General features: G+C 35.3%; 36 protein-coding genes and 1 pseudogene. 25 read left to right on the top strand and 12 right to left on the bottom strand.

Translation table 11 applies throughout. From position 1 onward, the window contains the following. Positions 1–499: 499 nt before the first annotated feature. Positions 500–1,750, top strand: a complete 1,251-nt coding sequence (gene mmp10, locus Q0W04_RS06895) for a methyl coenzyme M reductase-arginine methyltransferase Mmp10 (RefSeq protein ID WP_298501398.1) — start codon at positions 500–502, stop codon at positions 1,748–1,750. 10 nt (positions 1,751–1,760) lie between these two features. Here the strand turns inward: mmp10 and Q0W04_RS06890 are convergent, their stop codons facing one another. Both Q0W04_RS06890 and Q0W04_RS06885 read right to left on the bottom strand, forming a co-directional pair. Next, complete coding sequence (locus Q0W04_RS06890; protein WP_298501397.1) at positions 1,761–2,684, bottom strand: methanogenesis marker 7 protein; 924 nt, start codon at positions 2,682–2,684, stop codon at positions 1,761–1,763. A gap of 54 nt (positions 2,685–2,738) precedes the next feature. Then, entirely contained in the window at positions 2,739–3,257 is a 519-nt protein-coding gene (locus Q0W04_RS06885) for a hypothetical protein (protein ID WP_298501396.1), read from the bottom strand. A gap of 37 nt (positions 3,258–3,294) precedes the next feature. Between Q0W04_RS06885 and comB the strand changes: the two genes are divergently transcribed. From comB to Q0W04_RS06860, 5 genes are all read left to right on the top strand, one after another. Beyond that, complete coding sequence (comB, locus tag Q0W04_RS06880; RefSeq protein ID WP_298501395.1) at positions 3,295–3,984, top strand: 2-phosphosulfolactate phosphatase; 690 nt, start codon at positions 3,295–3,297, stop codon at positions 3,982–3,984. 61 nt (positions 3,985–4,045) lie between these two features. After that, positions 4,046–5,215 carry a TraB/GumN family protein gene (locus Q0W04_RS06875; protein WP_298501394.1) on the top strand — a complete coding sequence of 390 codons (1,170 nt, stop codon included), beginning with the start codon at positions 4,046–4,048 and terminating at the stop codon, positions 5,213–5,215. A gap of 62 nt (positions 5,216–5,277) precedes the next feature. Then, positions 5,278–5,490, top strand: a complete 213-nt coding sequence (locus Q0W04_RS06870; RefSeq protein ID WP_298501393.1) for a DUF1922 domain-containing protein — start codon at positions 5,278–5,280, stop codon at positions 5,488–5,490. Positions 5,491–5,510: 20 nt separating this feature from the next. Further along, positions 5,511–6,830: a hemolysin family protein gene (locus Q0W04_RS06865; RefSeq protein ID WP_298501392.1), complete on the top strand. Its 1,320-nt coding sequence runs from the start codon at positions 5,511–5,513 to the stop codon at positions 6,828–6,830. Then, positions 6,830–7,783 (top strand): calcium/sodium antiporter, encoded by a 954-nt coding sequence (locus Q0W04_RS06860; protein WP_298501391.1) that lies wholly within the window; start codon positions 6,830–6,832, stop codon positions 7,781–7,783. Before Q0W04_RS06865 ends, Q0W04_RS06860 begins: the two co-directional genes overlap by 1 nt. Here the strand turns inward: Q0W04_RS06860 and Q0W04_RS06855 are convergent. Continuing rightward, positions 7,763–8,608, bottom strand: a complete 846-nt coding sequence (locus Q0W04_RS06855; RefSeq protein ID WP_298501390.1) for a TIGR00269 family protein — start codon at positions 8,606–8,608, stop codon at positions 7,763–7,765. The two genes, Q0W04_RS06860 and Q0W04_RS06855, sit on opposite strands and share 21 nt — an antisense overlap. Positions 8,609–8,658: 50 nt before the next feature. Here Q0W04_RS06855 and Q0W04_RS06850 point away from each other — a divergent pair, with 50 nt between their 5' ends. Then, a complete protein-coding gene (locus Q0W04_RS06850; protein WP_298501389.1) occupies positions 8,659–8,964 on the top strand; it encodes an MTH1187 family thiamine-binding protein in 306 nt (101 codons plus the stop codon). Positions 8,965–8,981: 17 nt separating this feature from the next. Here Q0W04_RS06850 and Q0W04_RS06845 read toward each other — a convergent pair whose 3' ends face one another. Continuing rightward, positions 8,982–10,088, bottom strand: a complete 1,107-nt coding sequence (locus Q0W04_RS06845; RefSeq protein WP_298501388.1) for a DegT/DnrJ/EryC1/StrS aminotransferase family protein — start codon at positions 10,086–10,088, stop codon at positions 8,982–8,984. A 99-nt stretch (positions 10,089–10,187) separates the two neighbouring features. Here Q0W04_RS06845 and Q0W04_RS06840 point away from each other — a divergent pair, with 99 nt between their 5' ends. From Q0W04_RS06840 to cofG, 5 genes are all read left to right on the top strand, one after another. Further along, positions 10,188–11,354, top strand: coding sequence for a tRNA (guanine(10)-N(2))-dimethyltransferase (locus Q0W04_RS06840; protein WP_298501387.1), 1,167 nt, complete (start codon positions 10,188–10,190; stop codon positions 11,352–11,354). Between the two features lie 276 nt (positions 11,355–11,630). After that, positions 11,631–12,107 carry an Lrp/AsnC family transcriptional regulator gene (locus tag Q0W04_RS06835; protein ID WP_292742920.1) on the top strand — a complete coding sequence of 159 codons (477 nt, stop codon included), beginning with the start codon at positions 11,631–11,633 and terminating at the stop codon, positions 12,105–12,107. 198 nt (positions 12,108–12,305) lie between these two features. Continuing rightward, positions 12,306–13,247 (top strand): GTP cyclohydrolase MptA, encoded by a 942-nt coding sequence (gene mptA, locus Q0W04_RS06830; protein ID WP_298501386.1) that lies wholly within the window; start codon positions 12,306–12,308, stop codon positions 13,245–13,247. A gap of 11 nt (positions 13,248–13,258) precedes the next feature. Beyond that, positions 13,259–13,699 carry a DUF2120 family protein gene (locus tag Q0W04_RS06825; protein WP_298501385.1) on the top strand — a complete coding sequence of 147 codons (441 nt, stop codon included), beginning with the start codon at positions 13,259–13,261 and terminating at the stop codon, positions 13,697–13,699. 2 nt (positions 13,700–13,701) lie between these two features. After that, complete coding sequence (gene cofG / locus Q0W04_RS06820) at positions 13,702–14,799, top strand: 7,8-didemethyl-8-hydroxy-5-deazariboflavin synthase subunit CofG (protein WP_298501384.1); 1,098 nt, start codon at positions 13,702–13,704, stop codon at positions 14,797–14,799. On the opposite strand, the gene Q0W04_RS06815 is transcribed toward cofG, so the two are convergent. Continuing rightward, positions 14,777–15,505, bottom strand: coding sequence for a class I SAM-dependent methyltransferase family protein (locus Q0W04_RS06815; protein ID WP_298501383.1), 729 nt, complete (start codon positions 15,503–15,505; stop codon positions 14,777–14,779). The genes cofG and Q0W04_RS06815 overlap by 23 nt on opposite strands. A 182-nt stretch (positions 15,506–15,687) precedes the next feature. On the opposite strand from Q0W04_RS06815, the gene psmB reads away from it, so the two are divergent. The 5 genes from psmB (at position 15,688) to Q0W04_RS06790 (ending at position 23,024) form a co-directional block, all read left to right on the top strand. After that, a complete protein-coding gene (gene psmB / locus Q0W04_RS06810) occupies positions 15,688–16,302 on the top strand; it encodes an archaeal proteasome endopeptidase complex subunit beta (protein WP_298501382.1) in 615 nt (204 codons plus the stop codon). Between the two features lie 138 nt (positions 16,303–16,440). Then, positions 16,441–18,354 (top strand): beta-CASP ribonuclease aCPSF1, encoded by a 1,914-nt coding sequence (locus tag Q0W04_RS06805; protein WP_298501381.1) that lies wholly within the window; start codon positions 16,441–16,443, stop codon positions 18,352–18,354. A gap of 102 nt (positions 18,355–18,456) precedes the next feature. Then, a complete protein-coding gene (gene purM / locus Q0W04_RS06800; RefSeq protein ID WP_298501380.1) occupies positions 18,457–19,476 on the top strand; it encodes a phosphoribosylformylglycinamidine cyclo-ligase in 1,020 nt (339 codons plus the stop codon). A gap of 26 nt (positions 19,477–19,502) precedes the next feature. After that, a complete protein-coding gene (gene comC / locus Q0W04_RS06795; protein ID WP_298501379.1) occupies positions 19,503–20,531 on the top strand; it encodes an L-sulfolactate dehydrogenase in 1,029 nt (342 codons plus the stop codon). Between the two features lie 216 nt (positions 20,532–20,747). After that, positions 20,748–23,024: a hypothetical protein gene (locus Q0W04_RS06790; protein WP_298501378.1), complete on the top strand. Its 2,277-nt coding sequence runs from the start codon at positions 20,748–20,750 to the stop codon at positions 23,022–23,024. A 21-nt stretch (positions 23,025–23,045) separates the two neighbouring features. On the opposite strand, the gene Q0W04_RS06785 is transcribed toward Q0W04_RS06790, so the two are convergent. The 5 genes from Q0W04_RS06785 to Q0W04_RS06765 are packed head-to-tail and all read right to left on the bottom strand — an operon-like array spanning position 23,046 to position 28,135. Further along, positions 23,046–24,836, bottom strand: a complete 1,791-nt coding sequence (locus tag Q0W04_RS06785; protein ID WP_298501377.1) for a DNA-directed DNA polymerase — start codon at positions 24,834–24,836, stop codon at positions 23,046–23,048. After that, the gene (locus tag Q0W04_RS06780) at positions 24,837–25,841 is read right to left on the bottom strand and encodes an AI-2E family transporter (RefSeq protein ID WP_298501376.1); all 1,005 of its coding nucleotides are present in this window, start codon (positions 25,839–25,841) and stop codon (positions 24,837–24,839) included. It abuts the gene before it with no gap. Between the two features lie 15 nt (positions 25,842–25,856). Then, positions 25,857–26,657: a dihydroorotate dehydrogenase electron transfer subunit gene (locus tag Q0W04_RS06775; protein WP_298501375.1), complete on the bottom strand. Its 801-nt coding sequence runs from the start codon at positions 26,655–26,657 to the stop codon at positions 25,857–25,859. Positions 26,658–26,659: 2 nt separating this feature from the next. Next, positions 26,660–27,571, bottom strand: a complete 912-nt coding sequence (locus Q0W04_RS06770; protein ID WP_298501374.1) for a dihydroorotate dehydrogenase — start codon at positions 27,569–27,571, stop codon at positions 26,660–26,662. A gap of 24 nt (positions 27,572–27,595) precedes the next feature. Beyond that, entirely contained in the window at positions 27,596–28,135 is a 540-nt protein-coding gene (locus Q0W04_RS06765) for a glycosyl transferase (protein ID WP_298501373.1), read from the bottom strand. A 109-nt stretch (positions 28,136–28,244) separates the two neighbouring features. Between Q0W04_RS06765 and Q0W04_RS06760 the strand changes: the two genes are divergently transcribed. From Q0W04_RS06760 to Q0W04_RS06735, 7 genes and pseudogenes are all read left to right on the top strand, one after another. Further along, positions 28,245–29,396 carry an NOP5/NOP56 family protein gene (locus tag Q0W04_RS06760; RefSeq protein WP_298501372.1) on the top strand — a complete coding sequence of 384 codons (1,152 nt, stop codon included), beginning with the start codon at positions 28,245–28,247 and terminating at the stop codon, positions 29,394–29,396. Positions 29,397–29,399: 3 nt separating this feature from the next. Next, complete coding sequence (locus tag Q0W04_RS06755; RefSeq protein WP_298501371.1) at positions 29,400–30,041, top strand: fibrillarin-like rRNA/tRNA 2'-O-methyltransferase; 642 nt, start codon at positions 29,400–29,402, stop codon at positions 30,039–30,041. Positions 30,042–30,216: 175 nt separating this feature from the next. Further along, positions 30,217–30,603 (top strand): pectate lyase-like adhesive domain-containing protein, encoded by a 387-nt coding sequence (locus Q0W04_RS06750; RefSeq protein ID WP_298501370.1) that lies wholly within the window; start codon positions 30,217–30,219, stop codon positions 30,601–30,603. Then, on the top strand, positions 30,591–30,938 hold the full coding sequence (locus Q0W04_RS10580; protein ID WP_366938637.1) for a hypothetical protein: 348 nt from the start codon (positions 30,591–30,593) through the stop codon (positions 30,936–30,938). The genes Q0W04_RS06750 and Q0W04_RS10580 overlap by 13 nt, the downstream gene beginning before the upstream one ends. A gap of 207 nt (positions 30,939–31,145) precedes the next feature. Beyond that, positions 31,146–31,595: a hypothetical protein gene (locus Q0W04_RS06745; RefSeq protein ID WP_298501369.1), complete on the top strand. Its 450-nt coding sequence runs from the start codon at positions 31,146–31,148 to the stop codon at positions 31,593–31,595. Positions 31,596–31,707: 112 nt separating this feature from the next. Further along, a complete protein-coding gene (locus tag Q0W04_RS06740; RefSeq protein WP_298501368.1) occupies positions 31,708–31,938 on the top strand; it encodes a hypothetical protein in 231 nt (76 codons plus the stop codon). A gap of 485 nt (positions 31,939–32,423) precedes the next feature. Beyond that, positions 32,424–32,549: pseudogene (locus tag Q0W04_RS06735) on the top strand (DHHA1 domain-containing protein); the annotation flags it as partial. Between the two features lie 40 nt (positions 32,550–32,589). On the opposite strand, the gene Q0W04_RS06730 reads toward Q0W04_RS06735, so the two are convergent. Both Q0W04_RS06730 and Q0W04_RS06725 read right to left on the bottom strand, forming a co-directional pair. Next, positions 32,590–33,663: a LytS/YhcK type 5TM receptor domain-containing protein gene (locus tag Q0W04_RS06730; protein ID WP_298501366.1), complete on the bottom strand. Its 1,074-nt coding sequence runs from the start codon at positions 33,661–33,663 to the stop codon at positions 32,590–32,592. 61 nt (positions 33,664–33,724) lie between these two features. Next, positions 33,725–35,179 (bottom strand): sodium-dependent transporter, encoded by a 1,455-nt coding sequence (locus tag Q0W04_RS06725; protein ID WP_298501365.1) that lies wholly within the window; start codon positions 35,177–35,179, stop codon positions 33,725–33,727. Positions 35,180–35,481: 302 nt separating this feature from the next. Here Q0W04_RS06725 and Q0W04_RS06720 point away from each other — a divergent pair. Then, positions 35,482–42,691 (top strand): right-handed parallel beta-helix repeat-containing protein (locus Q0W04_RS06720; protein ID WP_298501364.1); only part of this gene is annotated, 7,210 nt, incomplete at its 3' end.

Below are 42,691 nucleotides of genomic sequence, written 5' to 3'. Positions count from 1 at the left end.
CAAACTTTGCCATTTTTTCCCTCCTAAATAAATAGAGTTTAACTAATATACCACTTCAATGGTAAATTTTTCTTACCAAATTGAGTAAAGCTACAAAGCAAGTTTTTGCAATTAGCCATCCATATGGTATACAAATTTTATTTTATATTAGATATAATATAAAGATTACCTCTCGAAACTTTTAGAAAAGTTTATAAAGTATAATAAAACGAAAAAACATTAAGAAAAACAGTATCAAAAGTATTACTTTTTATTTTTCTTTAAAATTATTCTTTTTCAAAATAAATAAAATAAATTTTATTAAAACCATTTAAACTATTTTTAATCCATATTAATAATAAAATAAGAAAATTTAGAGTATTATTTTAAAAATAAGTAAAAATTAAAAATTATTACTTTTGAGTATCTGAGTAATAAATAATACTAAAAGTAATACAAAAACCAAATTGAAAAAACATGGCTCATTTATAAATAAAATGAAATAAAAAATAGTAATATTATGCAACTTGTAGCGGATGTTGGAGGAATACCTGGTAAAGATTGTAACGGTTTTTGCAAATACTGTTACTTCAGAAAGGTAAAGGAAATTAAGAGTTTTGGCTGTGCTCACTGTTTACCAAATAAGATAGGATGTGAAAGATGCAGCAAAGGTGTTGCAGATTCACAAAGTGCATTTAAAGCCCCCTATGAAGTCATGAACGAAGTTCACACCGCTTTGATGATGAACATGGGAAGAGGTGAAGCAAGCGCATACATCAGTGGCGGAGGAGATATAAGCTGTTATCCATATCTTGAAACCCTAACCGCCAATTTAAACCAATTTTCAATAGATTCAATACTCGGATACACATGTGGAAAAGGAATAACCGATTCACAAGTTGCTGAAAGATTGATCAACAATGGCGTTAAAGAAGTCTCATTTACTATTTTTTCATCCGACCCAAAACTCCGGAAGGATTGGGTTAAAGACCCGAATCCCCAGGCTGCACTTGATGCATGTAAAATATTTTGTGAAAACATAGATTTAACAGGAGCCGCAGTAATCATACCCGGAGTAAATGACGGAGATGTGTTAAGGCAAACCTGCAATTCCCTGGAAGAATGGGGAGCCAAAGGAATGCTTTTAATGAGATTTGCAAATACATTCAATGAAGGATTGATATTGGGCAATGAACCCATCATTAAGGGAATTGAATCCCAACCGGTCGAGGAGTTTGCAGATCTTGTAAAACAAATCAATTCAGAATATAAATTCAGGGTAAGCGGAACCCCCCTGTGTGATCCTGAAACCGGAGGGCCATTTGCAATAGCAAGTGATGAAAATGAAATATTTTTACAGTTCATAAAACCTATAACCGGTGAAGCGACACTCATCACATCCAAAATTGCAGAACCGTTTATTTCAAAAATATTTTCCAAACTGGAAACCGGCGACAATGTAAATGTCATAGCTGTTGAAAAAGAAATAGCCTGTCTGATTACTAAAGAAGACTTGGAAAAACTGGATTTGAGCGAAGTTAAGGATGCAGTAATCATACCAGGAAGGTCATTTGTCCATCAGTTGGATGCTGAGAGAATTTTAAGCGCAGACGGTGTTGAAAGACTGGTTGGCCGTGGACCTGATACATTATCCGTCGATGGTGAACTCAGTATTGACATGACCGATGAAAATGTTATAGAAAGAGAGCTGGAACAGTTCAATGATTTAGTTGATGCCATCAACTTCTTCGGAATGAGAGTCCGAAGATAAAAAAAGAAAATTAGTTTGAATCCTCAACAAGAGAACTCTCACTATTTATTTTTACTAAAATATAATCATACATAAATGATTTTTTAATTTCGGCAAGCTCAGATAACTTCTTACCGTCAATTACTACATTGGCAATGACATCAGCATATTGGTCATAGTTCAATTTTACACGAACACCATCCAATTGAGAGGTTACTGGTGCTGGAGAAATTACTTCCTTAATTTCTCTAACCTGATTTTCAATTGCATTTTTTACAACAATAGATGGTACCAACGGCGCATCAAGAGCCATTTCACGTTTTTTATCGTTCAAGATTTGTTCTACAGTTTCAACCAACTTATCCAAAGCCCTTATATCCGGACCTCTCCTAAGCCTTCTTGGAATTCTGCCCAAATCTCCAACATATGCATCTGCACCCGGAAGCTCTTCGATATCGATATCCGGCGCTCCGGTTACAATTACTGGAATATCAATGTTATCATATAAAAAAGCCTTTTCTTTAATGCAATTTTCAAAACTTCCTAAAGCAAAAATAGCCACATCATGCTCTTCAATTAAGCTTTTTTCCTCTTCAGTGATTCCGGAAGTGCCCTTACCATCACCACGGGCAAGCCCAATCATGTTATCCTTTGCTCCATACTCACGCAAATACTCTGAAATGTCACATGCAGCATGAGGCAAATGATGTCTTGCAAGGGTTGGTGAAACAATAGCTATTTCAGAACCTGCCATAGGAGCCACTGACAGTTTTGCCAATAGTTCTTTGGATTTTGCTTCAATCTTATCAACATCAGCCATAGGAACTGCCATATTCAATACCAATTCCATTTGTTGAATACTTTCCTGAAGAATAAACCCTCCTAAATCTTCAATCAGTTCTTTTATTTCTTCACTTTTGTGAACTCCACCATTAAATGTTAATGTTTCATACATATTAACAACTCTCAAAAAATGCAATTCTAATGATATAATATATTAATGGCATGTCTATATTAAACTTTCTAAAATGGCGTATCTAACTTCAATTCTCTCAAATGGATTTTTGGAAATATCGCCGTGTGATGGAATTTCAACCAGATTTACATCCTCTGTGACCCTGCTTTTAAGATAATCCGGATAAACCACATAATCAAAATCATTTTCAGATATTGCAAATCCCATATCCAAAACAATGTCTTTTAAAAACTCGGAATAAACCTTTACGTTAATGTTCCTTTCAAACTCACAATCCAAATACTTTCTTGACAGTTCATAATCCCTGAAAAATTCCAGAATATCCTCATCGGACAGTTCATTTTGAGTTAATTCAGAAACCTTTTTAATGCTTTCAAAAATCTGTGAAGGAGTATTCAGCTTTATGGGAAGAGAATCCATTTTCACTTTACTTTCAGACAATAAAATAGCCAAATCCCCATCTTTTTCATCGGGGTGTTTGTTTACAGCATAGTCTTTAATTCCGGCCAATTTTACAATTTCTTCACACATCGGTGTTGTGACAATTTTCATAATATATTATATATTAACATATACTATAAATTAGTTCATGAAAGTCACATTGAGTTTAGAATCTACAGTTAGTGAAGACATATCAATAATGGTCGATGCCCTGAGGGCAAGCACAACAATAACATTGGCTTTGAACAATTTTGAAAAAATAATTCCCTGCTTTAGCCCTGAAGAAGCCTTCAAATTAAAAGATGAAATTGGAGGAGTTCTTGCAGGAGAACGTGGAGGAGCAAAAATTGAAGGATTTGACATTGGAAATTCCCCAACAGCCATTGGAGCATATGAAAGTGATGATGAAACTTTGATATTGACAACAAGCAACGGAACAAGAATCCTTGAAAATATGGACTCAACAGTCCTTGTCGGATGTCTTGCGAATGCAAAGGCAGTCGGTGCGAAATCCGTCCTGATGGCAAAATCACATATAGACGTGGTAATGGCGGGAGTTAAAGGGGAATTTGCTCTTGAGGATTTTCTGGCCTCAGGAGAAATATTATACTGGATTTGTCAAAATTCAGAGAAATATGAACTGAATGATTTAGCAAAAGCTGCAATAATTGCCAGCAGAGACTACAATAAATTAAAAAGTGGATTTTATAATTCCGGATCTGCCAAAAGGCTTGCTGCACTAAACTACAAAAAAGACATTGATTTGTGCTGTAAAAAAAATATCACTGACAATGTGGCAATATATGAAAACAATGAGCTTAAACTGATTAAAGATTAAGTTTATATATTTATATTTCATAATAATATTAGGCAATATAATATAAAGAAGTGTTATTTTAATGAAAAGAGAATGTTTAACAATCATAGGTACTGCGCATGTATCTGCAGACAGTATTGATGAAGTAAAGGATGCAATATACGAACAACACCCTGAAGTAGTAGCTATCGAACTTGATAGAGGCAGATACATCAAATTAAAAAATCAAATGATGGGAATTGAAGAAGACGATACCATTTCCGTTACCCAAATCATTAAAGAAAACAAAGTAGGATTATTTTTTACAACAACACTTCTTGGATATTTCCAATCAAAAATCGGTGAGGATGTTGATGTAAAACCCGGTTCTGAAATGATTGGAGCCATTGAAGCTGCCGAAGATTTGCAGATTCCTATAGCGCTTATCGACAGAAACATCGGCACCACCCTTCAAAGGGCATTGAACAAAATGGGTTTTATCGAAAAGTTAAAGTTTTTGGTTGAATTGATTTTGGCTGTTTTGGGATATGGTGATGAAGAGGAAGTGGACATTGAAGAGCTGAAAAATCCGGATAATCTTGATGACCTGATGGAAATGTTTAAGGATGAAGCGCCAAGCGTCTATGAAGTTCTTGTCCATGAAAGGGATGCATACCTTGCAGGAAGAATTCTTCAAATTCCACAGGACCATGTGATTGCCGTTGTAGGTGCAGGACACAAACCGGGAATTGAAGGATATCTGGATAATCCCGAAACATTACCTCCATTGCACGAATTGGAAAAGATTGAAGATAAAAAAGGCATTCCATGGCTTAAAATATTTTTGGCATTAATTCCTATCTTATTTGTTGTGATATTTTTTCTGGCATATTTTAATGGGATAAACATAACCTGGAATATCTATGATTTTATTGTCATCAGTATGCTGATGGGTTTTATCGGATCCATTCTTTCAGGTTCAAAAATCCAGTCAGCAATTGTTGGCGGGCTTGTAGCGCCGCTTACTATTATCCACCCCTTACTTGCTGCAGGATGGTTTTCAGGATTAACCGAAGCCAAATTCAGAAAAGTAAGGCAAAGCGACATTAATAATTTGGCAAAAATTGAAAGCTTTAGGGATTTATGGGACAATAACATATTCAGGATACTGCTGGTGGTAATCGGCACAAATTTAGGAGTCACCCTAGCCACTCTGGTCATTTTACCATCCAAAGTTTTCATACCACTATTCATGAAAATCTTTGGAGGCTAGTGAAAATTTTATATATAGGGATGATATAATAATTACTATTAATTTTAAATGGATAAAAAATCATGTATCTTATATTTCGATGCGACTGCGGTCGTGTATTGTATGCAAAAAAAGGAGTAGCAACCCGCAAATGTGTTTGTGGAAAAACATTAAAGGTCAAATCAAGGAGAATCTTTAAAAAAGTTGCTACAAGAGAAGAAGCATCACTGGCAGTCCAACAAATGCAGGATGAGATATATGGAAACACTGACTTTCAAAGAGCCAGTGAACTATAAGTTTTAATGGTTTGTTAAAAATGATTGGGACGACACTTGAGATAATTATAATATTAATTTTAATCATACTTACAGGATACTTGTCAATGGCCGAATTGGCTGTCGTATCCATTAGAAAAGCAAAAATGCAAAAATACCTGGAAGATGGAAATAAAAACGCTCAAATTGTTTTTGATTTATTGGAAGACCCTAACGAATTTTTATCCACCGTTCAAATCGGAATTTCTTTAATTGGTGTTTTAACTGGGGCATTCGGTGGAGTAACATTAGCTGAACCACTTTCAAAATACATTTCATTCATTCCATACAGCGAACCTGTCAGTGTTGCAATCGTCGTTATCGTTACCACATACTTAACACTTGTTATTGGCGAGATTGTTCCAAAGGTCATTGCTTTAAATGATCCCGAAAGAGTTTCCCTAAAAGTTGCAAAAAGCATGGTAGTCCTTTCAAAGATTTCAAAACCTGTCAGTTTTATCCTTGCAAAATCAAGCAGTTTTCTTTTATGGTTAATGAGAATAGAAAACAGAAACGACGACATCGTTACTGAAGAGGAAATCGAACTGATGATTCAGGAAGGAAGGGAAGACGGAACCATTGAAAAAGAGGAAGAGGACATTATCAAAAGAGTTTTCAAACTTGATGACCAGAAAGTTGAAAGTATAATGACTCCAAGAAATGAGATTATTTGGATTGACCTTGAAGATGACAGGGAAGTCAACAAAGTTAAAATCATTGAAAGCCGAAGGTCCATTTTCCCAATCGCATCAGGAGAACTTGACGATTTCATAGGTGTTGTTCAGGCAAAGGACATCCTTGCGGTGATGTTCAGTAACGAGAAATTCGACGTTCACAAAATCGTTAAAGAACCGTTGGTTGTCTCAGAACACCTGGAAACATTGGAATTATTGAAGGAATTTAAAGAAAATCAGGAATATGTCCACATGTCATTGGTTGTGGACGAATTCGGAAGTGTTGAAGGACTGATTACATTAAACGACTTACTTGAAGGAATCGTAGGAGACATTCCAGGAATTGACGAAGAGGATGAACCTAAAGCCGTCAAAAGAGATGACGGAACATGGTTAATCGATGGAAGATATCCTATTGACAGATTTAAAGAATTATTTGAATTTAAAGATTCCCTTCCAGACGAGGAAGAAGACAATTACACTACATTGGCAGGATTTATTCTAAGCATAAGCGGAACAATTCCAAACGAAGAGGATAAGTTCGAATGTGGCAGATTCGTATTTGAAATCGTAGATATGGACGGACACCAAATAGATAAGGTCATCGTGACCGATTTGGGACCAGAAGAAACTGGTGAGGAAGAATAATGGACATGTTTATAATTTTAGAAGTAATTGGATTGATTTTAGGATTTGTATTCCTAATTAAAGGTTCAGACATTTTTGTTGATGGTGCCAGTAGCATTGCATTGCTTTTAAAAGTTCCAACAGTTATCGTCGGTTTGACCGTTGTAGCCTTTGGAACAAGTGCCCCTGAAGCAGCCGTTTCAATTACATCTTCAATAACTGGAAGCAACGCAATGGCTGTAAGTAACGTTATTGGAAGTAACATATTTAACTTACTGATGGTAGTGGGTATTGCAGCATTATTGAATGAATTGCTGATGGAGGAAGACGTTTTAAAAAGCGATTTGCCATTCTTAACAATAATGACCGGCGTGCTGGCATTGGTGATATTCTTCTTTTCCGGAATTCCATCCATCATAGGAATAGGTTTACTGATTGTACTGATAGCCTATATCTTCAAACTTATCAGAACTGCAGGAGAGTCCGGTTCCACACACGATGTTGAAAAACCAAAATATGACCTTAAATGGAGTATTGTTGCAGCAATTTGCGGTCTTGCAGCAATCGTAATCGGTGGAGAATTAGTAGTTTACTGTGCTTCAGATATAGCAATAGCACTTGGAATGAGTGAAACATTGGTTGGTTTAACAATTGTGGCTATAGGCACATCTTTACCAGAACTTGCAACATCACTTACCGCTTTAAATAAAGGTGAAACCGATTTGGTTATAGGAAATGTAATCGGGTCAAACATATTCAATATATTATTCGTATTGGGCGCAAGTAGCGCAATCAGTGCAATATCACTTGACTCAAGCATCCTTATTGATACATTTCTATTGTTACTATTTACAGTGATATTCTACATCTTCGGAAAATCAGATCAGAAATTCAGCAAAAGAGAAGGAGCATTTCTTGTCATATGTTTCATAGGTTATATGGCTTATGCAATCTCAATGAATTATCTCTTTTAGTTCACAGGCTTTACAGACATTGGAGGAAGTTGGCTCACCACAAACTTCACATTCGTTAAGGCTTGTTGGAATATCATTTTCAAAATTCAATATCTTCTTGAAAGATTCCATCACATTATTTTTTATTCCAGGATAATTGTCCTCACTGACATTTAAGAACTCCTTAATTTTAGCTCTAAGGGAGAGATGAGAATACGGACACTCATCAAGGTGGATGTCGATGTCATTCAATACCGCCCACATACCAACCTCTTTTTCAGGAGTGTTCCATAGCGGTTTAATCCTTGGAACCAATTTAGGATGAATAACATCAAGCTCAGGTCCGAATTTGGAAAACTTGATTGTATCACCTCTTGCAAAGCTCATTAAAAAGGATTGAATTTCATCATCCAAATTGTGACCTGTTGCTATTTTACAGGCTCCCAATTCATAAGCGGTTTTATTTAGGATGTTTCTTCTAAAAACACCACATGGAATGCAGGCACTTTTAAAATCATGATAGATATCATCCAGACAGAAACCTTCCTCATCCTTAAATGATTTTTGAACCAAATCTATGTCCAATTGTTCGGCATTACTGATTGCAGAATCGATTCCATGTTGTCTGTAACCTTCGATTCCTTCATCAACGCTTATTGCAACCAAATCAAAGTCTAAAAATTGTTGATAGTTTTTAAGGGCATGCAGAGTCAGTACACTGTCCTTTCCACCTGACAGTGCAACTGCAATCAACTCCCCTTCACGAATTAGCCCATAATCGGATATTAGATTATTGATTCTTGTAAAAATCTTATCATTGAATTCGTCTTTGTTTAATCTAGCCATTATACATTAATTTATACAATGACAAATAAATAATTTTACCAGGTGAGAAAATGATAACATGTGATTTTGCAATACTTCCTGTAGGAACCGAGACAACCGAATGTAAGGATTATGTGACCGCAGCAGTTCAGTCCATTAAGGATTCCGGACTTAACTATCAGCTGACCGGAATGGGAACTCAAATCGAAGCGGAAAATTTAGAAGAACTTTACTCCGCAATAGCTGCCGCCCAGGAAGCTATTTTCGAGTTGGGAATAGGTAGAGTATACACCGTGATAAAAATAGACGACAGAAGAGATCTGGAAAATAGAACTTTGGATGTGAAAGTGAAAACAGTTGATGAAATGTTAAAATAAGAAAAGAAAGTTAGAATTTAATCTAACTCATTTGAAGCCTTTTTGACAGCTTCAATTACTAAATCCAAATCTTCCTTAGTTAATGAAGGATGTACAGGTAATGAAATTACATTATCTGCTGCAAGTTCCGCATTAGGACAATTTCCTTCAACACCTAATTTTTTATAAATTGGCTGATTGTACAATGGAATCGGATAATGAATACCTGTTCCTACACCGCAATCATTAATGATGTCAACCCAATCATCCCTATCGCCTTTTTCCACTCTGATTGTATATTGGTGATATACATGTTTTGAGTCATAAGCACAGTAAGGAGTAATTACTCCATCAACATCCTTTAAACCTTCATTCAGGTATGCGGCATTTGCGATTCTCTTATCATTGAAACCGTCAATTTTATCCAATTGTGCAAGACCTATTGCTGCAGAAATGTCAGTCATTCTAAAGTTATATCCTATTTCATCATGGTGATATCTTACACTTGCCCCATGTGCCCTGAATATTTTAGCGTTTTCAGCCAGTTCCTCATCGTTGGTTGTGATGATTCCGCCTTCAGAAGTGGTCATGTTTTTGGTAGGGTAAAAACTGAAACATGCCATGTCCCCCATACTTCCAACCTTTTTACCATTGCAGGTTGCTCCATGAGCCTGAGCGGCATCTTCAATAACTGACAATCCATATTTTTCAGCAACATCATTAATTTTATCCATATCTGCTGATTGACCATATAACTGAACAGGCAAAATAGCCTTGGTATTTTCAGTGATTAAATCTTCAATGGAATCCGGATTGATAGTGTAAGTTTTTAAATCTATGTCTGCAAACACCGGTTTGGCTCCAGTGTATAAAATGGAGTTTCCACTTGCAATAAAAGTAAATGGAGTTGTAATCACTTCATCACCCTCGCCAACACCGCAGGAGAGTAATGCAACATGCAATGCAGCAGTTCCGGAGTTAACGGCAATACCGTAATCCGCTCCGACCCATTCAGCATACCTTTCTTCAAATTCTTCCACTTTAGGGCCTTGAGCAATCATGCCTGATTTTAGAACTTCAACCACATTTTCAATTTCTTCTTCTCCAATTATCGGTTTTGCAATAGGAACTTTAATATTTGACACAGTTATCACCAATTAGATTTAAATTTACTATACTAATATTTAAATCTAATAATATTTAAAACATTACATAATTAATTAAAACAATTAAGAGTGAAACAAATGGATGAATATAAAATCAAAACAATTGAAGAGGGATTAACAAAAATTGAATTTCCGGAATTTGATAAAATTTCTTCCGATGCCCCCGTATTTTACAACCCCCATATGGAACTGAACAGAGACCTGTCAATACTTGCAATCCAGGTTTTTCAAAAACAGGAGCAAAGGGAAATAAACATCTGCGATCTGTTTGGAGGAAGCGGAATAAGGGGAATTCGTTATAAAAATGAAATTGACGGCATTGGAACCGTTTCAATAAATGACATCAGCGAAGTTGCAAATTATTATGAACAGCACAACATTGAATTGAACAATTTAGAAGAAGTGGAAGTGTTTCAGCATGACGCAAGTATGTTTTTAAGGATGAAAAGAGGAGAATTTGATGTAATAGATATTGATCCATTTGGAACTCCCTCCCCATTTCTGGATTCTGCAGGATATTGTGCTCGTAGAAACTCCCTTTTGTGTGTAACTGCCACAGACACATCAGCACTATGCGGAACATACAAGGAACCGTGCATTCGAAAATATAATGCAAAACCATATAAAAGCGAGTATTGTCATGAAACAGGAATAAGAATTCTGGCAGGATTTGTTGCACTCACATTGTCAAAATATGCAAAATGCATTGAAGTAAAAATGTCCCACAGTACCGAACATTACATGAGATTATACATATATGTTAAAAAAGGTTCAAAAAGAACCGATGAAACCTTAAAAAATATAGGATATGTCAGCCATTGCAAAAATTGTCTTCACAGACAGACAAGCAAAGGCCTGGCAAGCTCTGTTGATGATGTATGTCCTGTCTGCGGTGAAAAATTAATTCATGCAGGCCCATTATGGTTGGGAGAGATTCAGGACAGCGAATTCATTCAAAAAATGATTGAAGAAACAGAATATAAAAAAATCAACACCGAAAAAGAAGCATTGAAACTTCTAAACAGTTGCCTTATCGAATCTGATGCACCTGCAACATTTTATGATGTTCATAAGATATGCAAATCCCTCAAGGCCAGCGCTCCGAAATTAGATTTGATTTTTGATGAAATAAAAAAGGAAGGCTTTGTTGCAGTTAAAACCCATTATAATCCTCTTGGAATAAAAACAGATGCTAATGTTGAAGACATTAAACGAATTATTTTGAAGTTGTGCGATGAGTCCTGAAAACTTCTTGTTCAATGAAATAATACAAAATTATTGAAAGTAAACTGAATGGAACACAATTTTAGCATTTGAAAAATATGATATTAAAAAATAAAATAACATTTAATTGCAAATAGCAATAGAAACTTTACAATCGTATGGGATTAATAAAAAAATTAAATAAAATTTAAAAAAACTATAAATAGTTTTAAATATTATAAAAAATACATTAACTTTTATAAAATATTTTATAAAATTAATTTAGAATGTAACAATAAATATATGGGAGATATTATAATGGTAAAAACTAAAGACAATGTAATAAAACTTGACGATACAGACATCAACATTCTTAAAATTATTAATGAAGATGTAAGAACCTCCTATAGGCAAATATCTCGCAGTTTAGATGTATCTGTCGGAACAGTACACAACCGTATTGATAAAATGGTCAAATCCGGAGTAATTAAAAAATTCTCACCTGTTATTGACCATGAAAAGCTCGGATTTGTATTGACCACCATCATCGGTGTTAGAGTAAAAGGAGGAAAACTCAAAAATTGGGAAGAAAAAACTTTCTTCAATAAAAATGTTGTCGGAATCTACGATGTAACCGGAGAATACGATGCATTTTTAATTGCTAAATTCAGAAATACAAATGAATTGAATTCATTTATTAAAGAATTATTGAAAGATCCGATTATAGAAAGAACCTATACTCAAACCGTATTGGACGTTATTAAAGAAGATATGGGATCTTCAAACATTTTATAAATCGAAAGCAGTTGAAATACTGCTTTTAAACTCTTTTTTTAGAAAAATTACATTAATACACTATTTTTTAAAAATCAATACCCCAAATAAATTTCATAAGAATCTAAAATTTACATTTTTCAGAAATTATATAAATATATAAATAAAAAGACTGAACAAATATACTAATGTTCAAATAAAAATTTCGAGGTAATTAAATTGGCAATATGCTTACCCGACACACAAGACGATGCTCCGAGTATACCTATTAAGTTAACAAGAGTAGGTGTGACCGGAGTTAAGAAACTATTACAATTAGAAAGACAAAATAAAAGACCTATAATTTTATTACCTACCTTTGATGCATTTGTAGACTTACCAAATGATCAAAAAGGTGTACACATGTCCAGAAATCCTGAAGCTATCAGTGAAGTTTTAGAAACTGTAGCTGAAGATTCAAGTGTTGATGTGGAATCATTATGTGCAAAAATTGTAGACAAAATGATGACCAAACATGAATATGCAAAACGTGTTGAAATATCAATGACTACTGACTTTATGTTTATGAGAGAGTCTCCAGTGACTAAAAAGAAAAGTCAGGAAATGGCAAAGCTAAAAGCAAAAGCTGTTGGCCTAAGAGATGAAAAAGGCAAAGTTACAATCAGAAAAAGTATCGGTGCCGAAGTCATTGGAATGACTGTTTGTCCTTGCGCACAAGAATCCGTGCGTGAATCAGATAAAAATAAATTATTGGAATTTTTGGATGAAGAAACTACACAAAAAGTGTTAGATACCGTTACTTTTGCTTCACATAACCAAAGGGGAGTTGGAACATTATTAATGGAAGTTCCAGAAGACAGGTATGTTAAAGCAGAAGACCTTATCGACATCATTGAAACATCAATGAGTTCACCAGTATGTGAATTGCTGAAAAGACCTGATGAAAATGCAACTGTCATGAATGCGCACAGAAAACCTGTATTTGTTGAAGACTGTGTTAGAAACATGATGGAAATGATTGCAAAGAAATATTCAGATTTCCCTGACGATACATTAATCACTTCCCGTCAGGAAAACCAGGAAAGTATTCACAGGCACAATGCATATGCGGAAAAGGTAACCACAATGGGTGAACTTAAAGAAGAGTTAAATATTGAATAGGATCTGATTTAATGAAAAAAACTTATGAAATTGCAGGACAGGTTATGGGATTTTTTGATGCGTTCAAAGGATCAAGACCTGCAATAGACAATGATAAAATTTTAATTGTTAGAGGAAGGTCCAGAAAAGCAATACCTCTTGCCGATTTTGATGCCAAACTCACTGAAATTGGTGAAATTCTGGGCGGAACAGAATTGGAATCAAATTCAGATAAGTTAGAGGACATCCTAAAAGCTGGAGATAAAAACATCCAAGAAAGCAACATAACCACAAATGCTGTGGACTCCCAAGGATTCCTTAGAGTTCAGGAAGACCTTGAATCCATGGGGCTTGTAGTTGAATATAAAATCTTCAAACTTCCTAGCTTTGATGTTATTATAGCTATCTGGGAAGATAAAAATGAAATTCCTCCACTTTATGTAGAAGTAACCGTATCAGAACATAAAGGATGAACATGACTAAAATAACCAAAGAAGATATTCTCCAAATACTGACTGCAACTGACAGCGAAATAATTAATTTCATGGCAGAAACAGCTAAATATAGGGAGAATAATCTCATTACTTTTTCTAAAAACATTTTTATACCATTGACTGAAATCTGCAGAAATGACTGCGGATACTGTAACTTTAAAAAAGACCCTAGTGACCCCCATGCAATAATTCTTAAAACAAAAGAGGAAATTTTAGCTGATTTGAAGGAAGCTGAAAAATATGGCTGTACAGAAGCGTTGTTTGCATTTGGGGAAGATGCCGATGAAGAGCAGATTGTTCAGATTAAACTTAAGGAATATGGCTACGACAAGATAATCGACTATATTGTCGACGTTTGTCAAATGACCCTTGATGAAACCAGCCTTCTGCCGCACACCAATGGAGGGAATTTCAGCTTTGATGATTTGAAAAGATTAAAGAAAGTCAACGCATCAATGGGTTTGATGCTTGAAAATTCTTCAAAAAGACTGATGGAATTGCCTGCTCACAATAAAAGTCCCGGAAAAGACCCGGAACTAAGAATTGAAACCATTGAAAATGCCGGAAAACTCAAAATTCCATATACCACAGGAATACTTATAGGAATTGGAGAAACAAAAGAAGAAATTGCTGATTCTTTATTAACAATACTGGATATCTATGAAAAATACGGACATATTCAAGAGGTAATCATCCAAAATTTCACACCGATTCCTGGAATTGAAATGGAAAATTGGGCAGAACCTAGCTTTTTGGACATGATACGTACAGTCATTGCAGGAACTTTAACATTTAAAGATACAGACATCAGCATTCAAGTTCCACCGAACCTGAACAACGATACCGCTCAGATATTTTTATTGTGCGGTGCCGATGACTGGGGCGGAGTTTCACCTGTCAGTCCGGATTATGTGAATATCACATCCCCATGGCCCGGAATCGATGAACTTGAAAAACTGACTGAAGATGCTGGATTTGAATTGACTGAAAGGTTATGCATTTATGAGAAATACATCAACGAAGAATGGTTAGGCAAATCCCTTTTGGACAAAATCTCTACTCTATGCGAGCATCAATAACAACATGTTCCACACCCGGAGCATATTTTTTTACTTTAACTATTTTTAACAATTCGACATCGCGATTGCCTGCCTGTGCAACGATTCTTTCAATCGGTCTTGTCTCCATAAGCTTTTCAGGGACTGTTTCATGATAATGAAGAACACCACCTTTATTTAAGCTGTCAATTGCTGCCTTGAGATAGTGATGAGTAGTCTTTACATAGCCCATGACAATACGGTCTGCTTTATATTTGGGGGTTTCCACTTTGCAATCTCCCAAAATAGGAACAATATTGTTCAATTTGTTTAGCTTGATATTCTCACATAAAAAATAATATGAATTCGGATTGATTTCGATGGAATAAACCTTTTTTGCATTTGAATGAACACCTATCGGAATTGAAAAATAGCCTATTCCGGCAAACATGTCAATGACAGTTTCCCCCTCCCCAACAAGTTTGGCGATTCTCAGCCTTTCGTTGTTGTTGCCCTTTGACCACATTACCTTTGACAAATCCAACTTGAACAGGCATCCGTTTTCCTTATTTACGGTTTGGGTTTCACTACCAAAAAGAACATTATAAACAGGCTCCCTTTTGGTGCCCTGAATATGGTCTACCTTCATGATTGTTTTAACGTTATGCTTTTCAGCCAACTTTTCAAAATCCTCATCCGGATATTTATTATCCAAAATCAGGATATCCCCAATTTTTTTATATTTCATTTATTCACCTTTAGAAAGAAAAGTTTATATATGCAAATGGATAATATTAATATTGTTAGTTTATACTAATAATTGATTCTGATTTTAAATAAAATTAATAGGAGACTATTAGTTAGATTTTAATATATTACCTATGAAGTAGTTGAAATTAGATATTTTAAATGCTTATAGAGGTGAGTTTAATGGATGACAAGATATTAGAAGGTACAACAACCGTCGGAATTACATGCAAAGATGGAGTTGTATTTGCAAGCGAAAGAAGAGCTAGTATGGGTAACCTTGTAGCTCACAAAGTCGCAGAAAAAATATTTAAAATTGACGATCATATTGTAACAACCATAGCTGGTTCTGTTGGAGATGCACAGAGTTTAATGAAAGTTATTGAAGCTGAAGTATCATTATATCAAATGAGAAACAATGATTCCATCAGCGTCAAAGCGGCTGCATCCTTAACAGCAAACATATTACGTTCCGGACCAATGTATGTTCAAACATTACTTGGTGGAATGGATGGAGACAAACCATCTCTTTACTCTTTAGACCCTGCAGGTGGTATGATTGAAGATACCTACATATCTACCGGATCAGGTTCCATTGTTGCATATGGAGTTCTTGAAGATAGATTTAGAGATGACTTGACAACTGACGAAGGACTTGAAATAGCTATAAGGGCTATTAGAGCTGCTGCTGAACGTGACACATACTCCGGTAACGGATATTTAGTTGCTAAAGTAGATAAAAACGGCTTTGAAATGTTAGATAATGAAAAAATTAATGAAATTTTGGATAAGATATAAAAGCAAAAAGACTAATTTTTCATAACTAACTATTTTTTAATATAAATTGTGTAGATAGTTTATGAAATTCAACTGATTATAGCTAAATGCTTTTCATAAACTATAATTAATACACATAACTTTTTTTGAAGGGATTATATGACTTCAGATATTTTAGAAGAAATTAAAAAAGAAATTTTGCAAAAGCTACCTAATGAAATTCAGGTTTCAAAAGTAGAATTTGAAGGTCCTGAAGTGGTAGTTTATACCAAAAATCCAGAAATTATAACAGAAAACGGTGATTTAATAAGATCACTTGCAAAAGAACTGAGAAAAAGGATTATTATCAGGTCAGACAAAAGTGCTTTGCTTGAACCTGAACCTACCATTAACAAAATTCATGAAATAGTTCCTGATGGTGCTGAAATTACCGACATCTATTTTGATACAGTTACCGGTGAAGTGGTGATTACCGCTAAAAAACCTGGTCTTGTTATCGGAAAGTATGGTGTGACTTCAAGAAATATCGTGAAAAATACCGGATGGGCACCTAAAATATTAAGAACCCCTCCAATCAGTTCAGACATCATTGGAAAAATCAGAACTATTCAGAAAAACAACAGTAAAGACAGAAAAAAAATGTTACAACGTCTTGGACGTCAAATTCACCAGGGAAGTAAATACCCTAATGACTGGGCAAGAGTTACTTCAATGGGAGGATTCAAAGAGGTTGGACGTTCATCAATGCTTTTACAAACACCAAATAGTCGTGTTTTGTTAGATTGCGGTGTTAATGTTGCAGCATCCGACAACAAAAATGCATTCCCTTACTTGAATGCGCCTGAATTTTCAATTGAAGAATTGGATGCAGTCATTATTTCACACGCTCACTTGGATCACTGCGGATTTGTACCATACCTTTACCATTATGGATATGAAGGACCTGTTTACTGTACAACCCCAACAAGAGATCTGACTACACTTTTACAATTCGATCATTTGGATATAGCCCACAGGGAAGGAAATCCCCTACCATTTACATCAAAACATGTAAAACAGGCTATTAAAAATACAATTACACTAGACTATGGGGAAGTGACCGACATTTCTCCAGACATCAGACTGACATTACATAATGCAGGACACATTCTTGGTTCAGCAATATCCCATATGCACATTGGGGACGGAGCCCATAACCTTGTTTATACAGGGGATTTCAAATATGAACCATCTAGATTGCTTGAGCCTGCAACAATCAGATTCCCTCGTGCTGAAACCGTAATCATGGAAAGTACATACGGTGGAAGAGAAGACATACAGCCTTCCAGAAACAATGCTGAAAAAGAAATGATGAAAACCATCTACAAAACCCTCAAAAGAGGAGGAAAAGTATTGGTTCCAGTATTTGCAGTTGGAAGGGCTCAGGAACTTATGGTCGTGCTTGAGGAGTACATGAGACATGGCCTTATCGAGGAAGTTCCAATCTATATCGATGGAATGATTTGGGAGGCAACAGCGATACATACCGCAAGGCCAGAATACTTAAGCAAAGACTTAAGAGACCAAATTTTCCATATGGGAAGAAATCCGTTCGTTTCAGAAATGTTTGAAAAAGTTCAAAATTATGAACAAAGAAAAGAGATTGTTGAAAGCAGAGACCCTGCAATTATCCTGTCAACTTCAGGTATGCTGACTGGAGGAAACTCTGTAGAATACTTCAAATGGTTATGTGAAGATGAAAGAAACACATTAATCTTTGTAGGATACCAATCTGAAGGTTCAATGGGAAGAAGAGTCCAAAAAGGTTGGAAGGAAATCCCGCTTGAAGATGATGACGGCAGAACCAGACAATTCTGTGTAAGAATGGAAGTTAAAACCATCAACGGATTCAGTGGACACTCCAACAGAAGACAATTAATGGAATACGTCAAAAGACTTAATCCAAGACCTGAAAAGGTCATTACCTGTCACGGAGACCCTTATAAGACTGTTGACTTGGCTTCTTCAATCCACAGAAGCTATAAAATAGAAACTAAAACCCCAATTAATTTAGATTGTGTTAGAATACATTAATAATAATTATATAGTAAATTAAATATAATTAATAATGTGAAATGTTGCAAATATTACAACATTAATTAATTTTATTCTTTAAATAAACAATAGGTGTGAAATATGGTTACTTATTCAGAATCTGGTGTTGACATAGACCTTGAAGCAGTTACTGTTTCAAAATTGGCCGATAAACTCAAGTCAACATTATCATGTAGAGATATTATTACAGACAGTGGTCATTATGCTGCTTTAGTCAAACTGGGAGACAAAGCCATTGCAATGAGTACTGACGGTGTTGGAAGTAAAATTTTAATTGCTGAGATGATGAACAAATACGATACAGTAGGTATTGACTGCATTGCGATGGTTGTCAATGACATTTTATGTGTCGGAGCCGAACCTATAGCTTTGGTGGATTACCTTGCTGTTGAAAAGCCTGACCCTGAAAGAGCTTCTGAAATTGCAGAAGGACTCGTTAAAGGTGCTGAAGAATCCAGAATTGCAATAATCGGTGGAGAAACCGCATCACTTCCAGGAATCATTAAAGATTTTGACCTTGCAGGAACAGGTATCGGATTTGTAGACATCGACAAAATCATTACAGGTGAAAATATCCAACCTGGAAACGTTTTAATAGGTATTGAAAGTAACGGTATCCACTCCAACGGATACAGTTTAGCAAGAAAAGCTTTATTTGATGATGCTGGATTTTCTGTAGATGACAAAATGCCGAATGGTGAAACCACCATTGGTGAAGAGTTAATAAGACCAACTGAACTTTACGTTAAACCTATTGTAGCATTATTTGAAAAAGAATATAACATTAATGGACTTGCCCACATTACCGGAGGCGGATTTACCAATCTCAGACGCCTTAAAAAAGGTGTGGGATATGACATTACTGACCTTCCGGAAGTTCCGGAAATATTTAAATTAATCTACGAACAGAAAGTCGACATCAAGGAAATGTATAGAGTTTTCAATATGGGTGTCGGTTTTGTCGTAATTGCTGATGAAAGTGAAGCTGAAAAAATAATGGATACTTTGAAAGAATACTGCAATTGTCAAATTATCGGTAAAGTAACAGATGATGAAAAAATCACTGTTAAAGCTTTTGAAGGATCTGAAATTGAATACTGATTTGATAATAATTAAGAGGTGTGTAAATGAAGATAATGAAGGATAATGAAATAGCTCTTGTAAAGGAAATATTAAAGAAATTAGGAGCTAGTGAAGAAGACAGCGAATTTGTAGCGGAAGCAACAATAGATGCTGATTTGAAAGGATTTACATCACATGGACTTGGCAGATTCCCACAATACTTGATTAGTATCGAAGCAGGAACCATAAACTTGGAAGATGACATAGTTATAGAAAAAGAAACACCAGCAATCGCTTTAATTAATGGTAACAGCGGTTTTGGACAGGCCGTATCATATAAAGCTATGCAATTAGCAATTAAAAAAGCTAAAGAAGTAGGTATTGGATGTGTTGGTGTTCACAACAGTAATCACTTCGGAGTTACAGGATTTTATTCTGATTTGGCATTAAGAGAAAACTGCATCGGTTTGGTACTTGCAAATACCGACCCTGCAATCGCACCATTGGGAGGCAGCACTCCTTTAATCGGAACAAATCCGCTTGCATTAGGTATTCCATCTGAAACCTACATTACAGTAGACATGGCAACTTCAGTTACCGCACGTGGAAAAATCATCGAATCCAAAAGAAAAGGTCTCGACTTGCCTGACGGATGGGCATTGGATAAGGATGGAAACCCAACAAATGACCCTGATGCAGCTCTTGAAGGATCAATCTTACCATTTGGTGGCTTTAAAGGATATGCAATTGCAGCATTAATTGAAATTTTAACCGGACCTCTCGTACAGGCAGGATACGGTCATGGCGTAAGCGGAACCGCTTCACCAACAAAAGACTGTACCAAAGGGGACTTGTATGTTGTAATCGACCCATCCAAATTTGGTGACTTTGACGAATTTGTCAAACATACTGAAGACTTTGTTTCACAAATCAGAGCTACCGGAGAAACCGTTGCTATTCCAGGTGATTTGGAAGTCAAAAGAATTGCTGAAGCTGAAACCAACGGAATTGCAATTGATGAAAAACTATATGAACAATTAAAAGAAATCTGTGACAATTTAGACATTGACATAGATTCCTACATGGAAGAATAGCTGCTATTCTTCTTAAATTCTTTTTTTTACAAAATTCCAAAACATATTATTTCACATCATTTTAATTAAAATCAATTTGAAAAATCATAAATACAAAATGATTATATATAATATGAACAAAACTATATATGCTAAAAAGGACTTAAAATAATAACACTAGAAAATTTAACTGTTTTTTAAAAAAAATTTTCTTTTCGAAAAGGAGGATTAAAAGTTATGAAACTTAAAAACTCTCACATCTTATTAATAGTAATGTCACTATTTCTATTGATAAGCATTGGATCCGTTTGTGCTAGTGATGCTGCAATGGATGCAGATATCCAATCAGCAAATGATGGGTCAGACAGTGTTGTTTTAGGAGATGATGCTCCTAGTGCAGATGCAACACAAATAGACACAACTGTAGTTTCTGAAAATGTAAAAGTAAAGTATAATGAAACTGCAGAAATACCAGTGACTGTAAAAGACAATGAGTCAAATAACGTGACCATTGTAAAAGACGACATTAAAGTTGCTGAAGCAAATAAAACAATCAAATTCAATTATACTAATAACAATATTATCATTATTGATAAATTAGCTGTAGGTAACCACAGTTTAATAATTAGTTATTTAGGAAATGATAATTATACTGCTTCTTCAACCAAAATGAATTTATCAATTGTTGGAAACAATACTATAACCGTCCCTGCTTCAGTTAAGACAAACGGTACCAATAAGACTACCGTTTCAATCGGACTTACTGATGGGGTAGACGTATACGACATAAATAAAGATAATTTAAAATTAACATTATCTTATAAAGACGGTAATGTAACTAAAACTAAAGAAATTGAAGACTTTGAACTTACCAATGGCAAAGTAGTATTTAATTATGATTTAGCTTTAGACACAGCTACATTATTTATTAATTATACTGAAGAAGGCAAACAGGCTAGTGGAAACACTACAGTAAATAGAGCTAGGAACATTAAACTTATTCCTATCAATACCGAAACAGAATATGCAACAGGTAACTTCACATTTAAAGTAATTGACGTTGACACTAATGAAATTCTATCAAACAGAAGCATTAAAGTTAGTGGTAACAAGAAAAATTCAACATCCTTATCCTGGATTACAAGAACAGGATCAGGAGGATATAGTATTAACTCTGACACCACAATCACTACCGATTCCGAAGGTGTTGCTGCATTACCAAATGAAAACTTCTATCCTGGTTTTTATATTTCAACCTACACATTTGCTCCAAATGGAGACTACGTATTTAATGTGGCAGGATCAGGTATCAACGGCAGTGCAAGTGTAAATGGAACTATTAAAAAAGCTACAATCAACATTGAAATTGTTCCATACAAAGAATACTACAAAAGCGACAAAAAAGTTGAAATCAAAGTTACCAATGCAAAAGCTGGAACCCCAATGGCTGGAGTAATTCTCCACTTAAGTATGCCAAATACTTCTGCAAAAGACTATTATTTCCAAACTGACGAAAATGGAACTAGTCAAATCAATGTTTCTGGATTAATTGCAGGCACTTACCAGTTAAGTGTATCCAACAATGACACCAGCGACATCAACTATAAAAATACAAGCGGAAATATTACCATTCTTAAAATTCCGGCTAAAATAAATACAAAAGACTACACTATTTACTACAATAGTGACAATACTGCAACAATCAGCTTAACTGAAAAATCAACAGGTAAAGCTATTGCAGAAGCATATGTATTTATTCAACTGTACACTGGTTCAAAAAGCGCTAACTATCTTTTACAGACAAACAGCAAAGGATCAGTTACTTTTGCAGTTCCTCTTGCTGTTGGAAAACATAAAATGGTAGTTAGTTTAGCAGACAACAGATATGATGCAAGTCCTGTTACAAAAACTATTACTGTAAAAAAGGCTAATGTAAAAATCAGTGCTGTAACTACTAACGCTTATTACAAAGAAGGTAGAAATTTCATTGTTAAAGTGACTAACACCAAAAACAACAAAGCTGTTTACGGTGCTAAACTTAACATTAAAGTTTACATTTCCTCTAAAAGCTACTACAGTTACACTGGTCAAACCGGATCTGACGGAAAGTTAAGACTTAAAATTGACTACAATCCTGGAAATTATAAAGTTGTTGTAACAAAAGGAGAATCCACAAACTTTACCGCAAATTCACTTACAACAAAAATAATTGTTAAAAAAGCTCCAACTAAATTATCTCCTGCAAAAGTAACCGCTAAAAAAGGTAAAAATGCATACTTTAAAGTTACTGTGAAAAACACAAAACTCAATAAACCAATTGCAGGAATAAATGTTAAAATCAAGGTTTACACAGGCAAATCCTTTAAGACATACACTGCTAAAACCAATGCAAATGGAATTGCACAATTAAATGTTAAATCTTTAAGTGTTGGAACCCACAAAGTGATAGTTACATCCGGTAACAAATACTGTACAGCAAAATCTGCTACATCCAGTATTAAAATAACAAAATAAATTAAAGAGAATTAAATTCTCTTACTTTTTTTCTTTTTTATACTTCGCGTAAAAACCATCAGTATCAGCATATATTGTATAAAAACCGTATTCTTCAGCTTTTTTTATTGATGATTTGATATATTGCCTTCCCCATGAAGTAATGGCTTTTGCACATTCAAATGAATACCATCTAAATCTCGGAAAACCGTAAATACCATACATGGTGTTTGCAAGTCTTTTGATGGCCTGCTGCTGAACATCCAAGGCAATCCTCTCTTGAGCATCTTCTGAAGCCTTCATTTCACGTTTGATTCTGAAACGCTCCTGTAAAATCTTATCTATAACTGATGGAATAAATCCTTGGGGACTTTTCTTGAATTTCAAGCCATGTTCAGGAGATATGTTGTAGTCATCCTCATTTTCAACATCCCCCAATACCATCACGTCAGGAGATATGTTTTTTGAAATGATAATGCTTGGATACAGGCTCCTGAAGTCAAACTGAACAAGGTTTTCATGAAGACCGGTTTCAGGTTCTTTAACATATCCGCCTTCATTGTCTTCAGCATTTGCCCTGTCTGCAAAATTTGATCCCTGTTTGTTTGGAACAACTTCGCCGTCAAAATAAGCCTGTTTTACTAAAAACCATTCAGCCTGCTGACCAGTAGCCATACGTGAAACATCAAATAATGGCTGGCCTATTATACGTGTAAGCTCTAAATTCAAAGGCAATGTTTGCTCGGCAATTTTTAAAGTGGAAATCACATCATCCAAAGAGTAGTCAAACAGATTGTCCAACTCCTCTCCGCCATTGTCCCAGAATTCCCAGATTCTCTCACCGGGAACATCAATCTTTTCCTCACCGAACAGTTCATAATAAACCCTCTCCAATGTATATCTCTCAAGTGTCATGTAGCGTCTCATGACAAGATATAAATCTACATGAATCAAGCCTTTAAGAGAAGCCGCATTGGCATAGCCTCTTCTAATATACTTGACCTCAGATTCATCCATTCCAATGTCAAGATTTACACCCAAAATCTTTGCACGGTCCTTGAGATATGGGAAATCAAAATTGTCGGAATTGTATCCCACAATAATATCAACGTTATTCTGTTTGATGATTTTTACAAACTCCTGAATCATCTCACGCTCGGATGAAACCTGATTGACAAAATCATCCCTGTCATCTGAGTTAGTTTTGGTTGAAATTACCTGATTTACACCGAAATTGCTGGCAACACCAATCATGATTATTTCATCCTCCTGAGAATCAGGCATTCCATGAGGGTTTCTCACTTCCAAATCAAAGCTCAATATCCTGAACTTTTGAGGATATTCCTTGACACGTTTTAACTCCTCTGTCAGTTTAATAATGGTCAAATCCTGCTTTTTACTGTCAAGATTTAAAAATGAATCCAACTCTTCCCCAATGGCCACAACTTCAGTCATTGGAATCACGTCACGGTCCATCAGATATCTTCTGTAAAACGGAATGTCAAATTCCCTAATTTGGATAACACTTGCCAGATCTCGTAGGGCATCCCTGTTTTTGGCCAAATCCTGAGGATGTCCAAATGTGACTTTCAGGAATTCCTTTTCAATTTGAAAATCCTTTTTGATAACTTTTTCAACACGAACGACATCAATGTTTTCTGTAATCTCTTCAATGCATTCTTCAAAATCATCAGAAACCACATACAAATAAGGTTCAAATGTGTCATCTATCAAAACAATGTTTTTATCACCATCTTTTGAAAATAATCTGATTACGGGCTTATCTTCAAAAGTAACATAATCTATGTCCAAAATAACAACATTTTTCTGCATTTACTCATCTCCAATGAGATATTCCTTTCTATAGTTATCCAAAACAGTGTAGGTTATTCCTAAAATCAAAGGTCCTATTACAAAACCGACAACGCCATATACCAAAGGACCTGATAAAAATCCGATAAGCAATATTAACGGATGTATTTCGGCGTAATGGCTTGAAAGTGCAGGTCTTATGTACATGTCTATTGTGCTTAGGAAAAATCCGAAAAGCAAAACAACGACTGCCCTTGGATAATTTCCCATTGCAATGTCTGCAAAGAACAGCGCCCAGTAAATTGGCCAAGGCCCAAAAATTGGAATCAACTGTAAAATACCGGTTAAAACTCCAAGAAATATTCCATATGGAAAACCCAAAAGGGAATATCCGATTCCGCCTAAAATACCGATTATCACAGATGTCAAAAAGTGTCCGTAAAAGATGCTTCTCAATACATCCTTTATGGATTCTAAGGTTTTGTCAAAAAAGCCCTTGGAATCATCTGGAACGAAATCCCTGATAAAACTAATGCATCTGTCCCCATCACGGACAAAATAGAATACTGAACAGATAAGAATAAATAAATCCAGGCTGATGTTGAGGAATTTGCTTAAAAAGGTAACTGCATATCCTAAGACATACCGGGCAATTTCATTTATTGAAGAGTTGACCGAGGAGCTGACTGAATCCATATTAATCGGCAGCTGTGAAATAAACTTATCAACATCCACATAATAATTGCTTGCCAAAAATGTTGTAATAACCGAAGAGATTTCATATGATACATAAGCTACAAGGATTATCAACGGTATCAGAACAGCTATCATTGCCAATATTATGGAAACAGATGAAAACTTTAGTTTTGATTGAATCTTATCTGCAACGGGCCTTACCAAGTAAGCAAGTATTGCCCCCAGAAGAATCATGTTTAAAACCGGGAATATGAACATTAAAGAAACTAAAACTAAAAAAATCACCAGCAATACAGGCGGATTCAAGTAACTTTTAATGTCTACTCCCATAATATCATCCTTAAATCAGTATTTTACGCCACAGGCATCTCTTCTATATTTTCCGAATTCAGAAATCTGATAAATCTTATCGTTTTCAAAGACAGGCCCTTCCACACAGATTCTCCATCCTTCTCCATCAACGCAGCATTGGCCGCACACTCCTAGGGCGCATTTCATATATCTTTCAAGGGAATATTGCGCAGGTATTGAAGCATCTTCAAGAATATCAAAGATACCCTTCATCATTATTTCAGGACCGCAGACAAATGCATAATCATAAGATGAACTTTCAAGCAGCTCCAAAGTACAGTCTGTTGCAAATCCTTTAAATCCGAAACTTCCGTCATCTGTGCACGGATGGATATTGGCACCCAACTTTTTGAGATTATCCACATATAACAGTTCATCCCTGGTAACTGCTGCCGCCACAACGTCAACATTATTTCCTTTTTTAACCAAATCACTGGCTATTGCATTAATAGGCGCCATTCCGACACCTCCACCGATAGCCAACAGGTTTTTGCCTTCAAAGGAATTGTCAAAGCCATTGCCGTAGCTGCCCCTAACACCAATCTGGTCTCCAATTTTCAGTTCATGGAGTTGGGAAGTGAATTCACCGATATTTTTAACTGTGATTGCCAGTTCATTATCGTTAATCTGGGAAATGGACATCGGCTTTTCGTTTCTGAAATTCCAGACCATTACAAACTCACCGGGATTCGGACGACCTAACTTTTCCATGTCCCAATCAAATTTGAAAGTCTTGATTGTAGGAGTTTCATCAGTAATCTCTTTAATTTCCACTATTTTAGGTTCGTTAATCATGTTTACAACTCCCTGTGTGCAAGTCCTACCATCTCATCGATTGATGCATATCCTTTTTCGGACATAAACCTTTCAAGGCCTTCATTAATCTTTGAGAAAACATCAACACCTTCATCCATTATGGCAGTGCCTATTTGAACCGCCCTTGCACCTGCAAAAATAAATTCAACAACATCTTCAAAAGTATATATTCCACCAACACCGATTAATGGAATGTCAACAGCTTCATAAACTGAATAGACATTGCTTACAGCAATAGGTTTTATTGCACGGCCACTCATGCCTCCTGATTTATGAAACAGCACAGGACGGGCAACGTCGATATTGATTTTCATCCCCGGACCCAATGTGTTAATAAGAGACAATGCATCAGCGCCTGCATCCTCACAGGTTTTGGCGATTTCGGTAATGTCAGTGACATTAGGAGTCAATTTTGCAATTATAGGAACATCAGCAGCATCTTTTGCAGCTGACACAATTGTGTGACTTAAATTGCAATCCTGACCTATTGATGCTCCAAAACCTTCCATTGCATGAGGACAGGATATGTTCAGTTCAATCATGTCAACATATTCCTGAACTTCCCCTACAAGTTTGGAAAACTCATCGGGAGTTGCACCATAAATTGAAGCAATGACAACATTACCGTCCCTTTCAATTCTTTTCAATTCTTCTTTAAAATTATCCACACCAGGATTTGAAAGTCCAATAGCATTTAAAATGCCTCCTTCAACTGCAACGGTTGTAGGGTTTGGATAACCCGGATGAGGATTTAGGGAAAAAGATTTTGAAACAACTCCTCCGGCACCTGATTTTAAAATCCAGTTCATGGATGATGCATTGCTGCCCATTATACCTGCAGCCAGCATCAACGGATTTCTGAATTCCACTCCGCAAACATTTGTTTTTAACATAATATCAACTTTGTAATTAATTGTTTAATTAGTTTTTGTTAATTTATCAATGATTTCCTGATATTTTTCATTTTGTAATTTTAAGCTAATGACATTGGTCTTATTGGATTTGATGATTTCTTCCTTGGATTTGATTAAATTGGAAATTTGTTCATCCTGCTTTTCGATTATCATGTCCTTCTGTTTAAGCAAATCTTCATATGTCTTTGAAATCTTTCTTATTTGGACTTCCAGGTTTTCTGTATTTGCAGTAATCTGATTTCGATAATCATCAATTAATGATCTGAGATATTTTACCTGATCCTGTTTGTCTTCAATGATTTCTTCCTTTTCCTTGATTTTTTCGGACAAGTCATCGAGCTCCTTCATTGTTGCCTTATCATAATCAATTTTAGTGTCCAGCTTATCTTCCAGATTCTTGTTTTGATACTTCAATTTTGTTGAATAGAGTTTCAATTTGTTGATTTCATCTGTTTTTTGCTGAAGCTCCATGGTAAGTTCATCGATTTCTGCATTTTTAAGTTCCAATTCATATTTTAAATCATCCCAACCTTCATCTGACATAATTACAAATCCAAAAAATAGCAAATTTTTGTATAGAATTTAATTTGACATTTAAATAAATTAAAGTTTTTCATAATATTTATTAAAAATAAAAAAAATATGTTAAATCATGGAATGTTATATAACTTACTCGATTAAGGGATTTTTAGCTTTCAATGATAAAAATGAACTGATAGCAGAGGAATTGTTTCCGGAAGCTGAAATAATCACCAGACTGGCTGAAATTGAAGAAAAGCAAATCGTTTGCGAAGAAGCTGAAATTATAAAAAAAGTCTCTGAGGACTATGATGAAATAATAATCGAATCAAACAAGCGATTATCAGATTACGGAAATGATAAAATCAAAATTCAAACCCCTAATCAGGGCGGAGAATACCTTAGAAACAATTATGATAAATTTGGCCTGAATAAAAAAGACATTGCAGAAATTTATCAGAGATTGGCAATCTATAAAATTAAAAAGGAATCCGCAAGTGAAGACAAACACCTGATACAAGCTATTAATTCCATAGATGAGATTGATGAGACAATTTCCAAATTGATTGAAAGAATCAGGGAATGGTATGCACTGTATTTCCCTGAAATGGATGTCATTAGAAGCAATGAAACATACATCAGACTTATTTCCCAAAATAAAACCAAAGAAAATATCATAGAGGCAAAGCCCGAAGCATTCCCAACCAATGTCCTTGATCTGGAGGACGACATCAATCCTCAGGATTTGGAAATAATGAACAGGTATGCGAAATCCATATATGATCTCCAGCAGACAAGAAAGGATATTGAAGAATATATTGACGCCAAAATGGAATCCATTGCACCTAACTTAAGATTGCTGGTAGGATCATCTTTAGGCGCCAAGTTAATATCCCATGCAGGAGGACTTAAAAGACTTGCAATATACCCTTCAAGCACCGTCCAGATAATGGGTGCTGAAAAGGCATTGTTCAGGCATTTAAAAAGTGGGGACAGACCTCCAAAATATGGTTTGATTTACCAACACCCGCAGGTAAGAGGTGCCAAATGGTGGAATCGCGGAAAAATCGCAAGGATGCTTGCAGGTAAGATTTCACTGGCCGTCCGACGTGACGTTTTTACCAAAACATTTGATGAAAATGCATATGATGATTTTATTGAAAAAGTAGAAGAAATTGAGAAAAATAATCCATTTCCAACAAAAACCACTAAAAAAAGGAAAGAAGAAAAGGTCAAATCCAAAAACAAGAAGAAAAAAGGTAAAAAAAGGAAAAAAAGGAGATAGACCATGAATGTTTATTTTAAAGATGGAAACATAGCCACCAAAAATTTAACTCCAGGAATTTCAGTTTATGGCGAGGAGTTAATCGAAGAAGATGTGGAATATAGGATATGGAATCCTAGAAGGTCAAAATTGGCTGCTGCTCTTTTAAACGGGTTGGAAAATCTGGAGATTATGGACACCTCAAAAGTCCTGTACTTAGGTGCATCAACCGGAACTACAGTTTCCCACATTTCAGACATTGCAATCAATGGAAGAATATATGCTGTTGAATTTTCACCAACAACAGCTAAAAAATTGGTTCAACTTTCAAGACAAAGGATTAATATCGCTCCTATTTTAGGAGATGCAACCAAACCCAAAGGATATCTCAACATAGTTGAAAAATCAGACTTAGTATACTGTGATGTTGCCCAGCCAACACAGAGCGAATTATTTATGAGAAACATGAATTTATTTGCAAAGGATGATGGTGTTGGTCTTTTAATGATAAAAGCCAGAAGTATTGACGTAGTGCAAAAGCCAAAAAAGATTTTCAAGGAACAGGAAAAGAAATTAAAGGAAAAAGGTTTTAAAATTGTTGAAAAAGTCAAACTGGAACCTTACGAAAAAGACCATATTGCTTTTCTTGTAGAAAAAAATTTTTAAAAAAAACACCAATTTTTCATGAGAATTTTGCAAAAAATACTTCATCTTTTTGATTAGAGAACAATGCATTTTTTCCTTTAAAAAAAATTTTATATCCTATTTAAACAAACATAATATTATATTAGTTTATACAATATGAGGAATTTTTATTAAACAAAAAGTCATAGTCACCATAATGATTTTATTTGCTTTAATCAGTTTATCTTGTATAAGTGCAGCAGATAACAATGCTCCTGATGAAATAATAGCACAAGATAATGGTATTAATGCTGGTGAAATAATAACACAATCCAATTCATATACTGAAGAAATATTAACAGATGGAGAAAATGAGATTAGCGATTTTTCAACTTTAAATACCGAAATTGCCAACTCAGCAACAAGCACAATACAATTAACAAAAAATTACACGTATAATCCTAAAAATGATTCTAATTATACAACTGGAATCGTGATTGACAAGGCAGATTTCACTGTTGACGGACAAGGACACACACTCGATGGTGGAGGCCTTGCAAGAATATTCAATATTACAGCAAATAACGTTACATTAACTTCATAAATGGTTGTTCTAATTCTGGGGGTGCAATTATTTGTGAAAATACTACTTTAGAAATTATAAACTGTAATTTTACTAATAACTCAGCTTACAATGGTGGAGCAATATACTTTAACAGTGACATTAATAATGTAACAGTTCTTGGTTGTTTTAAAGACAATAATGCTGAACGGGCAGGTGGGGCAATATATGTCAAAGGGAAATCAATAAATAATAATTTTTCATCCCAATTCTATAACAACAACGCAAGAAAAGCAAGTGGCGGAGCAATATTTTTCTCCAGTTTGGCTGAAAACAATAGTTTTGAAAGCATTTTCGAAAACAATTACGCACTCTAGGGCGGCGCAATCTTTTTTTACAAAAAGGCAAATAATAATAAATTTGACTCAAACTTCACATTTAATGTTGCCGAATCATGCGGAGGAGCAATATTTTTCTACAACACTACCAATAACAATAACTTTACAGGTTATTTCACAAGCAACAGAGCTTTAGGAAAAGTTGATCCATCTGTTGGAAACGGTGGAGCAATAACATTCAAAGATGTGTCAACAAATTGTGTATTCACCGCTGATTTTATAAACAATACTGCAGCGTTAAATAGTGGGGGTGTAAATTATCGTCAAACTCCTCATAACATTACATTCAACAGCAATTTCATTGCCAATACTGCTCCTAAATGCGGAGGAGTTAATTTCTTTGAAAGCTTTGAAAACATTATATTCAATGGAGAATTTATTGCTAATTCTGCGATTAACGGCGGTGCAATAGCTGCTGGTGCTGGCAGTATTAAAGAAGTTTCATTTAAGAATAACCACGCTGAAAATGGTGGCGCAATTTATTTCTCTAATGCTGGTGAGATTATAAATTGTAGTTTTGCTGACAACAAAGCAACTGGTGATGATAGTAAGGGTGGCGCTATCTTTTTCGGAAATTCTTTTAACCCTACTACTGTAACAAATTGTAATTTATCTTTTGATTGGAAATGTCAATGAAGTTATAGAATTCACTATTTTCAATAGAATGTAAAAATAATATTTCATATTAAAACAAAATATTAAATAAATTATGTTACAAAGTATTTTCATCAAATAAAGAGGTGTGATAATGGCAAAAAAGAATATGATAATTGCATTGGTCCTTTCATTAATATGGTCAGGTTTGGGATTAATCTATGCAGGAGATGTTCAGAAAGGAATCATTTTAGCAGTGATTGCAATAATAGCTGAGGTATTATACCTTTTCGTAAACCAAATCTTTGGTATTGTTGTCTTCATAATATGGATTTATTCACTGTATGCAACATATAATGAAGTGAAGGTCGTAAACGGACAGTAAAAACCACAGACATCACCATTTTTCTTTTTTTGATTGGTTGCAATATAATTTAGGCATGCCTAAAATCATTAGTCAAATAATGATACTCTCCAAAATTAGTCTGTGTTAAATTAGATTTCTCACAATTTGCTAATTTGATACAAGTCGTTCGGAAAATTAAAAAAATCTGCCAATATATAATTTTCCTTAGAAAAAACACATGGTGTTTAAACTAGTCACTTAAACACCACAACTCTCTCTTTTTAAAGCATTTATATAATAAACTACTCTTCTTTCCACATCCAATTCTGTTGCAACTACCATTACAGTTTGGTTATTTTAAACATCTAACCACATTTGTCCCATGCTTTGACGTTAAATATGTAACCAATCATTTCCCACCTAGCATGATTAATAGTTATTTTACTAACAACACTGCAAATAGAGATGGTGGTGTTATAAACATGGACTCAGGTACTGTGTCAAATTGTAATTTTGTTGATAACAAAACAGCTGCAGGCGTTTTAGGTGGTGGCGGTGGTGGCCGTCTGACACTGGCACAAGGCGCAGGTAAAAATGCGGATAAGATGGATGAAGCCATTCAGACTGCAGTAGATTTAATCAAAGGATAATATTTATCCTTTCTTTTTTTAATTTTGCAAAAATAATCATTTAATCGTGTTTGTCTTTCAATTCTTTCAGTTCCTGTTCCAATTTGTCGACCTTTTCCTTATACTCCTTTAATTCTAGCGATATTTCAATTATCCTGTCGGTATTCAGGTTTATTATGTCTGAGTTGTCTGAAATTCTAGCGGTATTGTCCATAATGGTCTGTTTCAACTCTTCATTCACTTCTTCTTTTTTCTCAGTTAAAAATATGCTGAATAAAATTATTCCAAGAACTGACGCGAATGTCATTGGTGCATATAGTGAATTGGCAATTAGGACTCCCTCAGGTCTTGGGGTGAGGACAGTTATTAGGAACATATCAAAACCGCTAAACAGAAGCATTAAAAGTGCAGCTTTATATGACTTTAAAAATTTGCCTCCATTCAATATATGGACTGTACTTCCAACTATTCCTGCCATTATTGTTGCAACGCAGCATGCTACGGCGGTAGTGCCTCCTAGAGTCAATCTCCAAAGACCGGATATCAGTGCAACGGGTATTCCCACATAGGGTCCTCCAAGCAATCCTGATATCATCACGACCAATCCCCTGGAATTGGCCGGAACCCCGTTGACGTCCATAGTGAAATATGATGCAAGAATTCCTAGTACGGCACATATGACTATCTGCCATAATATGGTTCTGGGGGAACTGTTTCCCTTAACCACTGCCTTGAAACTTTTGGATTTTGTTGCTATATAAGTTAAAATCAAAATTACTGAAAGCATTTTAAACATTTCTAAAAACGGAGCCCATAGTGATTCTCCATTCGCAGACTTATTAAAATAAGAAATGGTAAGGCTTAACAAACCCATAATAATCAGGTAGGCAATTTCATAAATGGATCCGTCCGTAACTTCCTTAAGTCTGGGAAGTCTGGTGGAAATGAAACCTAAAATAATGATTGCAGCTATTACTGTTAAAAGGTCATGCAGGATTGCAATGTCAATATGTTCAATGATAACCATATACGCAAATACATTAATGAAAAAAGCGATATTGAAAATAAATAATATTGAAAATAATATCAAAATCCCCTTTTCGCCTAATGACATGCTTTTTAATTTGCTTAACATTATATGCCCTATATTTTAGTTAATATTATAACTTTTATCAATGATAAGTAATAAATTTTTTTCATTGACTTTTAGGTTTCATTTTTGTAAAAAGCAATGAAAGTCCGACAACAAGAATGACTATAATCACATCAACTATAATTTTGAATGTGTTTCCATCCTTAATCAGGTTTGCAACTCCAAATATCCAGACAACAATCAGTAGGATAGGCAATACATATTTCAAAATGAATTTCCAAGTTTTTCCAACTTTAATTGTTGAAAACTCGTTCAGTACCGGCATGACCTTTTCAACTCCGTAAAACCATCCGAATATTATTGCCTGAATGCCTATCAAAATCAATATTCCGAAATTGTTTACAAACTCGTCCACGACGCTTACCAAGTAGCTGCTGGAGCCTGTTGAAAAGATGATTGTGCCGATGCATGCAACAATTGTGAGGATTGTAACTCCCTTTTTCCTGCTTAATCCAAACTTGTCGCACAATGATGAAAGCAAAGGCTCAAACAGTGCAAATGATGATGTTATTCCTGCGAATAGTATTGAGATAAACAGCAATGGTGCGAAAATATGCCCCATCATACCCATTTCATTGAATATCTGTGGAAATACGATGAATATCAGTCCTGTACCTTCACTTATCAATTCATTCATCGGTATTGATGAGGATATTGACATGTATCCAAGTATGGAGAACACTCCAAGGGCTATGAAAATCTCATATAATGTGTTTGCAATAACAACAAAAAGCACTTCATCAACCAGTTTCGAATTTTTGGGCAGATAGCTTGCATATGTATATACCATGGCCTGTCCGATGCTTAGGGAAAATATGATTTGCCCAAAAGCTGCAAGCCAAACGTTTATGTTTAAAAGAGCAGACCAGTCTGGAGTGAGTAGCGTTGTTATCCCAAGATGGAATCCTGGCAATGTAAATGAATAGATAAAAATGAAAATCATTATGACAAACAGTAATGGTATTAAAATTGAGGAAACTCTTCCGATTCCATTATCCACATCTTTGATGGACACTACCCAAAAGAAACCCCATAAGATTAGTGTACAGATGAGGGTAGGCAATATTATTGTTTGGGAGGATATTATATTTGAACTTCCCCCAACATAATTTGTAAAAAATGATGCGGGGTCATTTCCCCATCCGAAATTGAAGCTGTTCAGAAGATATGCAAAATCCCATCCTAGAATAATCATATAATAGATTACAACGATGAACACGAATAAAACCAGCATCCACGCAATGATTTCAAATTCGGGACGGATGCTTTGCATCAGATTGGAAAAACTCTTCTTAAAGCTGAATCCCAACCCATACTCCAAAATCAAAAATGGAATTCCCATAACTAAAATTGCTATTACATAAGGTATGAAAAATGATCCTCCTCCATTTGAATAGAGCACATAGCTGAATCTCCAGATGTTGCCTATTCCTATGGTGAGTCCTATCATGGCCATTATGAATGTGAATACTGAATTCCACTGGGAAGTTTTGTTCATTTTTTTCCTCGTTATGATTTTCGATAATTTTTTTGTATTGAATTATTTGTTTAAAACAATTATTATATTATATCTTTTATTCTGATATATTTTCAGTAATTTGTATGAATGATGTGACATATTTTGAATAGAGTGTGGGGTTAAGATATCATGTGTCCTTTATAACTCCTTAAAATATATTTTGTAAAAATTTGTAAAATGTTGTGAAATCCTATTTTTTGAAGAACTTTTATATAACTGTCAAAATAAAATTTTTATTATATAAATATATAGGAGACAATATTATTAAGCGAAAAATAATTTTGACCGCATTGATAATGTTTGTATTGGTCAGCTTGACTGCAGTCAGTGCAGTTGACAGCAATCAGACTGACGACCTTGCGGCAGAAGACAGTGATACAGTCACACAGGACATACTGACTGATGAATCTGTTGGTGCTGGTGATTTCAAGGAATTGAATGACAACGTCACCAGTGCAACAACAACTTTGGAATTAACTAAAAATTATACTTACAATCCGGATGTGGATTTGGATTATAAGGATGGAATAAACATAACTAAGGACATTACTGTCGACGGAAAAGGATATACCATTGACGGTAACGGTCAATCAAGAATATTCAATATTGCCAATGCAACAGTTACCCTGAAAAACATTAACTTCATTAATGGTAATGCGGTTTCCGGCGCGGCAATATACTTTGAGAGAGGTAATTTGACAATCATCGGATGTAATTTCTTAAATAATAATGCATGTGATCCTAACATGGAAGGTGGAGCAGTTTACTTTGTGGGCAATGATTTGGCAATTGACAGTTCCATATTTGAAAACAACACTGTCGATTTAAATTCCGCTGCAATCAATTTTGATGGAACTTCTCTATTAGTTAACAATTCTGAATTCAAATCAAACAATGCAGAAGAATTCGCAGGTGCAATTGGTGTCGATGAAGCTAATGATGTTAAGATCATCAACACAAACTTCTATAACAATACCGCAAAAAATTACGGTGCTTTGGGAATTTATGATGGTAACGTTTCAATCGACAATTGTACATTTGAAAACAATCATGCCGTTGAGGAAGTCGGTGTGGCATATTTAAATTGCGAAAATGCTTTAATCAATGGTTCCCATTTCATCAACAATGCTGCGGCAGATACAATGGTGGCGCATGAATCAGGCGATTTGGTCATCAATAATTCTCGTTTCATTGACAACCTCGCCGATACAGGTAATATAGTACACAATGCTATAAATGCAAATTTGACACTGCTAAATTCAATATTTGACGGTGATTGTTTTAATGGCAGAACCATTACAAACAATTACGGTAATCTTTACCTGCATAATAATGACATTTACTCTTACTACGATGAAATCTACAGTTATGGTGGAAAAATCACCTCACATGTATTTGCTTACATATTAAGCAATGAAACTCACTACGTGCATTTAAATGAAAGCATTGTGATCTATTTCGAATTTTATGATGATAATGACAATTTGATAAGGTTTGACGACTTTGATTTGTTTGTCAACGATACCAAACTTGATTGCATTTTTAATGAGGAAAACCATTTCTATGAAGCCAATTTCACCGCAGAAAAACTTGAATCATACACAGTATACATAACAAGTGCCAGTTTAACCAATTTAACTTCCGAGAATGGTGAAATAGTTGTAGTGAATGTCACTGATGACTTTTCAGCATTGAAGAAATTAATCGACAACGCTAACGGCACAGTGACACTTGATAAAAACTACACTTTCAACAATCTCACTGATGATGGCCTTTATAATGGTATTGTGATTGATAAGAATATCACAATAAATGGTGCAGGATTTACAATTGACGGAATGGGCAAGGCAAGAATATTCAATGTTAAGTCAGATAATGTAACACTTACAAATATCACATTCATCAATGCTTACTGTAAAAGTGATGGAGGAGCCATATATTGGGACGGCGGTGACGGTAAGATTATCGGTTGCAGTTTTTCAAACAATCAGGCTTCATCAGGTTCTGCTGCAGTATGGTATGGTAACAGAGGTATGGTTATTAACTCTACTTTCATAAATAACACTGCTAGATATTCCAGTGCTCTTGAGTCTTATGGCAGTTACTTCAGGGTTTCAGGTTCCACTTTCATAAATAACTATGGTCGTTGGTCCGGTGCAGCTATCAGCAGTGGAGGTTATAACGCTCAAATTTCAGATTGTATTTTCACAAATAACTCTGCACACACAACAGGCGGTGGAGCTATTCATATATATCGATGCAGTGATTCTGTCATTTCCAATTGTATTTTTGAGGATAACCATGCTAAATATATGGGTGGAGCAATTTATTTGGTTTATGTCAGCAATCCTGAGATTTATAATTGTAGTTTTGTAGGCAATTTCGCTAGAGAGGGTGGTGCTATTATTTCAGCAGGCTGTAAATATGACAAAATTTATAATTGTACCTTTACAGACAATATCGCTAATTATGGTGGTGCCATATCATGGTTAGATGCTTCTAATGCTACTGTTTATAATAATAGTTTCGTAAATAATTCTGCAAGATTGGGTGGTGCTTTAAATTGGAACAGTGCTGACGGTAATGTTTTCAATTGCAGTTTCGAAAATAACCTTGCGAATATAGGTGGAGCAATCTTCTGGAATAGCACCGGCGAACTTTATAATTGCAGTTTTATAAGTAATTCTGCCGATTTGGCTGGTGCAATATATGCATATGTTGATTTACATCTTAAAACTTCATATTTCAGTGAAAATAATGCGACTATGGGTGGAGCAATATATACTAACGAATATGTCGCAATTGTTAATTCAACATTTGACAGCAACCATGCGAAATCCGGAGGAGCCGTATATTCATATTATGTTGACATAGTTAATTCAACTTTCACTAATCACCATGTAGGATTTGGCAACTTTACTTTTGAAGATGATACTTACCATCAAAGTGGAGGTGCAGTTTATGGATATGACGGATATGTTGAAAACTCCAATTTCATCAACAACTCTGCGTTTTCCGGTGGTGCTGTTGATTTTGTATATCTTGAAGCATATGATTCAACATTCAAAGACAATGAGGCAATATACGGTGGAGCAATCGCTAGTGCTGCTGAATGTTATATTGAATATTCCAACTTCACAGCAAACAAAGCCTCACGCGGAGGAGCAGTTTATTGTAATGACAGTAATTTAACTGTTGGCGCAGGCATCTTCTCAAATAATATTGCAAATGGCGAATATTCCGATGGGGGAGCCATTTACTTTGACGGTGATGATTTATTGATTGCCGATTCAAAATTCATGTCAAATGAAGCAGAGGATTGCGGAGCAGTTGTTATTGAATCCTTAACTGCTGAAATCATAAATACAGAATTCACTGGCAACAGAGCGCATTATTATGGTGCAATGGGGGTTTACAAGGGTAACTCTTTAATTGAGAATTGTACATTCGACAGCAATTATGCAAACAGATCCGTTGCAGCATTATCCTTGGGTGCAAATGCTACAGTCAACAATACCATTTTCAAAGCAAACCGTGCAAGAGAATGCGGAGCATTATTCTATGAAAGTTTCAATAAGAATAACGCTTTAATCGTAGATTACTGTCAATTCATTGACAATGACTGCTGCGCAGTATATCTTTCTCATTATAATGCCAGGATTTTAAACTCAAAATTCGAGAACAGCGTTTCAGATGATGGAATTGCCATTTATAATGGTGCAATCAATAAGTTATACTTGTCAAACAATACTGTAAATGACGATGAGGCTCAAATCTATTCAGCATACGGTGGAGATATCACATCAAGCGTTACCTGTGTCATTTTAAACAATAGGACTGTCTACAAACATCTAAATGAAACCGTTGAGGTTTATTTATATTTCATTGATGATAATGATAACCTGATGCAGGTTAGTGATTTTGATTTGCTTGTCAACAATACCAAAATCAGTTATGCATTTAATGATATGTATCAGGTTTATATGGGCAATTTCACTTCAGATGAACTGGAATCATATCTTGTGACCATATCAGATGTTAGCTTATCAAATTTAACTATGAAAACTGCTGAAATCAATATTGTGAATGTCACCGATGACTTCTCAACATTGCAGAAATTGATTGACAATGCCAACGGCACATTGACACTTGATAAGAACTACACCTTCAACCCTCTCACTGACGTTGACTTTGATGAAGGTATTATGATTAATAATGATATCACAATAGACGGTGCAGGATTTACAATTGATGCTATTGGCCAGGCAGCCATATTCAATGTTTTATCAGGTAATGCAACACTTGGAAATATTACATTCATCAATGCCAAATCATCCTTCAACGGTGGTGCCATCTACTGGAATGACAACAGTACAGGTTCTATTTCAAATTGTATTTTTGTTAACAATTCAGCTAAGTATGGCGGTGCCCTCTTCTTGGGAGGATTTAACATGACAGTTTCAGATTGCTTATTCGAAAACAATTCCGCTAGGGATGGTGGAGCTATTGACTGGACTGGCAGTAATGGTGTTGTTTCCAATTCCAAATTTATAGGAAATTCAGCTAAATCATTTATAGGTACTGGCGGCGCCATTAATATTGAGAATAGTAAGAATTTTAAAGTTTTAAACAGTACTTTCATAAACAATTCTGTCCGTTTTAAAGGAGGAGCCATTTATGCAGACGGCTGCAACAATTCCATAATTTCAAATTGTATTTTCACTGGTAATTCTGCTGAATATGGAGGTGCGGTTTTCTGGGATGATTGTTTAGATATTCAGACTTCAGATTGCAATTTTACAAACAACATTGCTTATATCGCTACTGGTGGAGCCATTGCATATTCAGTATCCACAAACCACACAACCTTCAATTGTATTTTCATAAATAATTCCGCCATGGGTGGTGGAGCCATTGATTCCGATAAGAGGGCTCATATTTCAGACTGTATTTTCATTAATAATACTGCTGAAAAAGGAGGTGCCATCAGTTTTTGGATAGATGCTATATCTGACATTTCCAATTGTAAATTTATAAATAATCGTGCAACTCAAGGTGGAGCCATTTATGCTGCATTTTGGGCAAATTTAACCAATGTTGAAAACGCTATATTTATCAACAACACTGCTGAAAAAGGAGGGGCAATATATGCTGAAGGCAATATTGTTGCAACCAATTCCAACTTCACAGCAAACAATGCCACACTCGGAGGAGCCATTTACTTTAGCGGTGATGATTTGGTGATTGCCGATTCAAAATTCATTTCAAATGAAGCAGAGGATTGCGGAGCAGTTGCGGCTAACTCTGCAACCACTGAAATCAGAAATACAGAATTCGTTGAAAACGGAGCATATGACTACGGAGCAATCGAAGTTTCAAGTGGGGATGTTTTAATTGACAATTGTACATTCGACAGCAATTATGCAAACAGATCCATTGCGGCATTGGCTTTGCATTCAAATGCTACAGTCAACAATACAATTTTCAAATCAAACCGTGCAGAAGATAACGGAGCATTATTCTATGAAAGTTTCAATAAGAATAACGCTTTAATCGTAGATTACTGTCAATTCATTGACAATGACTGCTGCGCAGTATATCTTTCTCATTATAATGCCAGGATTTTAAACTCAAAATTCGAGAACAGCGTTTCAGATGATGGAATTGCCATTTATAATGGTGCAATCAATAAGTTATACTTGTCAAACAATACTGTAAATGACGATGAGGCTCAAATCTATTCAGCATACGGTGGAGATATCACATCAAGCGTTACCTGTGTCATTTTAAAAAATAGGACTGTCTACAAACATCTAAATGAAACCGTTGAGGTTTATTTATATTTCCAGGATGATAATTATAACTTGATTAATGTTAATGACTTTGATTTGCTTGTCAACAATACCAAAATCGATTATGTATTCAATAATAGGTATCAAGATTTTGAAGGTAATTTCACTTCAGATAAAATAGGTTCATACCCTGTGACCATAGGAGATACTTACTTATCAAATTTAACCATAGAAACTGCTGAAATCAATGTTGTGAATGTCACTGATGACTTTTCAACATTGCAGAAATTAATCGACAATGCTAACGGCACATTGACACTTGATAAAAACTACACCTTCAACCCACTTACAGATTTACTTATTTTTGGAATTGGGATTAATAAAAATATTACAATAGATGGTGCAGGGTTCACATTGGATGGTAAACAACAAATGAGAATGTTCCTTGTTATTTCAGACAACGTAACAATTAAAAATATTACTTTTGTCAATGGAGCTTCATATGCCGGAGCTGCTGTCAACTGGTTTGGTAATAATGGTTTGCTTACTGACTGTACTTTTATAAACAATGTTGCGGATAATGGTGGTGCTGTTGAATGGGCAGGTCATAACGGTACTGTTTCTAACTGTATTTTCATGAATAACCTTGTCGATGGTTCAGGAGGCGCCATTGAATTAGATAATGCTGCCGATTGTGAAATTTTAGATTGTTTATTCATAAATAATCGCGCTAAATATGGTGGTGCCATTTATGGTGCTGACAGTATTCATCTTAATGTTTCAGGGTCTAATTTCATAAATAACTCTGCTGATTATTACGGAGGAGCCGTTGCGTGTAAAGATTGTTATAATGTCAATATTTTCGATTGTAGTTTTACCAATAATTCTGCCGGCAGAGGTTCCGGCGCTTTAGACCTTACCGGATGTGATGATTCTCAAGTTTCATACTGTAATTTCACAAATAACTCCGCTAAGAGTGACGGTGGTGCCCTTTTCGTCGATTCAAATAATGTTAAAATCGATAACTGTAACTTTGCAGATAACAATGCTTATTTCGGCGGCGCCATTTATGCAGACATGATTGAGGGGATTTGTGTTTCAAATTCCAGTTTCATAAATAATTCTGCAACTTATGGTGGTGCTATTGATTTGGATGAATCTCTCAATAATACAATTTCAGATTGTACATTCATTGATAATTCTGCAAGGTATGGTGGTGCTGTACAGGCAATTGCTCATGACACTCAAGTTTCAGACTGTAATTTCACAAACAATTCCGCAAATCTTGGCGGTGCTCTGTATTGGAATGGTGTCAACGGCAAAGTCTCCAATTGTGACTTTGAAAATAATTCCGCAGTTGATGGCAGTGCCTTCTATGGTGCTGATGGTGATGTTGTGATTTCATATTCCAATTTCACAGCAAACAATGCGGAGAAATCCGGTGCAGCAGCCTATTCAAAAGGAAATATGACTGTCATCGGATGTCAGTTCAACAGCAATCATGCTGGTGAAGTAGGTGGTGCAATCTATAGTACCAATTCATTATCAGTAGCGGACTCACAGTTCATGAATAATAGGGCTGAAACTGGAGGAGCAATCTACACTAACGAAGGTGAATCAACCATATCCAATTCAGCATTTAAATACAATGATGCATACGACGGTGGGGCAATCTACAACAACTGCAGCAGTTTAACTG

This window comes from uncultured Methanobrevibacter sp. (assembly GCF_947170395.1).
Taxonomy (GTDB): domain Archaea; phylum Methanobacteriota; class Methanobacteria; order Methanobacteriales; family Methanobacteriaceae; genus Methanocatella.
Note: the sequence above shows the minus strand (reverse complement) of the source record. Positions and strands in the feature narration are given on the sequence as shown.

Excerpts from the sequence above, each read along its gene's own strand:
- Q0W04_RS06785 (WP_298501377.1), bottom strand. The coding sequence starts at position 24,836 with ATGCAGAAAAATGTTGTTATTTTGGACATAGATTATGTTACTTTTGAA.
- mmp10 (WP_298501398.1), top strand. The coding sequence starts at position 500 with ATGCAACTTGTAGCGGATGTTGGAGGAATACCTGGTAAAGATTGTAAC.
- Q0W04_RS06760 (WP_298501372.1), top strand. The coding sequence starts at position 28,245 with ATGGAATGTTATATAACTTACTCGATTAAGGGATTTTTAGCTTTCAAT.
- Q0W04_RS06865 (WP_298501392.1), top strand. The coding sequence starts at position 5,511 with ATGATTGGGACGACACTTGAGATAATTATAATATTAATTTTAATCATA.
- Q0W04_RS06855 (WP_298501390.1), bottom strand. The coding sequence starts at position 8,608 with ATGGCTAGATTAAACAAAGACGAATTCAATGATAAGATTTTTACAAGA.
- comB (WP_298501395.1), top strand. The coding sequence starts at position 3,295 with ATGAAAGTCACATTGAGTTTAGAATCTACAGTTAGTGAAGACATATCA.
- Q0W04_RS06835 (WP_292742920.1), top strand. The coding sequence starts at position 11,631 with ATGGTAAAAACTAAAGACAATGTAATAAAACTTGACGATACAGACATC.
- Q0W04_RS06860 (WP_298501391.1), top strand. The coding sequence starts at position 6,830 with ATGGACATGTTTATAATTTTAGAAGTAATTGGATTGATTTTAGGATTT.
- Q0W04_RS06780 (WP_298501376.1), bottom strand. The coding sequence starts at position 25,841 with ATGGGAGTAGACATTAAAAGTTACTTGAATCCGCCTGTATTGCTGGTG.
- comC (WP_298501379.1), top strand. The coding sequence starts at position 19,503 with ATGAAGATAATGAAGGATAATGAAATAGCTCTTGTAAAGGAAATATTA.
- Q0W04_RS06740 (WP_298501368.1), top strand. The coding sequence starts at position 31,708 with ATGGCAAAAAAGAATATGATAATTGCATTGGTCCTTTCATTAATATGG.
- Q0W04_RS06840 (WP_298501387.1), top strand. The coding sequence starts at position 10,188 with ATGGATGAATATAAAATCAAAACAATTGAAGAGGGATTAACAAAAATT.
- Q0W04_RS06825 (WP_298501385.1), top strand. The coding sequence starts at position 13,259 with ATGAAAAAAACTTATGAAATTGCAGGACAGGTTATGGGATTTTTTGAT.
- Q0W04_RS06755 (WP_298501371.1), top strand. The coding sequence starts at position 29,400 with ATGAATGTTTATTTTAAAGATGGAAACATAGCCACCAAAAATTTAACT.
- Q0W04_RS06730 (WP_298501366.1), bottom strand. The coding sequence starts at position 33,663 with ATGTTAAGCAAATTAAAAAGCATGTCATTAGGCGAAAAGGGGATTTTG.
- Q0W04_RS06790 (WP_298501378.1), top strand. The coding sequence starts at position 20,748 with ATGAAACTTAAAAACTCTCACATCTTATTAATAGTAATGTCACTATTT.
- Q0W04_RS06725 (WP_298501365.1), bottom strand. The coding sequence starts at position 35,179 with ATGAACAAAACTTCCCAGTGGAATTCAGTATTCACATTCATAATGGCC.
- Q0W04_RS06870 (WP_298501393.1), top strand. The coding sequence starts at position 5,278 with ATGTATCTTATATTTCGATGCGACTGCGGTCGTGTATTGTATGCAAAA.
- purM (WP_298501380.1), top strand. The coding sequence starts at position 18,457 with ATGGTTACTTATTCAGAATCTGGTGTTGACATAGACCTTGAAGCAGTT.
- Q0W04_RS06770 (WP_298501374.1), bottom strand. The coding sequence starts at position 27,571 with ATGTTAAAAACAAATGTTTGCGGAGTGGAATTCAGAAATCCGTTGATG.
- Q0W04_RS06750 (WP_298501370.1), top strand. The coding sequence starts at position 30,217 with ATGATTTTATTTGCTTTAATCAGTTTATCTTGTATAAGTGCAGCAGAT.
- Q0W04_RS06875 (WP_298501394.1), top strand. The coding sequence starts at position 4,046 with ATGAAAAGAGAATGTTTAACAATCATAGGTACTGCGCATGTATCTGCA.
- Q0W04_RS06805 (WP_298501381.1), top strand. The coding sequence starts at position 16,441 with ATGACTTCAGATATTTTAGAAGAAATTAAAAAAGAAATTTTGCAAAAG.
- cofG (WP_298501384.1), top strand. The coding sequence starts at position 13,702 with ATGACTAAAATAACCAAAGAAGATATTCTCCAAATACTGACTGCAACT.
- psmB (WP_298501382.1), top strand. The coding sequence starts at position 15,688 with ATGGATGACAAGATATTAGAAGGTACAACAACCGTCGGAATTACATGC.
- Q0W04_RS06815 (WP_298501383.1), bottom strand. The coding sequence starts at position 15,505 with ATGAAATATAAAAAAATTGGGGATATCCTGATTTTGGATAATAAATAT.
- Q0W04_RS06885 (WP_298501396.1), bottom strand. The coding sequence starts at position 3,257 with ATGAAAATTGTCACAACACCGATGTGTGAAGAAATTGTAAAATTGGCC.
- Q0W04_RS06850 (WP_298501389.1), top strand. The coding sequence starts at position 8,659 with ATGATAACATGTGATTTTGCAATACTTCCTGTAGGAACCGAGACAACC.
- Q0W04_RS06765 (WP_298501373.1), bottom strand. The coding sequence starts at position 28,135 with ATGTCAGATGAAGGTTGGGATGATTTAAAATATGAATTGGAACTTAAA.
- Q0W04_RS06775 (WP_298501375.1), bottom strand. The coding sequence starts at position 26,657 with ATGATTAACGAACCTAAAATAGTGGAAATTAAAGAGATTACTGATGAA.
- Q0W04_RS06890 (WP_298501397.1), bottom strand. The coding sequence starts at position 2,684 with ATGTATGAAACATTAACATTTAATGGTGGAGTTCACAAAAGTGAAGAA.